Below are 43,494 nucleotides of genomic sequence, written 5' to 3' on the forward strand. Positions count from 1 at the left end.
CCCAAGGACGATCCCGAGGTCGGCGGCGATTATTACGGCCTGCCGTGGCCATGCTGGGGCTCGCCGGAGGTCCGGCATCCCGGCACGCCGCTGCTCTACAACACCAATCTCGCGGTGATGGACGGCGGCGGCACGTTCCGGCCGCGCTTCGGCATCGAGCGCGAGGAGAAGCTGCCAGACGGGTCCACGCGCAAGGTCAGCCTGCTGGCCGACAAATCCTACTCTAAGGATTCCGAGATCCAGGACGGCTATCCCGAATTCACGCTGGCGAGCCTGAAGAAGCTTGGCTGGGACACAGATCTCACCGAAGCGGAGATGGCTACGATCATGAAGGTCAATCCGACCAATCCGGATTCGGTGTCGTGGTCGCTCGATCTCTCAGGGGGCATACAGCGGGTCGCGCTCAAACACGGCTGCGTGCCGTACGGCAACGGCAAGGCACGCATGAACGCTTTCGGCCTGCCTGATCCGATTCCGGTCCATCGCGAGCCGATCTATACGCCACGTGTCGACCTCGTCGAGAAATATCCGACGCTGCCCGATGCCAAGCAGTTTCGCATGCCTAACATCGGCTTCTCGGTGCAGAAGGCTGCGGTGGAGAAGGGGATTGCCAAGCAGTTCCCGCTCATCCTCTCTTCCGGCCGCCTGGTCGAGTATGAGGGCGGCGGGGAGGAGACGCGTACCAATCCGTGGCTTGCCGAATTGCAGCAGGACATGTTCATCGAAATCAACCCGGCCGATGCTGCCGATCGCGGCGTCAAGGACGGCGGCTGGGTCTGGGTCACCGGCGCCGAGAACAATTCCAAGGCGAGGATGAAGGCGCTCGTCACCGAGCGTGTCGGCAAGGGCGTCGCCTGGATGCCCTTCCATTTCGGCGGCTGGCTGGGAGGCAAGGATCTTCGCAGTGCCTACCCGAAGGGGACAGATCCGATCGTGCTCGGCGAAAGCGCGAACACCATCACGACCTACGGATATGATCCCGCGACGGGCATGCAGGAGCCGAAGGTCACTCTTTGCCAGATTGCAGCGGCATAAGGAGCAACGACGATGGCACGTATGAAATTCCTTTGCGACGCCGACCGTTGCATCGAATGCAATGCCTGCGTCACCGCCTGCAAGAACGAGCATGAGGTGCCCTGGGGTATCAACCGGCGCCGCGTGGTCACCATCAATGACGGCAAGCCAGGCGAGCGTTCGATCTCGATGGCCTGCATGCACTGCACCGACGCGCCCTGCGCGGCCGTGTGCCCCGTGAACTGCTTCTACACGACCGCCGATGGCGTGGTGCTGCACTCCAAGGACCTTTGCATCGGCTGCGGCTATTGCTTCTACGCCTGTCCGTTCGGCGCGCCGCAATATCCCAAGGTCGGAAACTTCGGCTCGCGCGGCAAGATGGACAAATGCACCTACTGCGCCGGCGGCCCCGAGGCCGACGGCAGCAGGGAGGAATACGAGAAGTACGGCGCGAACCGGCTGGCGGAGGGCAAGCTGCCGCTGTGTGCCGAAATGTGCTCGACCAAGTCGTTGCTCGCGGGCGACGGGGAGATTATCGCCCAGATCTACAAGGAACGCGTGATGAAGCGCGGCTACGGCTCCGGCGCGTGGGGCTGGAAGACCGCGTATCGCGAGACGATCGAGTCCTGACGCGGACGGCAGTCAAGGACGCGGGACCGGGAGGCGCAGATGGCGTCATTTGGAAGACTCATTCGCCTGGCATTTGGCGCATGCGCGCTGCTTCTGGTGATCACGGCAACTCCAGCGAGCGCCCAGCAGGTCAACCCGACCGCAAGCTCTGTCAAGGAGCAGCAGTTGCTGCATGAGCTGAACCGAATCCAGGGCCGCGTCAGCATTCCGGATCAGAGGTCGGGCGTGCTCGAGCAGCCACAGGGGCGCGAATGGCGGGAGTTTCGCAATGTCACTCTACGCTGGATCGGCGGCGTCGCGATTATCGGCATGCTGGCTGTGCTCGTGATCTTCTATCTCACCCGTGGCATGGTGCGGCTCGAAAGCGGGCGATCGGGACGCACCATTGTGCGCTTCACCCTGTTTGAACGCTTCGTGCATTGGATGACAGCCAGCTGCTTCGTCATCCTCGCCATCTCGGGTCTAAACATCACCTTCGGGCGGCCGTTGTTGTTGCCGCTGATCGGTTTTGAAGCCTTCTCCGAGTGGTCACAATGGGCAAAATATGCCCACAACTATCTGAGTTTCCCGTTCACCGTCGGCGTCGTCCTGATCTTCCTGATGTGGATCGCGGGAAATCTCCCGAACAAGGTGGACGTTGCCTGGATCAAGCGGGGAGGGGGCATTGTCGGCCATGATCATCCGCCGGCCTATCGCTTCAACGCCGGCCAGAAGATGATTTACTGGATCGTCGTGATCGGGGGCGGCCTCGTTGCAGCAACGGGATACGAGCTGATGTTCCCGTTCTACATCAGCGGCATCGAAGGCATGCAGATGGCCCAGATCATCCACTCCGTGGTGGCCGTACTATTCGTGGCCGCGATGATTGCGCATGTCTACATCGGCACGATTGGGATGGAGGGGGCTTTCGAGGCCATGGGTTCGGGTGAGGTCGACCTCAACTGGGCACGCGAACATCATAGCCTCTGGCTCGACGAACAGAGTGGGCGAACCGGACCGAACGATCAAAAGCCGCAACCAGTGACCGCCGCGGCGGAATGAAGTGGAGCGGCTGAAGAGGGCCGGTCAGGTGTGCTCTATTGCGTCCGCTCTCTGGCAAACAGGACGGACCGGTCCTCGATCTCCTGCTCGGCCAGCGTGCTCGCTTGGCCTGTCTGCAGCTCTTGAATGTTTGGCATGCCGCTCTGTGCAGAGCGAAGAAGTGCATGCGGTCTGAGTACGGTGGTGGCCGCACCGATGACGAGCAGGGCCGTGACGAGCGAAAGCATAAGGCGTTTCATTCGACATCTCCGTCCGGTGTTGCATCCGCCAAGACGGAGTAAGCTCTAATTCTTCCCGGTGATGTGAGCCGCCTCACATCCTCCGAGCCTTTTTCGGGTTCCAACGGCTGAACGAAGGACGGGCAGTCCTCGATGGTTTGCGCCGCCGATCGAGAGGTTATGGACCGCGCACTTGTTTCCGGGGCTTAGAAAGGCCAAAGGTCCATAATGAACAACGCCTGCCTGGAGAGAAGCTCCAGTTATTCTGTTGTTGTGTCGATCAAGGTCGTTCTAAAGCATGATCCGGAAAAGTGCGAAGCGGTTTTCCGAAAAGATCATGCTCAAACAACAACCTAAAGCGCGATGATGATTCATCCTCATCTCATCGCGCTTTAGTCCTGCTGAAACAATGCTGGTGACTGCAGGTACGTGGCTGACGCCATATGATGCGGAGGGAGTGTCGAATGACAGTCCGAACCTTATTGTTGGCTCTTTGCTTTCTGTTTTGCAGCGAACTGGCAGCTGTTTCCAAAGGCAGCGCCGTGAATAAGAACGATCCTTGGGATCCTCATCATATAGACGATCTACCCACTGAGATCCGACAATACGTCGCCGGAATCTGCAAGAGTCCGCCCAGCGCTCAGCATGATTTTGCAACCTACTCTCCGCACGAGAAGCGCTGGCGCATAAATCTCGAATATCTTCGATGCGATGGTTTGGGCGAATATCGTCGAGGAAATCAATGCCTAGACGTTGACTTCGTCGCTGTCGGCTCGCATTTTCGACTCATCAGAAAACAATATGCAGACTGCGGATTCTAAATCTTAGCCGCGACGTGCCTGGCTGCTCGCGCGCGCCGAAATCGAGGCCCTGGCAACTGTGTCCAATATTCGAATCGAGCGATTGCCTCCGTGGGCAAACTCTCCCTACGTGGGTAATTTCCGGACGAGGTCGCTTCTTGTTTCTTGAGGAAGCAGGCCCTTTTCGCCCGGTTGTGTCCCTTGGCTGACGCGACCATCCGGCGGCTCGCCAACAGCATCAGTTGGCGGGAATATGCTGTCGTATATCGCGCGAGCCTCTCGAATTAAACGAATCCGCTCAAGCTCAGATCTTGGAACAAGTCGAACGATGTTGCTCATGGGCGTGCCAACCTAGTTTGTAAATGCGTTCAGTGAATAGACGCAGACCGAGAGGACGCCCACATTGGGCTTCGATGCTGATTTCTATTGACGCTTGCATCCCGCGTCACGAACAAGCGCGGACGAAAACTGCGCAAGCATAGCGGCGACCCAGAGAGGGCCGTGTTCGTCAATCAAGCGCGGCAATGTCTCGCTCATTAGGACGGCATGCAACGTTTCAGCAGGAATGCCGGCCCGTTCAATCCGTTCGACTGCCAGGCGGAGGTGATCGCGTGCTTCGTCAAAGCGGGGAGGCGCCCCTGGCGCGTCCGTCTCGTTGGGCGCGCGCAGGCCCTCTTCCCGCAAGCAGTCGATCGGTCGGTTCGTCATGCGGCGTCCTTTGTCCAGGACGGAAATGGATCGGGCAGCCCGCGCCAGGCCTCCGGCGTAAATTGATCCGCTTTGCCCTCGAGGCAATCATTGAGCCGGCGAGTGATAAGTGCCTGGTCCATCGGGTCGATGCCGATAAAGACGATTTCCTGCCGGCGGTCGCCCCAGACCGGGTCGAGATACGGCTTCATACTCGCTTTCCAACCATCGTCGTCCGGCCAGCGAACTTCTGGAACGGCGGACCACCAGAGACCCCGTTTCGAGGTTCTGATCATCGCGCCAGCCTGGGCCACTTCGCCGACGAAGTTGGGACGGGTCGCCAGCCAAAAGAAGCCTTTCGCCCGGATCACGCCCGGCCAGGATTCGTTGCAGAAGGCCTGAAACTTTGCGGGATGAAACGGCCGCCGGGCGCGATAGACGAAGGAACGGACGCCGTATTCCTCCGTCTCGGGCACATGATCCTTGAAGCCGTTGAGTTCCTTGAACCAGAGCGGGTTGCGATGTGCCTTTTCGAAGTCGAACAAACCTGTGCCCAGCACCTCGCCAAACGGGATATCGCTGTAATCAGCCTCAATGATGCGGGCATCCGCATTGAGCGAGCGGATGATCGCGCGTGCGGTCTGACGATGATCGTCCGATGCGTCGGAAACCTTGTTCAGCACGATGACATCGGCGAACTCGATCTGTTCGACCAGCAGGTCGACCAAGGCGCGTTCGTCTTCGGGACCGGCGACCTCGCCACGATCCCGCAGAAAGTCATGGCTTGAATAGTTTGCCAGCAGATTGGCGGCATCGACCACGGTGACCATGGTGTCCAGCCGTGCAATATCCGAGAGGCTCACATCGTTTTCGTCGCGGAATTCGAACGTAGCTGCCACGGGAAGCGGCTCGCCGACCCCCGTCGACTCGATTACCAGCGCGTCGAAACGTCCGCTTTCCGCCAGCTTGCGAACTTCGACGAGAAGATCTTCGCGCAGGGTGCAGCAGATACAGCCATTGGTCATCTCGACCAGCGTCTCGTCGGTGCGCGTCAGTCCGCCATCCTGGCGCACCAGTTCGGCGTCGATATTGACGTCGCTCATGTCGTTGACGATGACGGCGAGGCGCTGACCCTGGCGGTTCGCGAGCATCTTGTTGAGAAGAGTAGTCTTTCCAGCGCCGAGGAAGCCAGAAAGCACGGTCACTGGAAGTCGGGTGTCAGGCATGAACGCTCCGCGAAACAAGTTTCACTTGAGTTGTCGATGTTATGTTATAACATTACACAAGACAAGCGCTCTCACAGGTCGATGCGATGAAAGCCTCACGGTCACTAGCAGGAAACCACGAACGGGTGCTCCACACGCTCCGGCAAGCGACGAAGCCCATGACGGCCTATGAAATTCTGGATGCGCTGCGGCCGTTCGGCTTCTCATCCCCGCCAACCGTGTACCGCGCGCTGAACAGGTTGCTGGAAGCTGGCCTGGTGCACCGGCTGGAATCGATCAACGCCTACGTGAAATGCGCGATCAAATCCCACGAGCATGGCGCCACCATCTTTGCAATCTGCCGAGATTGCGGCAGCGCCGATGAACTCGACGAAGCCGAACTGGTCGCTCGATTGAGAGCGCAGGCGATCACGCATGGGTTCAGCCCCGATGAGACCGTCGTTGAGCTGAGGGGGCAGTGCGCGGCGTGCTCGCAGGCGGCGCACTAGATGTCGGTTCCGCCCTCAATCCCGGTTACAATCCTGTCAGGCTTCCTTGGGGCCGGTAAATCGACACTTCTCAACGACCTTCTTGCTCATCCGGAATTCGGCGACACCGCTGTGGTGATCAATGAATTCGGCGACATCTCTATCGATCACGATCTTGTTCGTGTCGGCGAGCGCGAGATGATGGTGACGACCGGGTGCATGTGCTGCGCGGCCGGGAGCGATATCAGATCTTCGCTGTTCGCCTTGCATGAAGCGAGCCAAAGAGAACTGAACCGCAGTTTTGCCCGTGTGATCGTTGAGACCACCGGTCTCGCCGATCCGGCCCCCATCGTCAATCAGTTGATACCAGGCGGAGCCGCGGCGGCAGGGCTGCGCGACTATGTGGTGGCGCGACGATTCCATCTTGCAGGGTTTGTTTGCGTGGTCGATGTCACGACTGCACAACAGGCGATAGACCGGCATTTTGAATGCCTGAAGCAGATCGCGTTCGCGGATCGGATCGTCCTGACCAAGACAGACCTCACAAATGGTGCGAACGGGCCGTCCGGTGTAGCCCATCTGGTCGATCAGCTCCGCGAGATCAATCCACCCGCCGCGATAGTTGACCGGCGAGCGCCGGAATTTGACCTCCCTGCGCTGTTTCAGCCGCGGGATTTCGCGGTAGCCAAACGCAGCGAGGATGTCGAAGGCTGGCTCGCTGTTGAAAGCGCGCTCGCCCAAGAGGAGAGTCTCAACGCGCAATCCGCGGACGACAAGCGGGCCGACACACGCCACACCAGCGCCGGCATTCGCAGCGTGGCTCTTTTTCACGACAAGCCAGTATCGGCCGACAGGCTAATGTCCTTTCTGGATTTGCTGGACACCGTGACCGGGCCGCGGTTATTGCGCCTCAAGGGCATTGTCCATCTGGAAACGGATTCCGAGCAACCGCTCGTGATTCACGCGGTCCAGCACGCGGTATTTCAACACAGGCTGCCCGGATGGCCTTCGGCCGATCGCCGCAGCCGCATCGTCGCCATCACCCACAACCTCGACGCCTCGGTGGTCAAGTCACTGTTCACGGTCATCACCGGGATGTCCTTCGGAGCAAAAGCGCGCCTGGCCCTGACGATCGCCGGACTGGCCGGGCTAGGCATCGCCGTCACTGTTGCGCTGTCCATCGCGCTGCGCTCCACCGCAACCGCGCAGCTCGGGCCTGTTCCGGATTCTCCATTCCAATATCGCAATCATCTACCCGCGGAGTCATCACCATGAACAGCATCATCGCGCAGACCCCCGTCACCCTGTTGACCGGCTATCTGGGGGCCGGCAAAACCACGCTCTTGAATCGCATTCTGACCGAGCAGCACGGCAAACGTTACGCGGTCATCGTTAACGAATTCGGCGAGGTCGGCATCGACAACGATCTCATCATCAATGCGGATGAAGAGATTTTCGAGATGAACAATGGCTGCATCTGTTGCACCGTTCGTGGTGATCTTATCCGCATTTTGCAAGGACTGATGCGGCGCAAGGGCAAGTTTGACGGCATCATCGTGGAAACGACCGGGCTTGCCGACCCCGCGCCGGTCGCGCAGACCTTCTTTGTGGATGAGGATGTCCGCCGCAAGACCAAGCTCGACGCGATCGTAACGGTGGTCGATGCCAGCCACTTCCTCGGCGAAATCGACCGCGCCCACGAGGTCAAGGAGCAAATCGCGTTCGCCGATGTCATTGTCATCAACAAATGCGATCTCGTCCTGCCCGCTCAGATTCTCGCGGTTGAAACGGCGATCCGCAGGATTAATCCTTACGCAAGGCTTCATCACGCCGAACGGTGCGGGGTGAAACTGGCGGAGGTGCTGGATCGGGGCGCCTTCAATCTTGACCGCATTCTGGAAGTGGAGCCTGATTTCCTCGATCATTTCCACGATCACGATCATGACGACGACGTCAGTAGCCTGTCATTGGTGAGCGACCGCCCGCTCATTGCGGAGAAATTCCTGAACTGGATTTCAGACGTGATCCAGCGCCTCGGACCGGATATTCTGCGGACCAAGGGTGTTCTAGCCATGCGCGACGACGATGACCGCTTTGTCATTCAGGCGGTGCATATGCTGATGGAGGGTGGGCACCAGCGGCCTTGGAAGGACACCGAACAACGTCAAAGCCGGCTGGTATTCATCGGCCGCAATCTGCCGAAGGATGTCCTGCGCGAGGGATTTGAAGCGTGCAGGGCTTGAGCGCGATGGCCATGCTCGCAAAAGCGAGTGCCGCGGTGAGCGATCTCGCCCTCCACAAAACGTTTGTTCGGATTCGGTACCCCAAGCCGAAGCTTGTTCGCCTCAATGTTGAAGGGTTGCAATGACAGTATTTTTCAACCCGCTCGCCCGCAGGCCGAAACCTGGATATCGCGAGGCGATGGATCGCATCAAGGCCGAAACACGAAGCTGTCTCGAGCTTTCCGAAGACGTAACTGTCTCGGTAACCGAACTCAACTGTCGGGAACACGGTTGTCCCGATACCGAAACGATCATTGCTATATTGATAGCAGGGCAAAGTCCCCGTATCGCGCGAATTCACAAGGCAATTCCTGAAGTTGAAATGGCCGAGCTGACTGCGGCGTTATCTGCGCTGCCTCCCTGAGGTTTTCCCTAAATGTTCGGTGTGATCAGGCCAGTCTCATGCACAAACGACATCTTCTCATAATGCTGGCAATACCCGTCGCGGCTTTGACCATGACGACTGCTCTTTGCCAGGATAAGGGCAGCGTTGATCGGCCGGCACCGCTGGCTAACCCAAGTGATCCAAAGCTGGGCGCCAAGGAGCTCTTTGGCCGCAAGACGTCACCCGCACCGCTGGCGACTCGTTCCATTGGCTTTTATGCCAAGGGCTGTCTTGCCGGTGCGCAGGCTCTTCCGATCAACGGCGAAACCTGGCAAGTCATGCGGCTGTCGCGCAATCGCAATTGGGCGCATCCCGACATGGTCGCTCTGCTGGAGCGATTGTCGGTAAAGGCGCACGAAGTCGCCGGCTGGCCCGGATTGCTTGTCGGCGACATGTCGCAACCGCGTGGCGGACCCATGCTCACCGGGCACGCGAGCCATCAGGTTGGACTGGATGCCGACATATGGCTGACGCCGATGCCGAACCGCCAGCTGTCGCGCAACGAGCGCGAGGAAATGTCAGCGACCAGCATGGTTCGGACCGACCGGCTCGACATCGATCCAGCGGTTTGGACGCCGAGTCATCTATTGGTAATCCGCGCGGCCGCTCAGGAGCCCCGCGTGGAGCGTATATTTGTGAACGCCGCGATCAAAAAGGCGTTATGCCGGGAAGCCAAGGGTGATCGCAGCTGGCTTGCAAAAGTGCGACCAATGTACGGTCACGATTATCACTTCCATGTCCGGATAACCTGTCCTCCAGGTGATAGCGCTTGCACGCCACAGCCGCGGCCGTCGGAAGATGAAGGATGTGCTCCTGCAGATTTTGCCTACTGGCTTAGTGATCCCGTCATTCATCCGAGGCCGTCAACGGAACCAGCAAAGCCAGCCCCGCCAATAACTCTCGCGCAGTTGCCGGCCGCCTGTCGGCAAATCCTGTTGGCACCGTAGTTCAAGAGAGGAAGCCTCCAATCGAATTACGGTGACAGTGCTGGACTGCACTGGACTCTGCGGCGTTCTCGTTCATGCATGTGTGATGGCCTGTCTTCCTTGTGTCATCCCCACCATGTCACCCAGCGGGGCAATCGCCAGCCGCGTACGGTCTTCGAGGACGGCCACTATGCGCTCTACGGCGATCTGTTTGTCGCAGCTGCCGAGAGGCCCGGGTCGAGGTGTAGGGCTGCTGTCCGATGCCGAGCCACGTGCACTACCATCCTGATGCACATCAGGCGCCGTCCCGGCCTGTTTCGCTCCGCTGTCAACGCCTCTTTGCGAAAATATTCCACTTTACCGAAATTCTGTTTTATCGTATGTGTCGGACATCCCGGCTCATCCTTGAGGGGCGATCATGTGTCGTCATTTTTCGCGAGCCGGGCTTGCGGTGGACGCGGCAGCGTCGGGTGCGAGAGGTCTGGGGCAGGGCGGATTGCTCTCCGTGAGCCCAAAACTTCGTGCTGGATGAGCGGCGCTGTCAGGTTCGTCTCGTCTGTAAGTTTTCGGCTCCGTCGACAGGGCTGGAAAAACTGCGGCGAAATGGCGAGCCGTGCGTACGGCAAAACCGTGTGGTCCTGGCCGTCGTTGCTACGGTCAAGCCTTTGCGGATGCGGCAGCTGCGTCAACCGGCGCGGTGTCGGCGACTTCTGTGAGGACGAGGGAGGCCAGAACGAACTCGGCTCCCGGGAGAGCACGGCATAAGCCGTCCAACCACTGCGCAGGGAAGGCCGAGTGATTGGCTACACCTGTATGCTGCTGTGCGGTTCTTTTGCGCTACATTTTCGCGCAGCGGACCGCGGGTGCCAGCCGGCACCCGGCCTTCCCTGTGCCCTCTTGGATAGAGAGGGTGGAGCGACCAAGCAAACTCGGGCGAAACGCGCCGCGAGGACGCGAAGCTATGTCTGCAAGTTGAAAAGCACTTTGGAGAATTGCGGTGAGGCCCCTTGCTCGGTCACTGCGCTTGCCATGAAGATACGGAGAGAGTGTGTGCCGCAGCTTCTCGTCCCCCTGCCCGGACGCGAAACACGCCCCGGCTATGCGCAGAATCGTCCAGCGGGGCAATGCGCCGCCGAGCCGGCCCAATGCGTACGGGCGTTCGCGGCCCCTGGATCCGGCCCGGCGCACTCATGAAATCTGCTATTCCCGGCGAGGGCTTGAAAGTCTATATGGTCCAGATGTTATCCCATCGCTTTTCCGTAGCCCCCATGATGGATTGGAGCGAGAGTTCAGTGTTTTCAATTTGTTAGTTGGCGTCGTGTGCACGACGTGTGCACCGGGACATCAAACAAAATCTCACTAAAGGCAGCGGAGGCAGGCGAAAGAGAAGCGGATGTGTGCGCCACTGCAGAATGGCTGGCAGGCGATGCAGATCGAAGGTGTGATGGACCAGCAAACCCAACCCGCCTCCACCACAGCTTGAACGATCAGCGAAGAATTCCTCGCACTCGCCGATATCGTTGACAAAGCCGAGGTCAACTTTATCTTGTCGAAGTGAAAAACGGTGCAGATGGCCGAGTGACTAATTCTCGGTGCCGAAGCATTGAGCGCAACGCGAGCGGCCATTATCCTCCCCTGTCGAAGTAGGGATTCTCGCCGCTGGCGCCGGCAGAGACGTTCGCAGCCTTTCCGAGATGACTCTTAAGTCTTCCAAGTGCCTCGGCCGACCAATTTCGGAGATTGGCCACGGCAACCCATGCATCGACATAGTGCTCCGGCGCGTAGACATGGCCATAACCGAAGGGCGTGCCGGTTGCGACCGCCATGTCAACGGCGATCTGCAGCATGGTCACGACCGGATACCATCGAAGTTCAGGCGAAACGTCCGGTCCGCGCGGTGCATTCATCCAGGCCGGGCGCCGATAGGCGTACCGATAGTCGAAGAATACGATCGGGTCACTTGCATATTGCAGGAAGACGACGCGCATGGGCCCCCATGGTGTATCAGGGGCGACCGTCGGGCCGTTCTGGTTCATAAACCGCACGAAACGGCCATCACGAAATTCCGGCAGCCACGCGGGAGAGGTGGCATTGCGGTTCGCGGTGACCGACCGCCAGATCCTGCTCGTGAAAGGGGAGCCGCTCCAGAGGGCCCCAGTGATCGGATCGCCGATCGTCTCGAACAACTCAGCGGAATTCTGTGAGTTCATCGCGCCGAGGCTCAGGCCGTGCAGGTATAGATTTGGGCGCCGATCCTTCGGTAACATCGTCCAATGTTCGTAAATCACGGCAAACAGGGCACGTGCGGCTTCCGCGCCGTATTCCGGTTGAAACAGCAGCGAAAGCGGACTGTTGAGATAGGAATACTGCACGGCGACGCTGGCAACGTCGCCATTGGAAAGATATTCGATCGCATCGATTGCAGCCGGGTCGATCCAGCCGGTTCCTGTCGGGGTAATAACGATGAGAACTGAGCGTTCGAAGCCTCCTTGGCGCTCGAGCTGGTCCAGCGCCAGTTCCGCGCGCCCACGCGCGGTGTCTGCGCCGCGCAATCCCACATAGACGCGGAGCGGATCCCGGGCAGGACGGCCGGTGAATGCGCCGATCTGCGCGGCGGTCGGTCCGGAAGCCACGAATTCCCGTCCGGCACGGCCGAGCTCATTCCATTTCACCAGCGACGCTGCACTCCCCGTTCTGGTGGCTTCGCCCGGCTGAGGTCGCTCCGGTTCAAGCAGGGCGTCAAATTCCCGGAACGAAGAATCCAACGCGCTGAAGGCGGCGCGGATAAGCAGATTGTTGGCGATCGACCAGATCAGCAGGACGGCCACGAGAAGGCCGACGAAGTTCGCGATCTTTCTAGGAATGAACCGCCGGATCCGGCCGGAGACAAAACTGGTTACCAGCTTGAACGATTCCACCAGCCAAAACAGCGCGAAAAACGTGATGAGCGCGATCACGGAGACTTTGGCGGGATGGGCGGTTTCAACCAGCTCCATGTTCATGGCGCTAAGGATCGAATTCTGCCATTCCACCGCCCGCCAGAGAAACAGGATGATCGTTACGAAGCAGCCGACCGCGACCGCCGTGTTGGCCGCCGATCGGATTCGTGGCGATGGCTCGGGAAGTTCGAGATAGCGCCATAGCCAGCGCCAGAGCACGCCTAGCTCGTAACCGATCGCAAAGCAGGTGCCGGCAAGGACTCCCTGGATCAAATAGCTTCTTGGGACGAGCGTCGGCGTAAGTGCGGCTGCGAAGAACAATGCTCCCAACGCCAATCCAACGCCCGAGAGAGATGCCACGTACCGCCAGACAATCTGCGCGGGACTCTTGACGATGTTCATTCCGCCTCTCTCCGATGCGGGCTTGTGATCGGGAACCCCACAGCGGCAATTGAACCTGCGCAGATGTCAATTGCAGGTGCGAGCAAGACCGGCAGCCCGCGCGAAGCATTCCGCCCAAACAAGGGAGCGATCATTTCGGACGAATGTCCTTGTAGATGATGCCGTCCTTCATGATCACGACGAATTTTTTCTCCGGGTCGGCGATGAGGCGAATGTCCTCCAAGGGATTGCCATCGACGAGCAGGAGATCCGCCAACGCGCCTTCTTCGACCACTCCGAGCTTGCCGGGATAGGGATTGCGCGCACCGGAGAGGGCGAGCAACTCTCCGTTTGCTGAAGTCGCCATTGCCAATGCTTCCGCTGGAGTGAACCAACGTGTGAGATCCACGATGCCCTGTCCCTGATGCTCAGCCAACGCTTTGGAGAAGAGAATATCAGTCCCGAAGGCCGTCTTGATCTTGAACTGTTTGACAAACCTGTACGTGGTGTCGGTGCCCGCAACCACTTGGCGCATCTGCGCTTGTTGCGCGGCAGGAAGCATGGCTGCGCCACCAAGGTCCACGAAGGGCTGTGTGCTCAGCCAGATCTTCTCTTCCGCAAGGAGACGTGCGGTCGGCTCATCCATCAAATGTCCATGCTCGATCACCTTGACGCCTGCAGCAATGGAGCGTCGAATGGCGTTTGGCGTATAGGCGTGCGTCGCCACATAGGTTCCCCAATCGGTAGCTGCTTCGACGGCCGCCCGCAGTTCAGGCTCACTGAAGGTGGTCACATCGAGTGGACTGAAAGGCGAGGCAACGCCGCCGCCTGCCGTCAGCTTGATCTGCGATGCGCCCTGCATGAGCTGTTCGCGCGTGCGCTTGCGAACCTCGTCGGGACTGTCTGCGATCATGCTTCCACCAAGCTGCTCGACGCGGCTCGTTCCGCCGAGACTTTGCGGCAGCTCCCAGAGCTCACGGAAGTCGCCGTGGCCGCCGGTGACTGTGATGACGGCCCCCGACGGATAGATGCGAGGGCCTGCAACGACCCCCTCATCGATGGCGCGCTTCAGCGCGAAAGCTGGGCCGCCCATGTCCCTGACGGTGGTGAACCCGCGCATCAGCGTAGCAGTGGCTTCCGCGCCCGCGAGCAGCATCGTGTAACCCAAGTTGCTCGAAAGCATTTGAGCAGGGGTTGGACGAACCATCGTCGCATGCCAATGCATGTCGCTGAGCCCGGGCATCAGGACGCGTCCGCCGCCTGCTACAGTGCGGGTGTCCGGGGAACGATCGACCGGAATGGGAGCGATCGCAATACGCTCGATTGTGTTGCCTCGGATGAGGACATTCGACGGAGCGGAGAGCGTCTGGTTCTTCCCGTCGAAAATGCGCACGTTCTCAAAAACCGTCACGGCAGAGCGCTCCTGCGCCAGCCCGGGACCGAGAGCGGCGCATGACGCAACAATGGTCGTCACGCGCGCGGCTTTTTGTATCCGCACAACGACTTCGGAGAGCATGTCGTCACCTCCTGCTTTGCGCGCCTAGCGGTCACTCTGGCCTCGAAGTTCAGCCCTATGATCGCTTTGCGGACAGCGGCTGGGGGCGAAATATCCGACCGCGACCAGGACCACGGCCGAGAAGGGCGATCAGCCAGCCTTTTCGTTTGCTTGCCATTGCCTAGACCGTCTCATCGATCGGTGATGTCGGCCCACGGGTTGCTTTGGAATTCCCCTTTGCCCGCTCGCGCAGGCGCTGAAACGTCACGTAGAGCATCGGCACCAGGAAGATCCCGACAGAGCTCGCCGCAAGCATGCCCGCGAACACGGCCGTGCCGACGGCCCTGCGGCTGAGCTCGGCGGCGCCGGTCGCGATTACAAGCGGCACGAGGCCCAGGATGAAGGCAACCGAGGTCATCATCACTGCGCGGAAGCGCATATGCGCGCCCTGGATGGCGGACTGCTCGAGCGCCACGCCCGCCTCGTGCTGCTCCTTCGCAAACTCGACGATCAGGATACCGTTTTTGGCGGCGAGTGCGATTAGGACCACGAGCCCGATCTGACCGTACAGATCGAGATTGAGGCCAGCGACCTTGATACCGACGTAGGAGCCGAGCACGCCGACCAGGACCGACAACAGGACCGGAATCGAGACAATCGTGCTCTCATAGAGCGCGACCAGGAACAGATACGCGAACAGCACGGCAAGCGTGAGCACAATTCCGGTCTGGCCGGCGGCCTGTTGCTCCTGATAGGCGGTGCCGGTCCAGTCGAAACCGTAGCCCGCGGGCAGCACGGCATGAGAGACATCGGCCATCGCTGTGAGCGCGGTACCCGAGGAGACACCCGGCGCCGGGCTACCGTTCACCGTCACCGAGCGATAATTGTTGTAGCGGGTGATCACTTGAGGCCCGGTCACGATCTTGATCCCGGCAAGGGATCTGATCGGCACCATATGGCCGTTGGCGTTGCGCACGTAGATTTGCCAGATGTCCGAAATATCGGCGCGATCGAGCGCTTCGCCCTGAACGTTGACCTGCCAGGTGCGGCCAAACCGATTGAAGTTGTTGACGTAGATGCCGCCGAGCGTCGCCTGTAGGGCCGTGAAGATGTCGCTGATTGTCACTCCGAGCGCCTGGGCCCTGCGGCGGTCGATGTCGAGATAGATCGACGGATTTGTCGCCGTGAAGGTCGAAAAGACGCGCGTGAGCCGTGGGTCGGCGTTGGCGGCGCCGATCAGCGCACCGGTGACACTGGAGATTTCGGCCGGGTCCTGTCCTTCCAATGCCTGGAGCTGGTATTCGAAGCCACCGCCGGTGGAGAGCCCGATGATCGGCGGCAGATTGAACGGCAGGACATTGGCTTGGCGGATCTGCGCGCCAGCGGCGAAGGTTTGGCCGATCAGCGCTCGCGCAGAATCTGTTGCTGCCTTGCGATCGGCAAACGGCTTCAGGCGCGTGACCACCAGCGCGCTGTTCGGTTCGGATGCGCCGTCGAGCAGGGAAAAGCCGATGATGGCAAGGACGTGATCGACGGCGGGCATCTGCTTCAAGATATGTTCGAGCTGTTGGGTGACTTCGCTGGTTCGTGCCACCGACGCACCGTCCGGCAGTTGTACCGAGGTGAAGAAGGCTCCTTGATCTTCCTCGGGTAGGAAACCCGTCGGAGTGATCAGCGACATGCCGAAGATGCCGGCGGCGAACATTGTAATCAGCAGGAGCGAGAGGTCCGCCTTCTGCACCAAGCGGCGCACGCCGCTACTGTAGCGGTCGCGCAGCCAGTCGATGCCGCCAAGTACACGACCCATCAGGCCACGAGGCGGCCCGCGGTAGCGCAGGAACAGCGCGCACAGCGCCGGCGACAGCGTCAGTGCATTCAGTGCCGAAATCATCATGGCGGCGCTGATCGTGACCGCAAACTGACGAAACAGCGCGCCGGAAATGCCGGGAATGAAGGCGATCGGCACGAAGACGGAGAGCAGTACCAGCGTGATCGCGATGATCGGCGCCGTGATCTGTACCATAGCCTTCTTGCTGGCCTCGGCGGGAGAAAGCGAGGGCTCCTCCTCCATGATCCGCTCAACATTCTCAACGACGACGATGGCGTCATCGACCACGATGCCGATGGCGAGCAGGGACACCGTGTTGGCCGAATATCCGAGCACCAGCAGCACGGCGAAGGTGCCGACCAGGCTCACGGGAACGGCAACGGCCGGGATCACGGTGGCCCGGAGATTGCCGAGGAACAGGTACACCACGATCACGACTAACACGAAGGCCTCGCCTAGCGTCTGCAACACTTCCGCGATGGTGGCGCGCACGAAGCTCGTTGAATCGTATTGTACTAGGTAGCTCAGCCCCGTGGGAAAATGCTGTGACAGCCGCTGCATCGTCGCCGCCACCGCCTGTGCGGTGGTCACCGCATTGGCACCCGGTGATAGATAAATCGCCATCGGCACGGCCGCACGTCCGTCGATCCGCGCTTCACTGTCGAGATTTTGCGCGCCCATTTCGACACGTGCAACGTCTCCCACGAACAGCGATGAACCGTCCGGATTGGCGCGCAGCACGATTTGGGTGAATTGATCGACTGTGGCGAGCCTGCCCAGGGTCTGCACATTGAATTGGAACTGCTGGTCGTCGCTGATTGGGCGTGCGCCGATTCGGCCGACGGGGGCCTGGACGCTTTGCGTACGGATCGCGGCAATGACGTCTGATGGCGTGAGATTGAGGCTGGTGAGCCGCTGCGTGTCAAACCAGATCCGCATCGAGTAGTTCATCTTCGCGAACAGGTTCGCCTGGCCCACCCCCGGCGTGCTGGCGATCGCATCAAGCACGTTGATGATTGCATAGTTGGTGATGAAGAGCGGGTCCTGTTGGCCATTTCCGCTGTAGAGTACGAGGAACTGCAGGATCGAGGAGGAGCGCTTGTGCACCGTAACGCCCTGCTGCTGGACTTCGGTGGGCAATTGCGACAGAGCACTCTGCACGCGGTTGTTGACGTTGACGGTATTGATGTCGGGGTTGGTACCGAGCGCGAACGAAACCGTAAGTGTGTAGCTGCCGTCATTGGCGCTAGTCGATTTCATGTAGAGTGCGCGGTCGCTTCCAATGATCTGCGCCTCCAGCGGCTGGGCGACACTGCTCTCTACAACCTCGGCGGACGCGCCAGGGAAGATGCCGGCGACCGTGACCTGTGGCGGCACGATGTCTGGAAATTGCGCCACCGGGATTTGCGCCAGCGCCAGTGCGCCGGCAATGGTGATGATGAATGCGATCACCATCGAAAGCCGCGGACGATCGATGAAGACGGCGGACATCATGGTTTGTTATCCGCCGGACGAGCCTTGCCGGAGGGGCCGTGATCCGTTTGCGGAGCCGTGCCATCTGCGGCGGCTTTCATGCTCGACAGGATCAGCGCGCTGGCCGGTCCCGGCGACACGGTCTGGCCGGGACGAACCCGCTGCAGGCCTTCGACAATCACCTTGTCGCCGGCCGCAAGTCCGGCGATCACCGCCGCGACGGTCGGGGTCGATTGCCCGAGCTGGATGCGACGCTGTTCGGCCTCGTTGTCGGCGCCGAGAGCCAGAACATAGTTGCCCTGCTGGTCGGAGAGCACGGCCGAGCGAGGGATCACCAGCACCTCGACCGGCTGAACGCCCTCAAGCACTACGGTCACGAACTCGCCATCGGTCAACTCGTGAACGGGGACACCGGCCGCCGAGGGCGCCCGCAGGATCGGATTGGCGATCTCGCCACGCACGGTGATCGTATCAGTGCTCTGGGCGATGGTATTGTCGACGAAGTTCAGCTTGCCGGTTTTTCCGTACATTCGGCCGTTCGGCAGTCGCAGCCTGATGACCACGGCTTCCAGACCGCCTTGCGGCGCGTATCGTTCGCGCAGCTCCAGTCCCTGACGGACCGGCACGGGAAAGGTGACATACATCGGGTCTTGGCTGACGATGCTGGTCAGTATCCCCGAGCTTGGACTGACGACGTTGCCCACCGTCACCGCCGTGCGTCCGATCTTGCCGGCGATCGGCGCGCTGATCACTGTGTAATCGAGATTGATCTGAGAGGCCTGGACCCCGGCTTGCGCGGCTCGCACCTGGGCTTCGAGGCTCCGCTGGTTCGCGATTGCTGCGTCGTAGGTGGACTGTTGCCCGGCAGGGCCTCCGAGCAAGGTCCGCGCGCGTTCGGTCGTCAGCTTGGCATTCTCGAGTGTGGCCTCAAGCTGGGCCACCTGCGCCTGTCTCGATGCGAGATCCGCTTCGAAGGGACCACGCTCAAGCCGATAGAGCTCATCGCCTTTGCTGATTTCGGCGCCTTCCTCGAACAGGTGCCGTTCCAGAAATGCAGTGACGCGAGCAACGAGGTTGACCCGATTAATAGCCTCGATCCGCCCGAGAAATTCACTGTTCTCGGTGATCGGCCGCTTGGCCGCTTCCACGATGCCGACCGCGGGTGGCGCGGCCGAAGTCGACCGGGTTTGGGCCGATCCGCCGGCGATGACCATGAGGAGAGTTGCCCCCAGCAGCCTGATCGAGACGCCCGCAAAGTTCATTGTCCGCTCCTTGCACCGGACCTGGAGCCGGGTCAGTGCTTCACCGGCGCCTCGCTACTCCCGCCGCATGCGATTGCCGTGCGCAGGTTCGTCGTAGCCCTTGCGGCGGCTGTAGAACATCAGCCCGATCAGTCCGCAGCCGGTGACCAGCATCAGGATTGCAGCGCCTCCCAGGATGACGTTGCCGTAAAGCGGCATAGATGGCGTTGCCTGCCATACCGCCACGCAGTACCAGATTGCCGCAACGAGAAGAGCTGCCAGGAAGGTCACAACGACCCATCGATTCGTGATCCGCAAGGCTGCCTCCTTCGTCTGACTGGGACTAGCGCGGGCTTCGTCGGGAATCCGTCGACTGCGGATTGCGCGCGTTGCGATCCTAGTGCCACCGCCATCCGCAACGGCGACGACCGCGATGCCACCAACAAACCCAGCGGCGCCGGCGCGGCCGGCCCCATCCCCGTCGACGAGACGGTCGTCCCCATTGTGCTTGCGTCGGGAGGGCTGGTGGCTCGCTCGGCCGGCCGAGATCGTGAGCAATCGGCATCGCTTCCGCGGCCTCAATGAAACGAAGCCCGATGGCGCCGATCGCCACGGCAGCAACGGCATTCTGAGAAAAGCCAAGGAAAGCTCGACGGCTGGGTGTGTCCATCATCTTTCTTCTCCTTTGTTAGGCGGTTCGCCGCGCCGCCTGAAGCGCGTAAAGCAGCCACGCGAGGCCGTGCGAAATCAGATCGACGCCAAGCAGAAATCCGAGGGCCCAGACGCTGATGGTCGGAAAGCCGAATAGGATCAGCACGCCGGCGAGCAGCCCAAGGATGCCCGAGATCAGCATCATCCATCCGTTCTGCCGCCAATGGGCGAAGCTCAGCACGCATCGAATGACGCCTGAGGCGAACAGCACCGCGCCGAGGAGGTAGGTGAGGATCAAGGCACCGGAGGCGGGCTGGGTGAGCAGCACAAGGCCGAAGGCGGCGTAGAGTGCGCCGAGCAGGATCTGCCACAGGAACCCACCCCATCCCTTGGTCCAGAATGCATGGATGATCTCGAACGCGCCGGCCGCGATGGCCGTCAGTCCGATGAACTTGACGCTGATGATGGTTGCGAACGCCACGTCGCTGAGAGCTGCGAAACCGGCGGCGATCATCACGATTCCGAGAAGGGCGCAGACCCACAGCGGAGGAGCGCCCAAAGCCTCGATCTCGGAGCGGTCGTCATAGACTGTCATCCCATCCTCCTGGTCTGCGTGATGATCGGCACGCTTGGGATGCTAGCGTCGAACCCGCGCTGTCGACATCCGACGAAACCCTGAGCGATGGGGCGGGAATGTTCTCGTGGGCCCGAGCGGAGCGATTTTGTGCTCGATCGCCTTTGCAAGCTATCGCTGGCCGCGCGGACCCAGCGTCAGGTTAGTGACGCCGGCCGCCAGGTTGATCCCGATCGATCGCTCGATCGACAGGGGTTGCAACATCACGCTCCGTCGCGAGCCACCGATCAGGACGTTCGCACCGAGCCCGGGGCCGAACGCAAAGCTGCCGCTCGCGCCGACATAGTTGCCGCGCAAGGTGGCGGATCCGATCCGCGAATTCTTGGCGAGCACGGCCCAAGACAGGGTGCCGGCGCTGGTCACGCCGATATCAAGGCCGACACGCCGGATTCGTCCCTCATAGATGAACTGCCTCGGCGGATTTCTCGCAAAGAATGTGCAGCGCAACGACTGCACCGATCCGAGCACAAGCCCGACGCGCGGGTTGCTGAAGCATAGGAGCCGGCCGACCCTAAACGTCTCGGCGCGCGCAGGCGGGGTGGCGGCGCATAGCAGTGCGGACGCGCCGAAGACTGCAACAAGCCGTATCATTCGCATTCAGGCCTCCACTTGACTGTTGGTATCGGAGAGCGCGCTCCTCGGTCGGCCGTCCTGGCGGAGCCAGAATGCGATGCCGAGTCCGATCAGCAGCACTGCGCCCAGCAGGAAGAAAAAGTCGGACTGTTTCAGCCAGGATATCGCCGGGACGGCAATGCCCATGGCAAGGCCGAGGAAAGAGATCTGCAGCGATAGAAGGCTGACGCCAGCGAGGAACGTGCCGAGCGCAAGCAAAGTCAGCAGGACAAGGCCGGTCGCCGGAGTCGGAAGCAATTGCTGAACGCCCGACACCAGAATGATGTTCATCGTGACCAGCACGGCGACCCAGTGCAGCGCTTGGGTCCAGATCAAGCGGAGCCGGGCCTCCTTGCCTTGGGTCTCCGGCCATTTGGTGACGACGCACACGATGCAGATGGCAAGCGCCAGGAATTCCCAGTAGCCGACGAGAGGTTGGTGGGAAACGTTGGTATAGGCGACGCCCGCGATGGCAAGCACCAGCGCCACGACATAAGGAAGCTGCTGCCACAGGAATTGGGCCATTGTCGATTGAGGCGAGGGAGGATCGGTAGCCTCCTGCCGTGGCGCACCGCTCTGGTTCATGGGGTCCTCGCTCACGATTCACCGCTGTTAAACGTCTGCTTGAACTCGTCGCCGAGGTAGTCCTCGACATAGAATCGGATGATTGCGACACGGCCGATCGCCACCAGGGGCATGGCGAGCGCGATGCCCAGGACGCCGAACAGCGCACCCAGCAGGACGATGGCGACCAACGTCCAGGCAGGAGGGATCTCGACGGCCTGACGCTGGATCAGCGGACCGATGACATAGCCTTCGACCGACTGGATCATCGAGTAAATGAGGACGGCCCAGATCAGCAGGGAACTGCCGAGCGGCATTGCGACCAGCGCGATCGGTATTGCGGCTACGATTGGTCCGACATAGGGGATGAAATTCGACAGGCCCGCCTGCAGTCCGAGCACGAAGGGTCCAGGCAACCCAATGAGGTAGAGCGCGGCCCAGACCCACAACGTCATGAGTATGACGCGGATGAACTGCCCGACGAGCCACAGCCGCATGACATTGCCCATCTCGTCCATGACGGTTCTCGTCCGCTGGCGCTGGGAGGGCTTCACCAGCATGATCAGGCTTTCACGGTGGCTGGTTGGGTCTAGACCAAAGAGGATCCCGAGGAACAGGACCACTAGGACACCGGTCAGAAGGCTCGAGGCTCCGCCAAGCAGGAACTGAGCATGGCTGAGAAACCGGCCTTGATCCGAGAACAGCCACTGCGCAAAGTCGCGGCCCCATTCCGGACCGAGCAGATCCACGCCATATGACAGAAGATGCTCCTGCAGGATGTCGAGCTGGTTGTCCATGACTTTCAGCAAGAGGCGCGTCTGCTCCGGCAGCTTGCCCGCGCCCCAGATCACTCCAAATCCCGACAGAGCGGAGAACAGCAACAGAACCAGCGTCAGCCGTGCGGCGCGATTGAGCGGGAGGACGGCCGCCAGGGCTCTTGCGCAAGCATCCAGAAACGCGGCGAACAACACGCCTGCAAAGATCAGCAGGAGACTGGAGACCGTCTGCCACACCAGAAATAGCAAGACGCAGGCGGCCACCAGGCCGAGCCCGGTTGCGAGAATGCCGCGCCGTGTGCCGTTCTCCGGTACGACGGCGGAGTCATCGCGTGGAGCGATCTCGCGGAGTCTCTCCGGTGCTGTTCTGGACTCGTTCATGGTATCGGTTCAATCGCCGTCGCCTATGGCCTAGGTCCGGACGCGCCGGCTGCCAAAGTGCGGATGCTTTCCGCCGCGATGACGCCAGTAGCGGTGCTTCGTCGGGTTCGTATTGGTGTTGGGAGCTGCCTTCTCCGGTGGCGACGCGCCGGCGCCGCTTTGGGCAGACACGCCGGTCTCAGTCAACTGGGCCAGCGACACGGTTGGAAAGGCGCAGACCGCCATCGATCCGCACATGATCAAGGCGCCACAGATGGCCCGTGTGCTCATATTCGCCTCCATGCAAACTAGGGATAAAGATTCAAATCGATATGGCTCCGGTTGCGAGTGCGTAAACGCCGGCGCACGCGGCAATCGTGATCGCTGCAAAAAGCATAGCTTCGAATGGCCTGAAGATCGCTTCCTTGCGCTCGCGTTTCGCAAGCAGAAACAGCAGAGTGCCGGGTGCATAGAGGATGGACGACAGCAAGAGAAATTTCGGTCCGCCGGCGTAGATCATGCCAGCTGCATAGATCGTTGCGATAGCCGATCGGATCCAGTCGGTGGTGCGAGCGCGCTCGCCCGCGCGGTAGGTCTCGCCCGACCATGCAAGCTTTAAGCCGTACGCCGCGACAAAGAAATACGGGATCAGCGTCATCGCGCTTGTCATCTTCAACGCGAGTGTGAACGCGTACTCCGCAAACCAGGCGACAAGCAGAAAGATCTGGATGACGCAATTTGTGAGCCAGAGCGCGCCGGCAGGGACCTTGTGCGCATTCACCCTGGCAAGAAAGGAAGGCATGGTACGGTGGATCGCCGCGGAATGCAGGATCTCGGCCGCCAGCAGTGACCAAGACAGGTAGTTGCCGAGAACCGAGATCAGGAGCGCCAGGCTGATGAATACGCCGCCCCAGCGGCCGACAATCGCTTCCATCACGCCAGCCATGGATGGCGTCGGAAGATCCGCTAGTTCAGCTCTCGGCAACACGCCGTAGGACAAGAGCGTCACGAGAACGAGCAGGCCGAGCACCGTCAGAAATCCGGCAATGGTTGCGAAGCCGATGTCGGCACGGCCCCGGGCGTAGCGGGAGTAGACGCTCGCGCCTTCAATTCCGACGAACACGAACACGGTCAGCAGCATCGTGCCGCGAACCTGAGAAAACACACTCGACGCATCCGACTGCTCCGTTCCGTGGAAATTAACGGCGAACAGCTCGCCGTTAAAAGCCATGACGGCGGTGCCAATGAACAGCAAAATCGGGATGATCTTTGTGTAGGTCGCAATCGTATTGAGCGTGGCTGCGCTCTTGATGCCGCGCAGCAGCAAAATGTGCACTCCCCACAGCAGGACAGACGCCGAAGCGATCGCCACCGGAGTTGTCCCATCGCCGAACACGGGAAAAAACTGTCCGAGCGTTGCCTTGATCAAGACGAGACAGGCGACGTCTGCAAGACAGCAACCGATCCAGTACCCGACGGCTGAAGCAAAGCCGATGTAGTCGCCAAATCCGGCTCTGGCATAGGCATAGATCCCGGCATCGAGGTCGGGCTTGCGGTGTGACAACGTCTGGAACACGAAAGCCAGCATCAGCATGCCGCTGCCCGCGATAGCCCAGGCGATCATTGCTCCAAGCGCACCCGTGGTTCGTCCGAACGCCGCAGGTAATGCGAAAATGCCGGACCCCACCATCGAGCCGATCACGAGCGCGATGAGCGCATTCCGCGAGAGTTTCTGGTCGACCGCATTCGGCGGGGGAGCCATGACGGGATGGCCTTCCAATCCGGGATGCGACGGGCATTGATGCCCGCCGCATTGGAGAAGACCTTAGACGTGGCTTTCCCCTTCGCACATCAGGGATTCTCTGTAGGAGCGAGGGCAGGAAATTGACGTACTGGAAGGTTGGGCATCGCCGTCAGGTTCTTGGGGAAGGGGCAGTCGCGCTTTGACCGGGACTGGATGATGGCCCGGAAGCGGCTGCCAAAAGCACGACGCTGAAACGGCAGAACTCGCCGGCCTTCGCGAGTTCAGCCGCTATGCATCGGGCATGCAGGGCCGCTGCATCCTGACTGGCGAGCTCGCATCCGGTCCCATCGGGCGAGAGACCGTATTTGTCGACGATATGAAAGTAGAAGCGCATACCGGCCGGATTAGGCCGGATCGCGGCCGTTTTCCAAGTGACAAACGCGTAATGCGTCTCCGCCCAAAGGAGAACTTCCGGCGGTTTCGATTACCGGTTCGTAATCACCGTGCTCAGGTGCGCAGTACTGAAAAAGCTGTGCGATAGGGTGATTGTCCTTGCCAACTCTCGGGTGATTGTCCGATGCCGTCTACTGAAACCCAGAGATAGCATGACCTGATCAGCGACCTCCGACAGGAGATAGGCAATGTCGAACTATGATCCGAACGTGACGATGGCGGGAGCGGGCGGCGGCAACGCAATCGCGGTCAATGCTGGACTGAGTAGCTACATGCTGCGCATCTACAACTATATGGCTGCCGGCATCGGCCTAACGGCTGTTGTCGCGTGGCTCACCTATCAGCTCACCAGTCCTGCATTGCTGCAGAGCCCGTTGATGTGGGTCTTCATACTGGCGCCGCTGGGTTTGGTCTTCATCGGCTCGCGGATCAATACGCTGTCGGTGTCGACCGCGCGTCTTTTGTTCTTCATCTATGCGGCGCTGGTCGGCGTGTCGCTCTCGACTCTGCTCCACATCTACACCAGCGCCTCGATTGCGCGCGTCTTCTTCATCACCGCGGCGACGTTCGGGGCGCTCAGCGTCTTTGGCTATACCACAAGGCGAGACTTATCCGGTCTCGGCACCTTCCTGTTCATGGGCCTTATCGGGATCATCATCGCCAGCCTGGTGAATCTGTTCCTGCAATCCAGCGGGCTTGACTGGCTGATCTCGATTGTGGGCGTCGGCGTATTTGCCGGGCTGACGGCCTACGACACGCAACGGATCAAGGCCATGCATGACAGCGGGGACGACGAAACAACCAGAGGCCGCAAGTCGGTGATTTCAGCGCTGTCGCTGTATCTCAACTTTATCAACCTGTTCATGATGCTGCTGCGTCTGGCCGGCAACCGCCGCTAAGTGGCTTCAGGCCGCCGGCCGCTCCGCGGCGCTTGCCAATGCGTCGCGCAGAGCCCGTTCTTTGGCGTCGTCCAGGGACGTCTTCAGCACGGTCCCTCCGGCGTCCTTGATCTCCTTCAAGACCTTGTCCGCAGTCATATTCTTGATCAGCACGAACAAGGCGGCGTTGCCCGTGTGAAGTGATACTGATAATTCCTTCATGAAGGAGTCGTCGATGCCGAAATCGGACAGTGCGCCGCCAAGTGCGCCGGAGGCTGCGCCGACGGCGACACCGAGTATCGGATTGAGGAAGATCATGCCGATCAGAAGTCCCCAGAAACCGCCGGTCACCGCGCCCATCGACGTCGTGTTGACGAGCTGATTGAGCTTGATGCCGCCGGAATCCGTCTTCACGGCGATCACTGCATCGCTGATGGTGATCAGATATTCCTTCTGCAGCTTGAGCAGCCGCTGACGCACTTCCTCGGCCTTCGCCTCGGATGGATACACGATCGCTACTAGATCGGACATGCAAACCTCCTGCTGGATCAAGCTCCGCCGCGGCCAAGACGATGCGCCAACCGGTGCAACCGTGCCACTGGCGGAACGCGCTGTCGAACACTAGCTTTCGATCCGCTGGCGTGGGATCGGAGAAAACCCTTAGGCATGGGGATGAATGTTCCTGATCGTCGATGCCGGAGGGGCGCTTAAGGCTACCTTATCCCGGCCGAGAGGTATGCGCCCCAACCATCAGTGCGCCAAACAGCAGCGCCAGGATGAGGAGGAACATGCTGGCCGCAGGCCACTGGCAGAGAACGCGATTGGCCCTCTCTAGGCAGCCAACGGACCTATGGCAGCTGCGTTGAAATAGACCGAGTATGCCGGCGGCAATCTTCCAACGCGTCGAATAGGCATGCGGATGCGGCCAGGGAGCGACCAGAACCGCCAACACCACGCCACCCAGGACGGAGAAGAATGTTTTGGTGAGAGTCTCGGCCGCAAAGATACCTGACATCGAACCGTGCGGGGCAGCTAGATAGGGATCCCAAGGCAACAAGCCGAGCGATAACGAGCAAAGGGCCAGCACAAGCGGCGCCATGTTCTGGGCGTGTTGTGCCGGACCGGTCGATGCAATCCGCTCGTCCGTAGGCGCCAGCGCGTGAGCCAAGACCAAGATGACGTAGGCCGCTGTAAACATTCCGCCCGCCTCGAGCACGACCGCCCACCACCACTGCCCCCTTTCGGCTGCGGCACGAAGCAACAGCTCTTTTGCCAGCGACGCACCGCTCGGCTGTACGCCTACCAACGCGATGCCGGCGAGAGCAAAAAGCTAAGACGCTCAACGGCATCGTTCTCACCAGACCGTGCAAGTCTGTGAGGCGATCATGACCCAGCCTCGCATAGATCGATCCGGCAGCCATGAACATCGCCGCTTTGGCCGTGGCATGGGAGACGGCCTGCAGCAGACCGCCTGACAAAGCGTTGCCGTCCTCCAGCCTGCCCGAAGCGTCGAACGCGAGCGGAAACATCAGGAAGAGATATCCGAGCTGTGCCACGGTCGAATAGGCGATCAAGAGCTTCAGCCGTTCCTGGCGCAGAGCGAGAACGCTGCCGAACATGATCGCCGCTGCTCCCAGAGCGGCGAGCAGTTGCGTGGCTGGCAAACCAGGTAGCGCGGGCATCACCTGGAACCAGAGCCGCACGATGATGAAGAAAGATCCCTTCACGACAAGGCCCGACAGGATCGCGCTGGCGGCCGCCGGCGCGCCTGCGTGGGCGGGGGGCAGCCAGAGATGTAGGGGAAACAGTGCGGTTTTGGCCAGAAGACCCGCCGTCATCAATGCCGCCGCGAGGAATGACGCGGGTTCTGCCTGGATCCGATGCGACAGCAGCGCGATATAAAGCGTACCATAGCAACCATAGAGGAGCGCCGTGCCCAGCAGGTAGAGCACGGAGCCGAGCAATGCGAACAGCAGGTACCGTATCGCAGCTCGCAGCGTATCCGGACGGCCTTCCAGCGAGACCAGCGGCACTGCGGCGAACGTCAGCAATTCCAGGGCGACGTAAAGCGTGAAGAGGTCTCCGCCGACAAAGATCGTGTCCAGCGCCGCCCAGATCGCCAGCAGCAGGATCCAGAATGCGAATGGCGCGCGCGTCGCCGTATCCTTGAAATCAGCATGGGCTAGACGGCGACCGCGCAGATCACGACCGAGGTCGCCGCGAGCATCACCGCAGACAGTCCGTCCGCGCGCAGAGCCACCCCCAATGGGGGCGGCCAAGCGCCCAGCAGGTAGACGAGAGGCCAGGTGCTTTGCCGAAGGGTCACCAGAATCGTCACCGCGATCGCCAATCCCAGCGGGATTATCGCGTATGCGACCAGCCTGACGTGTCGGTCGCCAAGAACGAAGGCCAGCATGACGCCCATAACGGGCATAGCGATAGACAGCACCAGCAGGAAGCCGCTCGGGGTTGTTGTCGCCTCAAGCGCGGGGGCAGGGGACAGCATCAGCCGTGACCTGGGTCGTCGCCCGGCGAGACGCGACTGCTCGGCTCCGGAACGGCCGTCGTCTGGAACAAGCGCAGCAGGAGTGCAATCGCTAATGCCGTTGCGGAGAACGCGACGACGATGCCGGTGATCACCAATGCTTGCGGCACCGGATCATTGCCCATTCCTGCCGCCGCACCCCGCCGCCCAACGACGCCGAACAGGAGAAACACGCCGCTGCCGAGCAGATTGAAGGCGAGGATCTTCCGCAGCGGCCGCGGGTCCGTGATCAGACCGTAGAGTCCAAGACCGGCCACGGCAGCAGCGCACGGTCCGAACACCGTCACGGTGCTCATGATTGCACGCTCCGTTCTGGTGCGCCTGCGAGCAGCAGGCCGAGCGTTGCGGCGATCGTCAACGTCATCGCGACCTCGATGCCGAGTATCAGTGGCTTGGCTAGGGCGGGCGGATAGGAAAGGAATGCCTGGCCGAACAGAAGACCGGCAAGGCCAACGACAAGGAACAGGCCGGGCCCGACAACGAGGAACAGCCTCGTCCAGCGGAGGCTCGCGGGTGGAGTGTCCACCAACCCCGCCATGATGGCCAGCAGCCACATGGACGCGAGAATCGCGCCGCCCTGAAACGCTCCGCCAGGCTGATCGGCGCCGGTCCAGAGGACATGAATCCCGACGACGGTCCCGATCGGCGGCAACAGGCGCGCAAGAAAGACGAGGACGCCACGAGGATCGGCTTCGTGGCGTGGCCCGGGACGGCCGCCCCAGGCACAGTCAGGTGCAAGCGACCAAACGCCGACGACGGCCAGCAGAAGTACGACTTTCTCGAGCATCGTATCCATCGCACGGTACGCCATCAGGACGTTGGTGACCGGATTGGACAGGCCGGTCGCCCCGGCATTTGCAACAGCCACCGGAGCAAGCGTCGGAGCAGGATCGGGCAGCACCAGGACCGCACCCGCCAGGGCTGCGGCCATCAACACCGACAGCGCTGTCGCGCCAGCTCGCAGCAGCGTGCCCGGCGTTTTCTCCGCCATCAGGTCGGCATCCCGCAACCGCGCCGCCGCACCCAGCAGCAACACGCCACCAAGCCCTCCGCCGATTGCGGCCTCGGTCAGCGCGACATCGACAGCGTCGAGACGTACCCAGATGAGTGCCACCAGCAGTCCATAGGCGACGAATCCGACCGTGGCCGAAAAAATCTCCGGCACGACGATCGTCCAGACGCCAAGTCCTAGAACGATCGCAGCCAGCACAATTTCGAAGACCGTCGCAATGCTCATCGGTTCAATTGGCCATGGCGCGCCGCGCGCGCAATCAGTTGGGAGACGGTGGCGCCGGCGAGCAGGCCGAGCAGCCAGATGCCGATCAGCTTCAACCCGTCGCGAAGGCCCGCAGCTTGCGGGAGCAGTCCGAGCACGACGAGACCGAGGCCGAGATTGTCCGCCTTCGTGAGCGCGTGCAGACGTGTTAGGGTATCAGGAAAGCGAAGCAGACCGACCGTACCGGCCAGGAAGAAGAACGCGCCGGCCGAGACGGCCGCAACTGTCATCATGTCGCGTGCGAGGCTCATTTGTCCTCCGTTGATGCGATCCCATCGGCTTCGAAGCGCGAAAGCCCCTTCTTGACGAACGCGATGGAGGCGAAGGTGGCGAGCAGTGCCAAGGTCAAGGCCACGTCGATTGCCGCGGGTGAGCCCGCCACGGTGCCGAGCAGCAGCAGCGCCGCAATACCTCCGGTCCCGATCAGCTGCGTCGCCATCATGCGGTCGGCGTCTCCAGGACCTCGCAGGATCGACACCAGCCCAAGCGCCAGCATTGCCAGAATGAAGCCGACCGCGGCAGTCAGGAACTCAGTCATTGTAAAGCGCTCGCACCAAGGCCGCCTCCTCCTGATCAAGTTCCGCGATCACTGGCTGATCGACGTCGAGGCAGTGATAGAGGAGTTGCGCCTCCTCCTCTCCGGCCGGCACGGTGCCTGGCAACAGGCTGGTAAGTGTTGCGAACACGTTGCGACGCAGGCCGCGCGGAAGACGGGTTGGATACGCGACGAATCCCGGGCGCAGCGGCAGGCCGGGATCGAGTGCGCGCCTTGCGACGTCCACTCCGGCCACAACGGACTGGTACAGGAACAGAAGCGCCAGTCGGAGGATGGCGCGAAGTGAGCGCCGCGACGTGCCAGGCTCCAGCAACCACAAGCTCGTCCAGGTTGCTGTCGCAACGGCGATTGTTGCTGCAGGAATGTCATCGAGAGAGGTGCCGGCAAGCACGAGCCAAAGGCAGAGGAACCATGCCGCTCGGGAAGCCGCGCTTCGCCAGGATACTCCGACCTCCGTACGCGCGTCTCGCTTTCCTGAGGGGCCTCTCACGTCGGAGTCCTCGACTGGCGACGGGTTAGGTCGCGCCGTTCGGCGCTGTTTCAAAAACCAGGCCTCGTGCATTGAAGGACGGGATTCCGGCGGCGGCGCTGTCGGCGGCCGCAGCCGGGAACCCGTCGATGTGTCGAAACGGGGGTTGGTGTAACGATACAACAGCATCCACACCGGTTCGAATGGCGTCCACGAGCGGATCGTTCGACGCCATCGCCCTGGATGGGCTCTCGCTGCCCTGCCACGCAACTAGCGCGACGCCTGCCGAGGGAAGCAGGTGCCGCCTCTTCCGCTCCGGGACGCCTGGCACTGATCCTGGGTGGAGTACTTGCAGTTCACCATCCCTTTGAACTTGGAGCACCATTGGTTTTGCTGGGTCTGTGCCGATGCAGTCTGTAGCGCGATGGTCAGCATTCCCGAGATCGCGGCCGCAACTAGGATCAACTTTCGCATCTTGAAACCCTCCTGATTCATCGAGCCGACGCGCCCGATCGCTTCATCTGGGCGTGGAATCGTGCGCTCTTGATGAGACCGGCGATATTGGGTGATTGCCTGATCAGGCGTCAGGAATTCCCTAGAGCGCTGTCGGATGGATTGTCACGCCTCGTCAGGTTTCTGCCTGCGTTTGCGCTGTGCCGTAACCGCGATTGCATCCGGCCGCACCGAGTAGATTTGCCGATGTGTGCGGCCGATCCCCTGGGCAAGAATACCGAGGGGCGATACCGCGAAATCGCAACCTCGGGGAAGGCTGACCGGCCCGACAGCATTTCAGAAATTTGAGGAGCGCACGGCTATGCGCGGTCGTCGAGCGACATCTCGGCAAGTCATTGCACTGACGCTGATGGCAGCTGTCTCCGCGCCGGTTCTGGCAGCGTGTGGCCGCCAAGCGGAAACAAAGGAATCGCCTCCGCGTCCGGTCCGGACCACGACGATCGAGAAGCGTGAGAGTCTGGTGCCGCTGACTTTCACAGGTCGCATCGAGGCTGAGGACGAAGTGAGTGTCGCATTCCGGATCGCGGGACGTCTGCTTGGGAACGACACCAAGCTCGATGACAGGGTCGAGGCCGGGCAATTGCTGGCACAACTGGAACCCCAGAACGAGCTGAGCTCATTGCGGCAGGCGAAGGCGGCTCTTTCGGCTGCACAGGGCCAGTTGACGCAGGCACGCAACCATTACGAACGTCAGGAGACCCTGTTGGCGCAGGGGTGGACCACGCGTGCGAATTTCGAGGCGGCGACGCAAGCACGACAGACCGCCCAGTCGCAGGTCGAGGCGGCGGAGGCACAGTTGAGTTCAGCGCACGATCTCGTCAGTTTCACCGAATTGCGAGCCGACGCGCCGGGCAAGATCACCGCGACGGGGCCGTCCGCTGGCGAGGTCGTTCAGGCCGGGCAAATGATTGCGAGGATCGCCAGACAGGACGGCCGGGACGCGGTCTTCGACGTTGCCGCTCAGATGGTCAGATCGGCGCCGGTCGACGTGCAGGTCACCGTCAGCCTGCGGATGATCCGAAGATCACCGCATGAGGCCGCATTCGTCAGATCGCGGCGCAAGCCGACCCCGTCACCCGCACGTTCGAGGTCAAGGTTGGCTTGACGGATCCGCCGGCAGCGATGCGGCTCGGTGCGACTGTCAATGGGCGCGTCGAAACCAGCTCCGGGCCGGTGATCGATATACCGGCAACCGCGTTGACGCGGATAAATCAACAGCCTGCGGTGTGGATTGTCGATCCGTCGGCCAAAACCGTGTCGGCACGCAACGTTGATATCCTGCGCTTCGACCAGGCACAGGTCATCGTCTCGCAGGGGTTGGACGCGGGAGAGATTATCGTCACCGCGGGCGTTCAGGCGCTTCATCCGGGCCAGAAGGTCCGGGTGCTCGGGTCAGAGCCATGATCGGGCTCAACCTCTCCGAGTGGGCGCTCAAGCATCGCTCGCTCGTCGTCTACGCCATGATGGTTGCCGTGATCACCGGGTGCCTGGCGTATGTCCGGCTTGGTCGAAACGAAGATCCCTCCTTCATCATCAAGACCATGGTCGTTCAGGCGGCCTGGCCGGGGGCCACGGCCGAAGAGACAATGAAGCAGGTGACGAAGCGGCTCGAGCGCCAATTGCAGGAGACGCCCAATCTGGACTTCCTGCGCAGCTTCACCCGGGCGGGTCTCGTCACGATTTTCGTCAACCTGAAAGGAAGTGCGAACGCAAGCGAGGTTTCCGATACCTGGTATGAGGTGAGGAAGAGCGTCGGCGACATGCGCCACACCCTGCCGGCAGGGGTCGTCGGTCCGGGCTTCAATGACGACTTCGGTGACACGTTCGGCATCGTCTACGGCTTTACCAGCGACGGCTTCACTCAGCGGGAGTTGCGCGATTTCGTTGAGGATATTCGCTCCCGATTGCTTCAGGTCCCGGACGTGTCGAAGATCGAGCTATTGGGCGCGCAGGACGAGGTGATCTTCGTCGAATTCTCCAAGCAGGAACTTGCGACCTTGGGCGTCGATCGGGCGGCTCTGCTCGCCTCGCTGCAATCGCAAAATATCGTCCGACCGGCGGGCGTGATCCAGACGGGCAAGGAAAATATTTCGGTTCGCGTGTCAGGCGGCTTTCAGTCGGAGCAGGATATCGCCAGCGTCAATTTCGTCGCTGGCGGTCGCACGATTCGCCTGAGCGATATCGCGCAGGTGCGGCGCGGCTACGTGGATCCGCCGCAACCGATGTTCCGGGTCAATGGCCAGCCCGCATTCGGGCTTGCCATCGCAATGCGCGATGGCGGCGACATTCTTGCGCTCGGCAGAAACGTCAAGAAGGTGATGGCGGAGATCACCGTCGATCTCCCAATCGGAATCGAGCCGAGCCTCGTTGCGGACCAGGCAGTCGTGGTCGGCGGCGCGATCGGCGAATTCATGACCTCTCTCCTGCAGGTTGTCGTCATCATTCTGGTGGTGAGCTTCATCAGCCTCGGGATCCGTCCCGGCCTCATCATCGCGCTTGCCATTCCATTGACGCTGGCGATCGTGTTTCCGATCATGGAGATCGCTCGCGTCGACATGCAGCGGATATCGCTGGGGGCGCTGATCATCGCGCTCGCGCTGCTGGTCGACGATGCGATGACGACCACCGACGCAACGCTCAATCGGCTGGCGCAAGGCGACAGGAAGGTCGACGCTGCGACATTTGCCTTCCGCAGTCATGCCTTTGCCATGCTGGCAGGAACGCTCGTGACGATCGCTGGCTTCATCCCGGTCGGGTTTGCGGCGAGCTCGGCCGGCGAATACACTTTCTCGCTGTTTGCGGTGGTGGCGATCGCGCTGTTGGTGTCGTGGCTCGTTGCGGTGATCTTCACGCCGTTGCTGGGTGTGGTCATTCTTGTCCCACCCGCCCAGACGAGCTCTGCTGAGCCCGGCGGGGTATTCCGTTTCTACCGGAGTTTCCTCACGCTGGCGATGCGGGCCAAGTGGCTGACGATCGCGATCTCGCTGGCCCTCTTTGTCGCGTCCGTTGTTGCGCTTCCGTTGATCCCGCAGCAGTTCTTTCCATCGTCTGACCGGCCCGAATTGCTGGTGGATCTCAGCCTGCCGCAGAATGCATCGATCCATGCGAGCGAGATGGCCGCGAAGCGGCTGGATGCGGCATTGACCGGCGATCCCGACGTCCAGCACTGGAGCACCAATGTGGGGCGCGGTGCAATCCGGTTCTATCTTCCGCTCAACGTGGAGCTTCCAAACGATTCTTTCGCGCAGGCGGTTGTCGTGGCAAAGGACGTTGCGGCGCGCGAGCGCCTGCATGTGAGGCTGGACCGTCTTCTCGCGGAGGAATTTCCGGCCGCCGTCTCCTCGGTTTCGCCTCTTGGCCTCGGCCCGCCTGTCGGATGGCCGCTGCAATATCGCGTTGGTGGACCCGATATAGAGCGGGTGCGTGAGATTGCGCTCAAGGTCGGGCAGATCCTTGCCTCCGATCCCAGGACCAAGAGCATCAATTTCGACTTGATGGAGCCGGAGCGCCAGCTGCGCATTTACGTCGATCAGGATGAAGCGCGTCGTCTCGGCCTGAGCTCGCAAGCGATATCGAGCGTGTTGAATACCGTGATATCCGGCGCAACCGTGACCCAGGTGCGCGACGACATCTATCTGGTCAACGTGGTGGCCCGGGCAGTCGATGAACAGCGTATTTCGCTGTCCAATCTGCGCACGCTTCAGGTGCCGCTGCCTGGCGGACAGACGGTGTCGCTCAGCCAGTTCGCGACATTCGGATATCACCAGGAAAATCCCCTGATCTGGCGACGCGACCGCGTTCCGACCCTGACGGTGCGTGCGGACATCGGCGGTGGAGCGCTGCCCGGTACGGTGGTGGACGCGCTATCGCCCGCTGTCGACAAGCTGAGGAAGACGCTTCCTGCATCCTACGATGTGGCCGTCGGCGGAACGGTGGAAGAGAGCCAGAAATCGCAGGCGTCCGTACTCGCTGTGGTGCCCATGATGCTGTTCGTCATGTTCACGGTTCTGATGATCCAGTTGCAGAGCTTTCCGCGGCTGTTGATGGTCGTCAGTGTGGCGCCGCTCGGGATGATCGGTGTTGTCGCCGCACTGTTGCTCTCCGGCAGGCCGATGGGCTTTGTCACTATTCTCGGCGTTCTTGCTTTGCTCGGCATGATCAGCAAGAACGCCGTGATCCTAATCAGCCAGATCGACGCGGAACGAGCGCAGGGCAAGAGCCCCTGGGAGGCGGCGGTGGATGCCAGCAGCTCCCGCTTCCGCCCTATCATGCTGACGGCCATATCGACCGTGCTCGGCATGATCCCGATTGCTCCAACCGTGTTCTGGGGCCCGATGGCGATCGCAATCATGGGCGGTCTGCTGGTTGCGACGATACTGACCTTGGTCTTGCTCCCGACATTGTATGTAACCTGGTTCGGGGAAAAGGGGCGGGTAGGGGCCTCCACTCGATCGATTGCTTGAGCCGGCGTTTCCTGCAGGGGGAATCCCGCCCTCGGACTAGGAGATCACCTGATATTCCAGGCTCCGCCCAAGGCGCATGGTGAACTGCCGGCAGGTCGATCAGCCGGGATGTTGCGCACCCGCCCGTCACGAGGTCTCCCTATGACTGGGTCTCCGTCAATCCAAAAGCTCTCGCTGTTCGCGTTGACTGCGATGGTGGTCGGCTCGATGGTCGGCTCGGGTATCTTCTCACTCCCGCGAACCTTCGGCATCGCCACCGGTCCGTTCGGAGCCGTCTTCGCCTGGTGCATAGCCGGCGGCGGCATGTACACGCTCGCGCGAGTGTTCCAGACGCTGGCTGAACGAAAGCCAGAGCTCGATGCCGGTGTCTATGCCTATGCGAAGGAGGGATTTGGCGACTATCCTGGTTTCTTGTCGGCCTTCGGATACTGGATAGGCAGCTGCATCGGCAACGTATCCTATTGGGTCCTGATCAAATCGACCTTGGGCGCCTTCTTTCCCGTCTTTGGAGACGGGAACACGATCACCGCGATCATCGTCGCCTCGATTGGAATCTGGCTGTTTCATTTCATGATCCTTCGCGGAGTGCAGCAGGCCGCCGCGATCAACACCATCGTCACGATTGCCAAGATCGTGCCGATCCTGGTCTTCATCGTGATCATGATATTCTCGTTCAAGGCCGACATGTTCCGCGCCAATTTCTGGGGCGGCGAGGGGATGCCGGACAAGAGTCTGTTCGAACAGATTCGCGCGACGATGCTGGTCACGGTGTTTGTCTTTCTCGGCATCGAGGGCGCCAGCGTCTATTCACGCTATGCCAAGGAACGGGCGCATGTCGGCGCTGCGACCATTCTGGGGTTTGCGCTCGTTACGAGCCTGATGGTGCTCGTCACCATGCTGCCATATGCGGTGCTTGCCCGCGCGGAGATCGCAGGCATGCGTCAGCCGTCCATGGCGACGGTGCTAGAAGCAGTGGTCGGGCATTGGGGCGCAATCTTCGTCAGCGTCGGACTCCTAGTTTCGGTGCTGGGAGCCTACCTCGCCTGGTCCCTGATCTGCGCCGAGGTGCTTTCCGCTGCGGGCCGGACCAGGGATATGCCAGCCTTGTTCGGCAGGGAAAACACGAACAAGGTGCCGGCTGCGGCGCTGTGGCTGACCAATGTGATCGTTCAGCTCTTCGTCATCAGCACCTACTGGTCGCAGGATGCGTTCGCGCTGATGCTCAATCTGACCAGTGTGATGTCACTGATTCCGTTCTTCCTGGTCGCAGCTTATGGCCTCCTGCTCGTCAGGCGCGGCGAGACCTATGAGAAGAGCCGCAGTGACCGAACGCGCGACATGGTCTTCGCCGGCATCGCGCTCATCTACACGCTGTTCCTGATCTATGCCGCTGGAATGAAATTCCTGCTGTTGTCCCTGATCCTCTACGCGCCGGGCACGGTCCTGTATTTTTGGGCTCGCCTTGAGCGGAAGGCGAGGGTCTTCACGGCCGTCGAGTGGGGCATCTTCATCGCAGCCGCCATCGGCGCCGCAGTCGGGATCCATGGATTGGCTACCGGCTACATCACCATCTAGGCACAGCAAACTCCAGGGAGAACTCCCATGGTAAAGCAGACATCGGACACCTCGGTTCCCTTCGGTGTCCATTCGGAGGTCGGCCAGTTGCGGAAGGTGATGGTTTGTTCGCCCGGGCGAGCCCATCAGCGCCTTACGCCCTCCAATTGCGATACCCTGCTGTTCGACGACGTGCTGTGGGTCGATAACGCCAAGCGCGATCATTTCGATTTTGTGCAGAAGATGCGTGACCGCGGGATCGAGGTCGTTGAGATGCACAACCTGCTGGCCGAGACGGTCGCGATACCCGAGGCCAGAAAGTGGATCCTCGACAATCAGGTTGTTCCCGATCAAGTTGGTCTCGGCCTCGTCAACGAGCTGCGCGGCTATTTGGAAACTCTAAAGCCGCGCGAGTTGGCGGAAACGCTGATCGGTGGAGTGTCGACTCACGACTTCCCGGATGCCCATGGCGGCGAGATGCTCAAGCTGGTCCGCGAAGCCGCCGGGATGACCGAGTATCTGCTACCGCCGCTTCCCAACACCCTGTACACGCGGGACACCACGTGCTGGATCTACGGCGGCGTCACGCTGAATTCGCTCTACTGGCCGGCACGGCATGAAGAGCCGATCCTTGCCACGGCCATCTACAAGTTCCATCCGGATTTCGCCGGCAAGGTCAACGTCTGGTGGGGCGATCCGACGCGGGATCATGGTCTCTCGACGCTGGAAGGCGGCGACGTGATGCCGATCGGCAAGGGCAACGTCCTGATCGGATTGAGCGAGCGCACCTCGCGGCAGGCAATCAGCCAGGTCGCTGCGGCCTTGTTCGAGAGAAAGGCGGCCGAGCGTGTGATCGTGGCTGCGATGCCGAAGCTGCGTGCAGCGATGCATCTCGATACCGTCTTCACGTTCGCAGACCGGGATTGCATTTTGCTCTATCCAGACATCGTCAACAGCATCGCGGCCTTTTCCTACCGGCCGGCCGACAATTCCGCCGGACTCGATCTGCGCAGAGACGAAAAGCCGTTCGTGGATGTCGTGGCCGATGCGCTCGGTCTTAAGAAGTTGCGCGTGATTGAGACCGGCGGCAACGCCTATATGCGCGAGCGGACCCAGTGGGACAGCGGCGCCAATCTCGTCTGCGCGTCCCCGGGCGTGGTGTTCGCCTATGACCGCAACACTTACACCAACACATTGCTGCGCAAGGAAGGGATCGAGGTCATCACCATCGTCGGTGCGGAGTTGGGGCGTGGCCGGGGAGGCGGTCATTGCATGACCTGTCCGATCACCAGGGACGCCGTAGATTATTAGGCGACCGGGAGGCGGGTTCGGCCTTGAAGCCAGCGCGTTCCGGCGTTCCAGCTGTTTGCTGGCAGCGCGGGGAGAGGGTCCGGCGGCCGCGACGTGTCGGCTCAATCACAGATTTATCGTCCTATCGTCGACACGCCACACTCATCGCCAAAGCTAAGGCGGTTCCTGGTGTACGCAGAAGCCATCGGGGACAGCCATGCGCGCGCCTACGGTTCTTTGGCTGGTCGTTGGATTATTGGGAGCAAGCACCGCGTGGGCAGCGGCGCGCGTGCGGCCGGTGCCATGGTGCCCGAGAACGGCTGCACGCTTCTCGGAAACCGCTGATTGAGTAATAAGGAAGACTTGTCCGCTTAAGCAGTTCGTGAATCCTGTTTGTAGCACTTTTAGCATCTGTCGCATCTTATTCGAGTTGAATGCCGCAAAGTCTGGCACAAACTGCATACTTGATCCCTTCCACGGCCCACCCTCACGAATTCGAGAGTTTATTCTGGGGCGACTACTACCTCTGGCACGGTCAACCAGACGGTGTATATTTGACCAACCCTAAGGGCGACCGTACTCAGATCCAGGCGATGGATGCCTTGCCCGCGGGGCAGGACGGCGACTCTCGATATTGAGCTTCAATGTCGGGCGTAACCGCAGCAGAGTGAGTGCGTACCGTGAAGCCCCATAGCTTTCCCGCCTCCGATTCAGTTCGAACCAGCGGCACGGGATGGTTGCAGCTTGGTTTCGAAGAAGCCAGTGACCGCCTGTACTGGATGTGCTCAGCCGACTTTCTCTTCGTAGTGCGCCCTTCGCTTGGCGGACGCTTCGTCTATGAGACGGTTAATCCGGCTTTCGAGTCGCGTCTCGGCATCTCGGCCGACGACATCCGGGAACTGGATGTCTCCAACTGCTTGAGCAGCTACGACGCCGGACCCGTCTGCCAAGCCCTACGCGCTTGTCTCGCCGAAGAGAAGGAGGTCAGGGTTCGCCATCGCCTGGCGTTTGGCGGCCAACGGCAGAATATGGAGACGACGATCGTTCCGGTCGTGGACCCCGCGGCCGGTGGTGTGGCCCGGCTGATCGGCAGCCATCATGTCGCCCACATTGGTCCGTTCGAGGAAGCGCCCAGACCGCTGGACGACGCACACGTCAACGTCAATTTGGGAGCCATTCAGGAGGAAATCCAGAAGCGGATTGCTTCCGATCTCCATGATTCGACATGTCAGCATTTGATTGCGGCGAGCCTCGGTCTCATGCAGATCCGACGCAGCATGAGCGATCCGATCAGCGCCGAGCGGCTCTGCGATGAGATCGATGCGTCGATCGACGAGGCGCTCAGGGAAATCCGTGCCTTTTCCTATCTGCTGCATCCCCGCAATCTGACCGACGATGGGCTCAAGGCCGCAATCGAGAATTACGCGGATGGATTTGCGGCTCGCACCTCGTTGCACGTCACGACCAGGATCGTGCCCGACGTCGATCGGCTGCCTTATGAGAAGCAGCGCGCGTTGCTCCGGATCGTCCAGGAAGCACTCACGAACATCTTCCGCCATGCGCAAGCGACGGAAGTGAGCATCGTCATTGACGCGACCGACAGCCACTTTCGACTGATGGTCAACGACAATGGGCGGGGGCTTCGCGCCGACTACGGCAAGCAAGGTGCAAAGGCAACATCCAACGGCGTCGGAATTCCGGCGATGAGGGCAAGGCTCGAGCAGATTGGAGGGGCGCTGGACATCAGCTCCGATCCGGCAACACAGCGGTCCGGTACCATCTTGCGCGCAGTGCTTCCGCGTGGGCTGGCAACGAACGGGCGTAGCCGGCGAAAGGCCACTACCTCCGTGAGGGCCCACGCAGGAACCCAATGAGAAGAAGAAGATTTACCGGTGGCGGGTGGCTGCCGTGTAACGACATTGGAGTGCTCTGCCATGAAACGAATTCTTATCGCGGATGATCACGAAGCGGTACGATCGGGTTTGCGAGCGGTGCTCGAACAGCGGGCGGATTGGGAAGTGGTTGCCGAGGCGAACGACGGCAGCAAGGCGCTGACCGCGGCAATCGAAAGCCGGCCCCATGTGGCCATCGTCGACTTCTCCATGCCGCGGATGACCGGAGTGGAGGTTGCGCGGCGGATCAGGGAATTTCCGCTGCAGACAGAGGTTTTGATCTTCACGGTGCACAAGTCCAGTCTGCTCGCGCAGCAGGCGTTTGAGGCTGGTGCAGGAGCGTTTCTGACCAAATCGGACGCGAACACATTGCTGCTGGCGGCCGTCGATGCACTTCTGGCGCACAGGCGGTTCTGTAGCGAAAGCTGTCGGAACGAGCTGGATCACGGCGGCGGCGGCGCAGATGGACGCCGCGGGCTTACGCCACGCGAGCAGCTTGTGGTCAAACTGGTGGCTGAGGGCTACAGCAACAAAGGCATCAGCGCGATCCTGAACCTCAGCGTCAAGACGACGGAGGCACATCGAGCGGCTGCGATGCGCAAGCTGGATGTGAACTCAACCGCAGGCCTGGTCCGGTACGCCGTTCGGGCGCAACTGGTTGGGGCGTGATAGCGCGTCGACCTGTGGAATCTTCTTGAGGGGAGCCTGTCGGTACATTCGCCGAGGCAGTTCAGGGTTTTGCAGGATGGCGCTTCGAACCGAGATACGCACGATCGATTGACCTTGCTGGTCCGAGCGTCTCCATCGGTTGCGGTCGGAAACGAGAACGACGCTATGAAACGCATCTTGATTGCGGATGATCATGCAGTCGTGCGCTCAGGTCTTCGCGCGATTGTTGAAGCGCAGTCCAACTGGATCGTCACCGGCGAAGCGACGAATGGTGAACAAGCCGTCGGTTTGGCCCTGGAGACGAGGTCGGACATCGTGATCGTCGACTACTCGATGCCGCTGATGAACGGGTTGGAGGTTAGCCGCCGGCTGAAGGCACTTGATCAGCATACGGAGGTGCTGATCCTGACGATGCATGAGGACGAGGATCTGCTGACTGAAGCTATTCTAGCGGGCGTCCGCGGTTTCTTGTTCAAGTCGGATGCCAAGAAGCATCTGATTTCCGCTATTGAGGCGCTGCTCGACGGCAGGCCCTACTTCACGAGTGCCCTGGTGGAGAAGCTGCTCCACGACTATCAGGTCAACAAGCAGGGCAGGTCGGACATGCTGCTAACCTCGCGCGAGCAGAGCGTCGTCCAGTTGATTGCAGAAGGGCATACCAATAGATCTATAAGTGACCTGTTGAAGTTGAGCGTGAAGACCGTCGAGACCCATCGTGCGTCGGCTATGCGCAAGCTCGGGATGTCATCCACGGCGGAACTGGTCCGCTATGCTATTCGGAAGAAACTGGTTGCGCCCTGAGGGATTCCGCCGTTGTCCTGGATGCCCGAGTTTGCAGCTGCCTGTCGGCCTGGGCTGTTTCGTGCTATTCCATTCGCAGACTAATCCAATGTGAAGTGGCTGTTCACACAGTCTTGAGCCGTCGCATCATTTACGCCGAATCTTGATCAGGTGCCGGTCGCGCCGGACTAGCCTTGCCCGGTATTGCTCTCCCTGTTCGCGCCGGCGTTTCCATTTGGATTGACGCGACGCGCGTTCCCGGGTTTTATCGGGCCGTCCGCTGGGAACAGGATCAACGGGCAGTCCGAATTTTCGGGAGCGATCTATTCGAGCTAAGAGCCAAGTCTCGATTGCTGGGCAACTGCGGCTGTTCAGTCCGGTGACAAAGAAGGATTGAATTTCTGGAACGTCAACACTATCGCTTTTCTGTGGCACCCATGATGGATTGGAGCGACCGGCATTGCCGGGTGTTCCACCGTCACCTGACGAGGCGGGCGCTGCTCTATACGGAGATGCTGACCACTGGCGCCATCATTCATGGTGACCGGGGGCGGCTGCTTGGGTTCGACGTGGTCGAGCACCCGGTGGCGCTTCAGCTCGGCGGGTCGGATCCGCGCGAGCTGGCGCTGGCGGCGCGGATCGGCGAGGAGTTCGGTTATGACGAGATCAACCTCAATGTCGGCTGCCCCTCGGACCGCGTGAAGGACGGCCGTTTCGGCGCTTGCCTCATGGCGGAGCCTGATCTCGTGGCGAGATGCGTCGAGGCGATGAAGCGTGCGGTTGCCGTACCCGTTACCGTGAAGTGCCGCATCGGCATCGACGACCAGGATCCGGAAGTCGCGCTCGACCAGCTTGCGCGCACAGTGGTCGCGTCCGGCTGCGATGCGCTGATCGTGCATGCCCGGAAAGCATGGCTCAACGGTTTGTCGCCGAAGGAGAATCGTGACATTCCGCCGCTCGACTATGATCGCGTCTATCGCCTCAAGCGCGCGATGCCTGATGTGCCCGTCATCATCAACGGGGGCATCCCAGGCATCGACGAAGCAAAAGCACATCTCGATCACGTTGACGGCGTGATGCTCGGACGGGCCGCCTATCAGGAGCCATGGCGGATGCTCTCGGTCGATCAGGACATTTTTGGCGAGCCCGCGCCGCATGCCTCCATGCAGGATGCGCTCGAGGCGATGATGCCCTATATCGAGCAGCAGCTCGCGCGCGGCACGCGGCTGCACTCCATGACGCGGCATTTCGTCGGCGCATTCCACGCCGTTCCCGGCGCGCGCGCCTTTCGCCGCCATCTTGCCGAGCAGGGGGTGAAGCCGGGCGCCGGCCTCGATGTGCTGCGCGATGCGATCGCGCGTGTCGGTGCGCGCGCGCCGGTGGAGGTGGCAGCCTAACCGTAGTCACACGAAGAGCCGGATCGCAATATCCGGCTCTTGCGTGATCCGCCTCAGCGGAGCAGATCGAAATGATAGCTCACGTCGACGCGGAAGGTGTGGAATTTGGCGGCGTTCCAGTCCGGCAAATCGTCGTGCTTGACGCAAATGCCACACTGGCGCGCTTTCGCGGCGCGCCGCCTGATGTTGCGGCCGGGGCGGATGGCAGCCCGCGTCATCGCGTCTGTCGGCCGTGGCGGCATAGCTCTCGTGGGGAGTCTAAAGCGGAATGGGGTTAGGTTGAATCGATTTGGGATTCCCAAATCAGCTTGTTTCTGATTCACCATGCTGGCTGGGCGGAGGCCAGCATGGATGGGCAAGCCTTATTCTCTGGATCTTCGCAAGC

General features: G+C 61.0%; 42 protein-coding genes and 1 pseudogene (1 of these 43 cut by a window edge). 17 read left to right on the top strand and 26 right to left on the bottom strand.

Annotation, left to right across the window (positions count from 1 at the left end; genetic code table 11):
* The 3 genes in view from QCM77_RS15775 to QCM77_RS15785 are tightly spaced (at most 39 nt apart) and all read left to right on the top strand, a layout consistent with a single transcriptional unit that may run on beyond the window.
* Nucleotides 1-1,035, top strand: the final stretch of a protein-coding gene (locus QCM77_RS15775) for a formate dehydrogenase subunit alpha (protein ID WP_279684176.1). It extends 1,914 nt beyond the left edge of the window; only the last 1,035 of its 2,949 coding nucleotides appear in the window; its start codon lies off the left edge, out of view; its stop codon occupies nucleotides 1,033-1,035.
* Nucleotides 1,036-1,047: 12 nt separating this feature from the next.
* The gene (gene fdh3B / locus QCM77_RS15780; RefSeq protein ID WP_279370726.1) at nucleotides 1,048-1,644 is read left to right on the top strand and encodes a formate dehydrogenase FDH3 subunit beta; all 597 of its coding nucleotides are present in this window, start codon (nucleotides 1,048-1,050) and stop codon (nucleotides 1,642-1,644) included.
* 39 nt (nucleotides 1,645-1,683) lie between these two features.
* Nucleotides 1,684-2,685, top strand: a complete 1,002-nt coding sequence (locus QCM77_RS15785; protein ID WP_279659654.1) for a formate dehydrogenase subunit gamma — start codon at nucleotides 1,684-1,686, stop codon at nucleotides 2,683-2,685.
* Between the two features lie 35 nt (nucleotides 2,686-2,720).
* Here the strand turns inward: QCM77_RS15785 and QCM77_RS15790 are convergent, their stop codons facing one another.
* From QCM77_RS15790 to QCM77_RS15800, 3 genes are all read right to left on the bottom strand, one after another.
* Nucleotides 2,721-2,924 carry a hypothetical protein gene (locus QCM77_RS15790; protein WP_279659653.1) on the bottom strand — a complete coding sequence of 68 codons (204 nt, stop codon included), beginning with the start codon at nucleotides 2,922-2,924 and terminating at the stop codon, nucleotides 2,721-2,723.
* A gap of 905 nt (nucleotides 2,925-3,829) precedes the next feature.
* Complete coding sequence (locus QCM77_RS15795; RefSeq protein WP_279659652.1) at nucleotides 3,830-4,042, bottom strand: hypothetical protein; 213 nt, start codon at nucleotides 4,040-4,042, stop codon at nucleotides 3,830-3,832.
* 365 nt (nucleotides 4,043-4,407) lie between these two features.
* Nucleotides 4,408-5,616, bottom strand: a complete 1,209-nt coding sequence (locus tag QCM77_RS15800) for a GTP-binding protein (protein ID WP_279659650.1) — start codon at nucleotides 5,614-5,616, stop codon at nucleotides 4,408-4,410.
* 86 nt (nucleotides 5,617-5,702) lie between these two features.
* Between QCM77_RS15800 and QCM77_RS15805 the strand changes: the two genes are divergently transcribed.
* The 5 genes from QCM77_RS15805 to mepA all read left to right on the top strand — a co-directional run bounded on the left by QCM77_RS15805 (nucleotide 5,703) and on the right by mepA (nucleotide 9,697).
* A complete protein-coding gene (locus QCM77_RS15805; protein WP_279684177.1) occupies nucleotides 5,703-6,104 on the top strand; it encodes a Fur family transcriptional regulator in 402 nt (133 codons plus the stop codon).
* Nucleotides 6,105-7,358 (top strand): CobW family GTP-binding protein, encoded by a 1,254-nt coding sequence (locus QCM77_RS15810; RefSeq protein ID WP_279659648.1) that lies wholly within the window; start codon nucleotides 6,105-6,107, stop codon nucleotides 7,356-7,358.
* On the top strand, nucleotides 7,355-8,326 hold the full coding sequence (locus tag QCM77_RS15815) for a CobW family GTP-binding protein (protein WP_279684178.1): 972 nt from the start codon (nucleotides 7,355-7,357) through the stop codon (nucleotides 8,324-8,326). The genes QCM77_RS15810 and QCM77_RS15815 overlap by 4 nt, the downstream gene beginning before the upstream one ends.
* Nucleotides 8,327-8,447: 121 nt before the next feature.
* Complete coding sequence (locus tag QCM77_RS15820; protein ID WP_279659646.1) at nucleotides 8,448-8,729, top strand: nitrate reductase; 282 nt, start codon at nucleotides 8,448-8,450, stop codon at nucleotides 8,727-8,729.
* A gap of 38 nt (nucleotides 8,730-8,767) precedes the next feature.
* Nucleotides 8,768-9,697, top strand: coding sequence for a penicillin-insensitive murein endopeptidase (gene mepA, locus QCM77_RS15825; protein ID WP_279684179.1), 930 nt, complete (start codon nucleotides 8,768-8,770; stop codon nucleotides 9,695-9,697).
* Nucleotides 9,698-11,301: 1,604 nt separating this feature from the next.
* Here the strand turns inward: mepA and QCM77_RS15830 are convergent.
* The 13 genes from QCM77_RS15830 to QCM77_RS15890 form a co-directional block, all read right to left on the bottom strand.
* Nucleotides 11,302-13,017, bottom strand: coding sequence for an alpha/beta hydrolase (locus tag QCM77_RS15830; protein ID WP_279662934.1), 1,716 nt, complete (start codon nucleotides 13,015-13,017; stop codon nucleotides 11,302-11,304).
* Nucleotides 13,018-13,147: 130 nt separating this feature from the next.
* On the bottom strand, nucleotides 13,148-14,512 hold the full coding sequence (locus QCM77_RS15835; RefSeq protein ID WP_279662933.1) for a metal-dependent hydrolase family protein: 1,365 nt from the start codon (nucleotides 14,510-14,512) through the stop codon (nucleotides 13,148-13,150).
* Nucleotides 14,513-14,672: 160 nt separating this feature from the next.
* A complete protein-coding gene (locus QCM77_RS15840; protein ID WP_279684180.1) occupies nucleotides 14,673-17,813 on the bottom strand; it encodes an efflux RND transporter permease subunit in 3,141 nt (1,046 codons plus the stop codon).
* Nucleotides 17,810-19,054: an efflux RND transporter periplasmic adaptor subunit gene (locus tag QCM77_RS15845; protein ID WP_279684181.1), complete on the bottom strand. Its 1,245-nt coding sequence runs from the start codon at nucleotides 19,052-19,054 to the stop codon at nucleotides 17,810-17,812. The genes QCM77_RS15840 and QCM77_RS15845 overlap by 4 nt, the downstream gene beginning before the upstream one ends.
* A 54-nt stretch (nucleotides 19,055-19,108) precedes the next feature.
* Complete coding sequence (locus QCM77_RS15850) at nucleotides 19,109-19,351, bottom strand: hypothetical protein (RefSeq protein WP_279662930.1); 243 nt, start codon at nucleotides 19,349-19,351, stop codon at nucleotides 19,109-19,111.
* A gap of 79 nt (nucleotides 19,352-19,430) precedes the next feature.
* Nucleotides 19,431-19,706 (bottom strand): twin-arginine translocation signal domain-containing protein, encoded by a 276-nt coding sequence (locus tag QCM77_RS15855; RefSeq protein ID WP_462804324.1) that lies wholly within the window; start codon nucleotides 19,704-19,706, stop codon nucleotides 19,431-19,433.
* Nucleotides 19,707-19,721: 15 nt separating this feature from the next.
* Nucleotides 19,722-20,279 carry an HdeD family acid-resistance protein gene (locus QCM77_RS15860; RefSeq protein WP_279662929.1) on the bottom strand — a complete coding sequence of 186 codons (558 nt, stop codon included), beginning with the start codon at nucleotides 20,277-20,279 and terminating at the stop codon, nucleotides 19,722-19,724.
* A 150-nt stretch (nucleotides 20,280-20,429) separates the two neighbouring features.
* Complete coding sequence (locus QCM77_RS15865; protein ID WP_279662928.1) at nucleotides 20,430-20,915, bottom strand: DUF992 domain-containing protein; 486 nt, start codon at nucleotides 20,913-20,915, stop codon at nucleotides 20,430-20,432.
* Nucleotides 20,916-21,515 carry a hypothetical protein gene (locus tag QCM77_RS15870; protein ID WP_279684182.1) on the bottom strand — a complete coding sequence of 200 codons (600 nt, stop codon included), beginning with the start codon at nucleotides 21,513-21,515 and terminating at the stop codon, nucleotides 20,916-20,918.
* An 11-nt stretch (nucleotides 21,516-21,526) separates the two neighbouring features.
* Nucleotides 21,527-22,651: an AI-2E family transporter gene (locus QCM77_RS15875; protein WP_279684183.1), complete on the bottom strand. Its 1,125-nt coding sequence runs from the start codon at nucleotides 22,649-22,651 to the stop codon at nucleotides 21,527-21,529.
* Between the two features lie 30 nt (nucleotides 22,652-22,681).
* Nucleotides 22,682-22,921 (bottom strand): hypothetical protein, encoded by a 240-nt coding sequence (locus tag QCM77_RS15880; protein ID WP_279662925.1) that lies wholly within the window; start codon nucleotides 22,919-22,921, stop codon nucleotides 22,682-22,684.
* 31 nt (nucleotides 22,922-22,952) lie between these two features.
* Nucleotides 22,953-24,392, bottom strand: a complete 1,440-nt coding sequence (locus QCM77_RS15885) for a basic amino acid/polyamine antiporter (protein ID WP_279684184.1) — start codon at nucleotides 24,390-24,392, stop codon at nucleotides 22,953-22,955.
* 151 nt (nucleotides 24,393-24,543) lie between these two features.
* Complete coding sequence (locus QCM77_RS15890; RefSeq protein WP_462676040.1) at nucleotides 24,544-24,768, bottom strand: DUF6894 family protein; 225 nt, start codon at nucleotides 24,766-24,768, stop codon at nucleotides 24,544-24,546.
* Between the two features lie 247 nt (nucleotides 24,769-25,015).
* On the opposite strand from QCM77_RS15890, the gene QCM77_RS15895 reads away from it, so the two are divergent.
* Nucleotides 25,016-25,726: a Bax inhibitor-1/YccA family protein gene (locus tag QCM77_RS15895; protein ID WP_279684185.1), complete on the top strand. Its 711-nt coding sequence runs from the start codon at nucleotides 25,016-25,018 to the stop codon at nucleotides 25,724-25,726.
* A gap of 6 nt (nucleotides 25,727-25,732) precedes the next feature.
* Here the strand turns inward: QCM77_RS15895 and QCM77_RS15900 are convergent, their stop codons facing one another.
* The 9 genes from QCM77_RS15900 to QCM77_RS15940 all read right to left on the bottom strand — a co-directional run bounded on the left by QCM77_RS15900 (nucleotide 25,733) and on the right by QCM77_RS15940 (nucleotide 31,046).
* The gene (locus tag QCM77_RS15900; RefSeq protein WP_279662922.1) at nucleotides 25,733-26,236 is read right to left on the bottom strand and encodes a DUF1269 domain-containing protein; all 504 of its coding nucleotides are present in this window, start codon (nucleotides 26,234-26,236) and stop codon (nucleotides 25,733-25,735) included.
* A 317-nt stretch (nucleotides 26,237-26,553) separates the two neighbouring features.
* Nucleotides 26,554-27,984, bottom strand: coding sequence for a complex I subunit 5 family protein (locus tag QCM77_RS15905; RefSeq protein ID WP_279684186.1), 1,431 nt, complete (start codon nucleotides 27,982-27,984; stop codon nucleotides 26,554-26,556).
* Nucleotides 27,888-28,211 carry a hypothetical protein gene (locus QCM77_RS15910; protein WP_279662920.1) on the bottom strand — a complete coding sequence of 108 codons (324 nt, stop codon included), beginning with the start codon at nucleotides 28,209-28,211 and terminating at the stop codon, nucleotides 27,888-27,890. The genes QCM77_RS15905 and QCM77_RS15910 overlap by 97 nt, the downstream gene beginning before the upstream one ends.
* On the bottom strand, nucleotides 28,211-28,546 hold the full coding sequence (locus tag QCM77_RS15915; protein ID WP_279684187.1) for an NADH-quinone oxidoreductase subunit K: 336 nt from the start codon (nucleotides 28,544-28,546) through the stop codon (nucleotides 28,211-28,213). The genes QCM77_RS15910 and QCM77_RS15915 overlap by 1 nt, the downstream gene beginning before the upstream one ends.
* Nucleotides 28,543-29,487, bottom strand: a complete 945-nt coding sequence (locus tag QCM77_RS15920; protein ID WP_279662918.1) for an MnhB domain-containing protein — start codon at nucleotides 29,485-29,487, stop codon at nucleotides 28,543-28,545. The genes QCM77_RS15915 and QCM77_RS15920 overlap by 4 nt, the downstream gene beginning before the upstream one ends.
* The gene (locus tag QCM77_RS15925; RefSeq protein ID WP_279662917.1) at nucleotides 29,484-29,777 is read right to left on the bottom strand and encodes a monovalent cation/H(+) antiporter subunit G; all 294 of its coding nucleotides are present in this window, start codon (nucleotides 29,775-29,777) and stop codon (nucleotides 29,484-29,486) included. The genes QCM77_RS15920 and QCM77_RS15925 overlap by 4 nt, the downstream gene beginning before the upstream one ends.
* A complete protein-coding gene (locus QCM77_RS15930; RefSeq protein ID WP_279662916.1) occupies nucleotides 29,774-30,064 on the bottom strand; it encodes an MrpF/PhaF family protein in 291 nt (96 codons plus the stop codon). The genes QCM77_RS15925 and QCM77_RS15930 overlap by 4 nt, the downstream gene beginning before the upstream one ends.
* Complete coding sequence (locus QCM77_RS15935; RefSeq protein ID WP_347882374.1) at nucleotides 30,057-30,740, bottom strand: Na+/H+ antiporter subunit E; 684 nt, start codon at nucleotides 30,738-30,740, stop codon at nucleotides 30,057-30,059. Before QCM77_RS15935 ends, QCM77_RS15930 begins: the two co-directional genes overlap by 8 nt.
* 81 nt (nucleotides 30,741-30,821) lie before the next feature.
* Complete coding sequence (locus QCM77_RS15940; RefSeq protein WP_347882375.1) at nucleotides 30,822-31,046, bottom strand: DUF3551 domain-containing protein; 225 nt, start codon at nucleotides 31,044-31,046, stop codon at nucleotides 30,822-30,824.
* A 319-nt stretch (nucleotides 31,047-31,365) separates the two neighbouring features.
* Between QCM77_RS15940 and QCM77_RS15945 the strand changes: the two are divergent.
* From QCM77_RS15945 to dusA, 8 genes and pseudogenes are all read left to right on the top strand, one after another.
* Nucleotides 31,366-32,468, top strand: a pseudogene (locus QCM77_RS15945) (efflux RND transporter periplasmic adaptor subunit).
* Nucleotides 32,465-35,527 carry an efflux RND transporter permease subunit gene (locus tag QCM77_RS15950; RefSeq protein WP_279684188.1) on the top strand — a complete coding sequence of 1,021 codons (3,063 nt, stop codon included), beginning with the start codon at nucleotides 32,465-32,467 and terminating at the stop codon, nucleotides 35,525-35,527. Before QCM77_RS15945 ends, QCM77_RS15950 begins: the two are co-directional and overlap by 4 nt.
* Nucleotides 35,528-35,668: 141 nt before the next feature.
* Nucleotides 35,669-37,102: a basic amino acid/polyamine antiporter gene (locus QCM77_RS15955; RefSeq protein WP_279684189.1), complete on the top strand. Its 1,434-nt coding sequence runs from the start codon at nucleotides 35,669-35,671 to the stop codon at nucleotides 37,100-37,102.
* 27 nt (nucleotides 37,103-37,129) lie between these two features.
* On the top strand, nucleotides 37,130-38,392 hold the full coding sequence (gene arcA, locus QCM77_RS15960) for an arginine deiminase (protein ID WP_279684190.1): 1,263 nt from the start codon (nucleotides 37,130-37,132) through the stop codon (nucleotides 38,390-38,392).
* Between the two features lie 650 nt (nucleotides 38,393-39,042).
* On the top strand, nucleotides 39,043-40,245 hold the full coding sequence (locus tag QCM77_RS15965; RefSeq protein WP_279684191.1) for a sensor histidine kinase: 1,203 nt from the start codon (nucleotides 39,043-39,045) through the stop codon (nucleotides 40,243-40,245).
* 60 nt (nucleotides 40,246-40,305) lie between these two features.
* Nucleotides 40,306-40,932 (top strand): response regulator transcription factor, encoded by a 627-nt coding sequence (locus tag QCM77_RS15970; RefSeq protein WP_279662886.1) that lies wholly within the window; start codon nucleotides 40,306-40,308, stop codon nucleotides 40,930-40,932.
* Between the two features lie 165 nt (nucleotides 40,933-41,097).
* Nucleotides 41,098-41,733 (top strand): response regulator, encoded by a 636-nt coding sequence (locus tag QCM77_RS15975; protein WP_279662885.1) that lies wholly within the window; start codon nucleotides 41,098-41,100, stop codon nucleotides 41,731-41,733.
* Between the two features lie 380 nt (nucleotides 41,734-42,113).
* Nucleotides 42,114-43,109 (top strand): tRNA dihydrouridine(20/20a) synthase DusA, encoded by a 996-nt coding sequence (gene dusA / locus QCM77_RS15980; RefSeq protein WP_279662951.1) that lies wholly within the window; start codon nucleotides 42,114-42,116, stop codon nucleotides 43,107-43,109.
* A 53-nt stretch (nucleotides 43,110-43,162) separates the two neighbouring features.
* On the opposite strand, the gene QCM77_RS15985 is transcribed toward dusA, so the two are convergent.
* Complete coding sequence (locus QCM77_RS15985; RefSeq protein WP_279684192.1) at nucleotides 43,163-43,327, bottom strand: hypothetical protein; 165 nt, start codon at nucleotides 43,325-43,327, stop codon at nucleotides 43,163-43,165.
* Between the last annotated feature and the right edge of the window lie 167 nt (nucleotides 43,328-43,494).

The sequence above is a fragment of the Bradyrhizobium nivariense genome (genome assembly GCF_029846695.2).
In the GTDB taxonomy this organism is placed as follows: Bacteria; Pseudomonadota; Alphaproteobacteria; order Rhizobiales; family Xanthobacteraceae; genus Bradyrhizobium.

Bases quoted from the DNA above. Each gene is read 5' to 3' on its own strand.
- QCM77_RS15815 (WP_279684178.1), top strand. From the start codon at position 7,355: ATGAACAGCATCATCGCGCAGACCCCCGTCACCCTGTTGACCGGCTAT.
- QCM77_RS15880 (WP_279662925.1), bottom strand. From the start codon at position 22,921: ATGAGCACACGGGCCATCTGTGGCGCCTTGATCATGTGCGGATCGATG.
- QCM77_RS15835 (WP_279662933.1), bottom strand. From the start codon at position 14,512: ATGCTCTCCGAAGTCGTTGTGCGGATACAAAAAGCCGCGCGCGTGACG.
- QCM77_RS15790 (WP_279659653.1), bottom strand. From the start codon at position 2,924: ATGAAACGCCTTATGCTTTCGCTCGTCACGGCCCTGCTCGTCATCGGT.
- QCM77_RS15865 (WP_279662928.1), bottom strand. From the start codon at position 20,915: ATGCGAATGATACGGCTTGTTGCAGTCTTCGGCGCGTCCGCACTGCTA.
- mepA (WP_279684179.1), top strand. From the start codon at position 8,768: ATGCACAAACGACATCTTCTCATAATGCTGGCAATACCCGTCGCGGCT.
- QCM77_RS15805 (WP_279684177.1), top strand. From the start codon at position 5,703: ATGAAAGCCTCACGGTCACTAGCAGGAAACCACGAACGGGTGCTCCAC.
- QCM77_RS15955 (WP_279684189.1), top strand. From the start codon at position 35,669: ATGACTGGGTCTCCGTCAATCCAAAAGCTCTCGCTGTTCGCGTTGACT.
- QCM77_RS15910 (WP_279662920.1), bottom strand. From the start codon at position 28,211: ATGCTGTCCCCTGCCCCCGCGCTTGAGGCGACAACAACCCCGAGCGGC.
- QCM77_RS15895 (WP_279684185.1), top strand. From the start codon at position 25,016: ATGTCGAACTATGATCCGAACGTGACGATGGCGGGAGCGGGCGGCGGC.
- QCM77_RS15875 (WP_279684183.1), bottom strand. From the start codon at position 22,651: ATGAACGAGTCCAGAACAGCACCGGAGAGACTCCGCGAGATCGCTCCA.
- QCM77_RS15810 (WP_279659648.1), top strand. From the start codon at position 6,105: ATGTCGGTTCCGCCCTCAATCCCGGTTACAATCCTGTCAGGCTTCCTT.
- QCM77_RS15830 (WP_279662934.1), bottom strand. From the start codon at position 13,017: ATGAACATCGTCAAGAGTCCCGCGCAGATTGTCTGGCGGTACGTGGCA.
- QCM77_RS15885 (WP_279684184.1), bottom strand. From the start codon at position 24,392: ATGGCTCCCCCGCCGAATGCGGTCGACCAGAAACTCTCGCGGAATGCG.
- QCM77_RS15940 (WP_347882375.1), bottom strand. From the start codon at position 31,046: ATGAATCAGGAGGGTTTCAAGATGCGAAAGTTGATCCTAGTTGCGGCC.
- QCM77_RS15950 (WP_279684188.1), top strand. From the start codon at position 32,465: ATGATCGGGCTCAACCTCTCCGAGTGGGCGCTCAAGCATCGCTCGCTC.
- QCM77_RS15900 (WP_279662922.1), bottom strand. From the start codon at position 26,236: ATGTCCGATCTAGTAGCGATCGTGTATCCATCCGAGGCGAAGGCCGAG.
- QCM77_RS15915 (WP_279684187.1), bottom strand. From the start codon at position 28,546: ATGAGCACCGTGACGGTGTTCGGACCGTGCGCTGCTGCCGTGGCCGGT.
- QCM77_RS15800 (WP_279659650.1), bottom strand. From the start codon at position 5,616: ATGCCTGACACCCGACTTCCAGTGACCGTGCTTTCTGGCTTCCTCGGC.
- QCM77_RS15925 (WP_279662917.1), bottom strand. From the start codon at position 29,777: ATGAGCCTCGCACGCGACATGATGACAGTTGCGGCCGTCTCGGCCGGC.
- QCM77_RS15870 (WP_279684182.1), bottom strand. From the start codon at position 21,515: ATGAACCAGAGCGGTGCGCCACGGCAGGAGGCTACCGATCCTCCCTCG.
- QCM77_RS15975 (WP_279662885.1), top strand. From the start codon at position 41,098: ATGAAACGCATCTTGATTGCGGATGATCATGCAGTCGTGCGCTCAGGT.
- QCM77_RS15890 (WP_462676040.1), bottom strand. From the start codon at position 24,768: ATGCGCTTCTACTTTCATATCGTCGACAAATACGGTCTCTCGCCCGAT.
- QCM77_RS15820 (WP_279659646.1), top strand. From the start codon at position 8,448: ATGACAGTATTTTTCAACCCGCTCGCCCGCAGGCCGAAACCTGGATAT.
- QCM77_RS15985 (WP_279684192.1), bottom strand. From the start codon at position 43,327: ATGACGCGGGCTGCCATCCGCCCCGGCCGCAACATCAGGCGGCGCGCC.
- QCM77_RS15935 (WP_347882374.1), bottom strand. From the start codon at position 30,740: ATGCTGTTGTATCGTTACACCAACCCCCGTTTCGACACATCGACGGGT.
- fdh3B (WP_279370726.1), top strand. From the start codon at position 1,048: ATGGCACGTATGAAATTCCTTTGCGACGCCGACCGTTGCATCGAATGC.
- QCM77_RS15785 (WP_279659654.1), top strand. From the start codon at position 1,684: ATGGCGTCATTTGGAAGACTCATTCGCCTGGCATTTGGCGCATGCGCG.
- QCM77_RS15795 (WP_279659652.1), bottom strand. From the start codon at position 4,042: ATGAGCAACATCGTTCGACTTGTTCCAAGATCTGAGCTTGAGCGGATT.
- arcA (WP_279684190.1), top strand. From the start codon at position 37,130: ATGGTAAAGCAGACATCGGACACCTCGGTTCCCTTCGGTGTCCATTCG.
- QCM77_RS15855 (WP_462804324.1), bottom strand. From the start codon at position 19,706: ATGATGGACACACCCAGCCGTCGAGCTTTCCTTGGCTTTTCTCAGAAT.
- QCM77_RS15840 (WP_279684180.1), bottom strand. From the start codon at position 17,813: ATGATGTCCGCCGTCTTCATCGATCGTCCGCGGCTTTCGATGGTGATC.
- QCM77_RS15930 (WP_279662916.1), bottom strand. From the start codon at position 30,064: ATGACTGAGTTCCTGACTGCCGCGGTCGGCTTCATTCTGGCAATGCTG.
- QCM77_RS15920 (WP_279662918.1), bottom strand. From the start codon at position 29,487: ATGAGCATTGCGACGGTCTTCGAAATTGTGCTGGCTGCGATCGTTCTA.
- QCM77_RS15970 (WP_279662886.1), top strand. From the start codon at position 40,306: ATGAAACGAATTCTTATCGCGGATGATCACGAAGCGGTACGATCGGGT.
- QCM77_RS15860 (WP_279662929.1), bottom strand. From the start codon at position 20,279: ATGACAGTCTATGACGACCGCTCCGAGATCGAGGCTTTGGGCGCTCCT.
- QCM77_RS15845 (WP_279684181.1), bottom strand. From the start codon at position 19,054: ATGAACTTTGCGGGCGTCTCGATCAGGCTGCTGGGGGCAACTCTCCTC.